Below are 55492 nucleotides of genomic sequence, written 5' to 3'. Positions count from 1 at the left end.
TGGAGGTCGGACGCGAAGTCGGCGAGGAACCGGTCGACGGCGCCGCGCGCGGGATGGTCGGGCATGTCCCGCATCTCGGCGGTGAAACGGACCAGCTCGCGGTAGACGCGCTCGCCGACCTTCCGGTCCACGAAACGGGGGGTCCAGCCGGGGGCGCCGCCCTGGACGGCGTCCATCACGGAGTCACCGTGCTCGACCAGCCAGTCATGGGCGCGTACGCACACCAGGTCCACGACCCGTTTGTGGCCGCCGTCGGCGACGACCTTCTCCAGCATCTTCCCTATGCCGGGGGCGATCTCCTGGGCGTCGGCGCGCCGCGTGACCGCCTCGCCGACGACGGCCTGGACATCGGAGTCCCGCAGGACGGTGAGGGCGCCGCGCAGGGCGGTGGCCAGTTCGGCGGTGACCCGGTCGGCGTGTTCGGGCTCGGCGAGCCAGGCACCGAGGCGGCTGCCGATGCCCACGGCGCGCAGCCGGGTCCGTACGACGTCCTCCGAGAGGAAGTTCTCGCCGACGAAGTCGCCCAGGGACGCGCCGAGTTGGTCCTTCTTGTTGGGGATGATCGCGGTGTGCGGGATCGGCAGCCCGAGCGGGTGCCGGAACAGCGCGGTCACGGCGAACCAGTCGGCCAGCGCACCGACCATGCCGGCCTCGGCGGCGGCGGCGACATACCCGGTCCAGTCACCGGCGCCCGAGTTCCCCGCCCACTTCGTGAGGACGTACACGACGGCGACGAGGAGCAGCAGCCCGGTGGCGGTGATCTTCATCCGGCGTACGCCGCGCCGCCGCTCCTCGTCGGCGGGCGTGAAGGCCCCGACGACGACCCGGGCAGGCCGCGCCGTATCCATCTCTTCCCGTTCCATCCGTCGCATCCGTTCTGTTCAGTCCGGCCGATTCCCGTTCAGTCCGGCCGATCCACTCCGGCCGGTCCGGCCGATCCACTCCGGCCGATCCCACCTTCGGCCGATCCCACCTTCGGCCGATCCACTTCCGGCCGATCCGCCCGTACCGCAGCGGGTCCCGCTCGTATTGTCCCTTCCTGACCTACTCCTGGAACGGATCACAAGTTCCCGGCGTCTGTCCGGGCGGGGGTCCTGTCGGGTTCCGCCCGCCTCGTGTCGCATCATGAGGTGATCATCACGGAGCCCCGGGCTCCCTGCCCGAGGAGAAACACACCGCATGACCGAGCGTCACGACGGGGGCTCCGGGATGTCCCCGGGCCGGCCCGGCGCCCTCCTCGCCGCGATCGTCGCCGTGATCCTGACCATGTCCGCCGGTATCTACTTCGGCGTGTCCCGTGCGGAGGACCGCCCCCGATCCGGCGCCTCCGACCGGGTCCCCCGCGACAGTTCCGCCGCCCCCGCGTCGGCCGGCCGCTGGGTCGCCTCCTGGGCCATGGCACCCGCGGGCGCCGAACCGGGCACCGAGACCCACGGGTACGCGCAGCGGTCGGTCCGCAATGTCGTGCACACCAGCGTCGGCGGCACCGGCGCCCGCGTCACCCTGTCCAACCTGTACGGACAGCGGCCCCTGCGGATCACCCACGCGTCGATCGCCGTCGCCGACGCCCCCAACGACCCCAGCGCCCGCCCCGGCACCCTGCGCCGTCTCGCCTTCGGCGGCAACAGCGGGGTACTGATCCCGGCGGGCGAGCAGGTCATGTCCGACGCGGTCCGGCTGCCGGTACCCACCGACGCGGACATGCTGGTCACCACGTACACCCCGCTCCCGTCCGGACCGGTCACGTACCACCCGCACGCGCGGCAGATCTCGTACGTCGCCGGCGGTGACCGGACCGGGGACCCGAGCGGGGAGGACTTCACGCAGCAGAGCCCGTACTGGCGCTATGTGACCGCCCTGGACGTGCTGAGCAACGAGGCGGACGGGACCGTCGCGGTGCTCGGCGACTCGCTCACCGACGGCGTCAGCTCCACCATGGGCGCGAACCGCCGCTGGCCCGACGTCCTGGCGGCCCGCCTGCGCGACGAGGACGGCGCCCCGCGCTACGGCGTCGTGAACCTCGGCATCAGCGGCAACCGCGTCCTGTCCGACGGCAACGGAAGGCCCGCCGACAACCCGAGCGGCCTGAACCGGCTGCGACGCGACGTCCTGGACCGCACCGGCGTCCAGGTCGTCGTCATCGCGCTCGGCGTCAACGACATCCTCCGCACCCCGCACCAGACGGACACCGCCACCATCGTCGAGGGCCTGCGCGAACTGACCCGGCAGGCGCACGCCCGCGGCCTGAAGGTGGTCGGCGCGACGCTCATGCCCTTCGGCAGGTTCCGGGGCGACGATCCGTCGCTGGAGGCCGCCCGGCAGAGCGTCAACGCCGAGATCCGGGCCGGCGGCGTGTTCGACGAGGTCGTCGACTTCGACAAGGCGGTACGGGATCCCTACGCCCCCCGCCGGCTGCGCGGCACCTACGACTCGGGCGACCATCTGCACCCCAGCGACCTCGGCTACCGCCGGATGGCCGAAGCCCTGGACCTCGACCACCTGAAGGGCAGGGCGCCCGCGGAACTGTGACCGGGGGCAAAGCCGAAACCGGGACCAATTCCAGGGCCGAAACCGGGGCCGATTCCGCCGGCGAAGCCAAAACCGGGGGCGCCGGGGTGTCACCGGTCCCGGCGATCCTCCCGCCGAGCCTCCAACTCCGCCCGCCGAGCCTCCCGCCGCTCCACCTTCTCGCGCCGCCGCTCCTCCCGTACCAGCATCCGCTGCGACCGGGTCATCTTGCGCTCCACGCCGACACCGCCCCAGAACGCGAAACCGGTGACGATGACCCGAGGGGCACCGGGGTCCCCCGGCACACCGTCCTCGCGGTGGTCGAAGCCGCCCATGATGCCGATACCGCGCACCACGACCTCGACACCGTGCGGTACGACGATGCTCATCCCACCCATGATCGCCACACAGTTGATCACGACCTCACGCTCCGCGAACCGGGCCTCGCGCAGATCGATCTCACCGCCGCCCCAGAACGCGAACGAGTTGAACCGCTTCGGCGCCGTCCAGTGCCCCTTGCGCTGGAACCCGGCCATGATCGCGACACCCCACTGCGAGGTCGGTTCACCGCCGATCCGCGCGGGCCAGTCGCCCTCCGCCCACTCACCGGCCACCGTGCCCGGCGCCGGCGCCTTCACCATCGACACGGAAGGAGCCGCGCCCACGGGCAGATCGCTCAGGATCGGCTCCAGCTCGCCGTACGTACGGGCCGCGTACGTCGCCTCCAGCCGCTCCTCGAATTCCGTCATGTCGAGACGGCCCTCCGCGAGGGCGTCCCGGAGATGTTCGGCGACCCGCTCACGGTCGGCGTCGGCTGCCCGCAGTTCGGGCGTCGGGGAGCCGGGGTTCGACCCCCGGGAAGGCTCATCCGTCATACCAACAGCCTACGAGACAGCCTGCCCCGCGTACATTTTGGCGATCACCGTTTCGATGTCCGGCTCCCGTACGGACAGATCCGCCAGCGGGTACTCGGCGGCGATCCGCGCGACAAGCGGCGCGGCGGACTCCGACGCGGGGAACGCCAGCCACTGGCGGGGCCCTTCGACCTTGACCACCCGGGCCGCGCCCCCGAGATCGACGGGCGGAAGTTCCCGCTCCAGGTCGACGACGAGGGTGCGTTCGCTCGCGCCGACCTCGTGCAGTCCGGCGAGCGGCCCGTCGTACATCAGGCGCCCGTGGTCGATGACCATCACCCGCCGGCACAGTTGCTCGATGTCGGTGAGGTCATGCGTGGTGAGCAGCACCGTCGTACCGGCCGTCTCGTTCAAGTCCCGCAGAAATCCTCGGACCTTGGCCTTGGAGACGACGTCGAGACCGATGGTGGGCTCATCGAGGTAGAGCACCTCGGGGTCGTGCAGCAGGGCCGCCGCGATGTCCCCGCGCATCCGCTGCCCGAGCGACAGTTGGCGTACGGGGACGTCCAACAGGGCGCCCAGTTCGAGGAGTTCGACACACCGGTCGAGGTTCTCGCGGTACCGGGCGTCGGGGATGCGGTACATGCGGTGCATCAGCCGGTACGAGTCGATCAGCGGCAGGTCCCACCAGAGGGTGGTGCGCTGCCCGAACACGACCCCGATCCGGCGGGCGAGGCGGGTCCGCTCGCGCGACGGGTCGATCCCCGCGACCCGGACCCGCCCGGCGCTGGGTGTGAGGATGCCGGTGAGCATCTTGATCGTGGTGGACTTACCGGCGCCGTTCGGCCCGATGTAGCCGACCATCTCGCCGCGCGGCACGGTGAAGGACAGCGAGTCCACCGCCCGTACCTCACGCTTCTCGCGCCGCAGGAACCCCGTTTTCCGCCGCACGTCGAAGACCTTCTCGACACCGTCCAGTTCGATGAACGTCTCAGCCGTGGCGCCGGCCACAGCACCCGCCGTATCCGCTGACATATCCCCTGGCACCCCTAACTCCCTGTACTCCGGTACGACCGCAGCCCGACCCGCCACACGACCCCGGCCAGCGCACAACACGCCACGGCGACCAGCGGAGGCGTGAACGCCAGCCAGTGCGGCAGATCCAGCGGATACGGCCGCCCGAGCACATACAGCGCGGGCAGCCAGTTGACGAAGGCGAGCGGTACGACGAACGTCACCCCGCGCACCAGGTCCTTCGCGAAGACGGTCGGCGGGTACTGGAGCAGCGTGTTCCCGCCGTACGTGAAGGAGTTCTGCACCTCCGACGCGTCCTGCGCGACGAACTGGAAAGCGCCGCCCGCGATGAACACGGCGCCGAAGATCCCGGCGCCGCTGAGCAGCATCAGCGGAACCATCAGCACCTTCACCGGGGTCCAGTCGATGTCCAGGACGAGCAGCGCGTACCCGAGGACCAGCAGCCCCTGGCTGATCCGGCCGAGGCGGCGCAGCGCGAACCGGTCGGCGGCGACCTGCGCGAGGACCGGCGCGGGCCGCACGAGGAGCGTGTCGAGGGTGCCGTCCCGCACCCGCCGCCCCAGCCGGTCCATCGTGCCGAGCGCCAGGTCGGCGAGCCCGAAGGCGGCGCCCGACGCTCCGTAGAGGAAGGCGATTTCGGGCAGCGTGTAGCCGCCGAGGGCGTCGACCTGCGAGAACATCAACAGGATCGCCACGAAGTCGAGTCCGGTCGCGACGAAGTTGCCGAACGCGGTCATCGCGAAGGACGCCCGGTAGGCCATCGTGGAGCGGACCCACATCGCGGCGATCATCCGGTACGCGCGCAGCCCGTCCACGAAGCGTGCGGCGCCCCCCGCCACGGAGCGCGCGATCCCAGAGGTGCCGGAGGTGCCGGAGGTGTGGACGTCGGTGTCAGCCACCCTGCACCACCACGCGCCGGGTGGCGAAGGACTGCACGAGCCGCCCGGCGGCCAGCAGCCCGGCGGCCCACGCGGCCTGGAACCCGTACGTCGCCCACAGATCGGCACCCGTGTGCTTGCCGAGGAACACATCGGCCGGCACCTGGAGCGTCGCCGACCACGGCAGGGCGCGGGCGATCTCGCCGAGGGTGCCGGGGAACACATTGAGCGGCAGCAGCATCCCGGAGAAGAAGATCCCGGCGAGCCAGGCGATCTGCGCCACCCCCGCGCCGTCCATCAGCCAGAACGCGGACAGCGCGACGAGGAAACGGATCGCGAAGCTGACGAGCACGCCGAGCGCGACCGCGACGAGGAACGCCAGCCAGGTCAGGGGGTTCGTCGGGATCGCCAGGGTGAAAAGCAGCGCGCCGAACAGCATCGGCAGGACGCCCCGGCCCAGCAGATGGAACGCGGCCCGCCCCGCGTCCCCGGCGAGCCACCAGCCCTGGAGATCGGCGGGCCGGTACAGGTCGATGGCGACGTCTCCGGTACGGATGCGTTCGATCAGCTCGTCCTCGAAGCCGCCGCCCATCGCGGCGACCACCATGTGCAGGGCCTGCCCGAGCCAGACATAGGTGAGAGCCTCGGCCTGGTCGTAGCCGCCGAGTCCGGGCCGCTGGTCCCACAGGGCGATATAGGTGTACGCGAGGATCACACCGAACACGCTGTTGGTGAAGACGCCCGCGACGGTGGCGATACGGTAGGTGGCGTAACGCCGGAACCCGCCCGTGGCGACGGCCGCGTACAACCGGACGGCGTTCAACCGGTCCGTGTACGACTGACCCGCTTTCAGCCGGTCCGCGTTCATCGTGTCTGCGTCAACCGGTCCGCGCTCACGTGCAACCCCTCTCGCTCTCCGGCGGTCTCCGTTGACGAAAGGCAACGAAAGCAACGGACGACACCGCATCGGGCCAAAGCGCAAGAGCCTAACCATCCGCCAGGCCCTTCACCACGCAATTTCCGGACGGTACGCGTGCCACCTCGGGAGCAACCCGGGGCGGAGTGCGACAGTTGAGAAAGTTCCGGCGTACTACGCGAATCGGGAGTTCCGCGAGACATGAGCGACGAGCCGCAGAAGCATGACCAGGGTGTCCCGGACGGTCCCGGCGACCCCGACGGCGGCACGAGCCCGCACGGCGGCACAAGCCCGCACGTCGACCCGAACCCCGAGGAAACCGAGCCGCCGAAGAAGCCCAAGCGCCCCAAACGCAAAGGCTGGCGGCGCCTGTTCCCCACCTGGCGGATGAGCCTCGGCACCGCCATCGGCCTGCTGCTGCTCCTGATCGGCGGCTTCGTGACCGGCTATCTGCTGGTCGACATCCCGCCCGCGAACGCCGCCGCGACCGCGCAGAGCAACGTCTATCTGTACGCGGACGGCTCCCAGCTCGCCCGCGACGGCGACATCAACCGCGAGAACGTCGACCTGGCGCAGATCCCCAAGTCCGTACAGCGCACCGCCCTCGCCGCCGAGGACCGGGACTTCTACTCCGAGTCCGCCGTCGACCCGCAGGCGATGGTCCGCGCCGCCTGGAACACCGTCACCGGCAAGGGCAAGCAGTCCGGTTCGACGATCACACAGCAGTACGTGAAGAACTACTACCTGGGCCAGGAACAGACCGTCACCCGAAAGGTGAAGGAGTTCTTCATCGCGATCAAGCTGGACCGCGAGGAGACCAAGGACGGCATCCTGGAGGGCTACCTCAACACCAGCTACTTCGGCCGCAACGCCTACGGCATCCAGGCCGCCGCACAGGCGTACTACGGCGTGGACGTCCAGGACCTGAGCACCGCGCAGGGCGCGTACCTCGCGGCGCTCCTCAACGCGCCCAGCTCGTACGACGTCGTCGCGCACCCCGAGAACAAGGAGGCGGCGCGGGCCCGCTGGAACTACGTCCTGGACGGCATGGTCAAGGAGAAGTGGCTCAGCACCGCCGAGCGCGCCCGCATGACCTTCCCGACGCCGCGCGAGGACCGCGGCTCGACGGGCCTGTCGGGGCAGCGCGGCTATCTCGTCCAGGCCGTCAAGGACTATCTGACCGAACACGACATCATCGACGAGGACGCGCTGAACTCGGGCGGCGGCTACCGCATCACGACGACCCTGCAAAAAAAGAAGCAGGACGCGTTCGTCAAGGCCGTCGACGACCAGCTCATGTCCCACATCGACAAGGACGCCCGCAAGGCGGACCGCAACGTCCGCGCGGGCGGCGTCTCCATCGACCCGGCGACCGGCAAGGTCCTCGCGATGTACGGCGGCATCGACTACACCAAGCAGTACGTCAACAACGCGACGCGCCGTGACTACCAGGTGGGTTCGACGTTCAAACCGTTCGTGTTCGCGTCCGCCGTACAGAACGGCTCGGTCACCCAGGACGGCCGCGCCATCACCCCGAACACCATGTACGACGGCACCGACCGGCGCCCGGTGCAGGGCTGGAACGGCCCCCGGTACGCGCCCGAGAACGAGGACAACGTCACCTACGGGCCCATCAACGTCCGCACCGCCACCGACAAGTCCGTCAACGCGGTGTACGCCCAGATGGCGGTGGACGTCGGCCCGTCGAAGGTCAAGTCGACGGCGGTGAACCTCGGGCTCCCGAAGTCGACGCCCGACCTCCAGCCGTACCCGTCGATCGCGCTGGGCACCGCCACGGCGAGCGTCCTCGACATGGCCGAGGCGTACGCGACACTCGCCAACCACGGCAAGCACGGCACGTACACCCTGGTCGCCGACATCACCAAGGACGGCAAGAAGGTCGACCTGCCCGAACAGCAGGTGAAGCGGGTCGTCAGCCGGGAGGCCGCCGACACGACAACGTCGATACTGCAGAGCGTCGTGGACAGCGGCACCGGCACCGCCGCGCAGGCCGCGAACCGCCCGGCGGCCGGCAAGACCGGCACCGCCGAGAAGGACAAGGCGGCCTGGTTCGCGGGCTACACCCCCGATCTGGCCACCGTGGTCGCCGTGATGGGCCAGGACCCGGACACCGGTGTGCAGACCCCGCTGTACAACGCGCTCGGGCAACCCCGTATCAACGGCGGTGGGTATCCGGCGCAGATCTGGGCGCAGTTCACCCGGACCGCGCTGAAGGGCAGCGACCCGAAGGACTTCAACCTCCAGCTCCAGGACGGCGCCGAGGACCAGGGCCTCCCGGAGGACACCGGCTCCGAATCGCCCGGGACACCGCAGCCCGGCACCGGCGACACGACGGGCGGCACACCGAGCCAGGGAGCGCCGCAGGGCCAGACACAGGGCCAGACCAGCGGTAGCGGCACACCCGGGCCCGGCGGCACCGAGTCCCCCGGCCCGGGAGGCACCGGCGGTACCGGGGACACCGGCGGGACCGGTGGGGACGGCGGTACGGGAGGTACCGGCGGGGCGGCTGACGGGGGCACGGCCGACGGCGGTACGACGGGCGGCGCCCCCGGCGGCGGCACGGGCGGCGCGATCGGGGGCGACGCGACCGGCGGGGGCGCCGACGGGGGCACCGCGGCGGGACCGGGGCGCACCACGAACAACGTCCTCCGCGGCGGTCGCGCCGAGGCTCAGTGACCCGAGGTCGCCTTCAGACCGACAACGGCGACCAGCAGCAGACAGACGAAGAAGATCCGCGCCGCCGTCGCCGGTTCACCGAGGGCCACCATGCCGACGACGGCCGCGCCGGCCGCGCCGATCCCGACCCAGACGCCGTACGCCGTACCGATGGGCAGGGTCTTCGCGGCATGGGACAGCAGCACCATGCTGACGACGATGCCCGCGCCGGTGAAGAGGCTCGGTACGAGTCGGGTGAAGCCCTCGGTGTACTTCATCCCGATCGACCAGCCGACTTCGAGCAGACCGGCGATGATCAGCAGAACCCATGCCATGACGGCACCTCCGTGGTTTCCATGACGGAATGAACAGGGGTGCGTCGTCTTTGCAGGTCCCGGTACGGCGCGTCTCGTCGGGTGCTGTCCACGGTAGCAAAAGCACGACGCCAGCGGCTGGTGAGAAGGGTCACCAGCCGCTGGGGGAAGCTTGCGGGGAGCTGTGGGGGGGGCCGTGCGGAAACGGTTCTACAGATACAGGCCGGTCGAGTCCTCGGAGCCCTCGAAACGGTCGGCGGCGACGGCGTGCAGATCACGCTCCCGCATCAGGACATACGCGGTACCGCGCACCTCGACCTCCGCACGGTCCTCCGGGTCGTACAGCACCCGGTCGCCCGGCTCGACGGTGCGGACGTTCTGGCCGACCGCGACCACCTCGGCCCAGGCGAGGCGGCGGCCGACCGCGGCGGTCGCCGGGATCAGGATGCCGCCGCCGGAACGCCGCTCGCCCTCGGCGGCGTCCTGGCGCACGAGGACCCGGTCGTGCAGCATCCGGATCGGCAGCTTGTCGTGCGGGGTGTGCGGGGTGTTCACATCACGTTTGGCGCTCACGCCCCCGAACCTACCTGCCCGAGCGGCACACCGGTACGCGGGTGGGCTCAGCCCTTGCGGCGGCGGGAGCTGACGGCGAGCAGGCCCACCAGGCCGACGACGACGAGGGCGACCGGCACGATCCGCTCCAGGCGCGGGGCGCCGTCTTCGGAGACGAGCCGGCCCCTGACTCCGGACACGACACGGTTGGCGCCTACGTAGGCCCGGCCCAGCGAGTTGTCGACGCCGGCGACGAACTTGGCCTTCGCGTCCCCCACGATCGTCTTGGGGTGCACGCGCACACCGATCTCGTCGAGCGTCTCCGCGAGCCGCTCGCGGCGGTGCTTGATGTCCGCCTCGATCTGCGCAGGGGTCCTGGCATCCGACACCGCGCTGCCTCCGTGGTCGTGTCCGGCGTTCTCTGGTCGACAGTCTGTCAGCTTCCCCGCCACCGCACCCCACGGCACCCCTATTAGGCTCGGTTCCGTGAGCCCGCCCGGAACGGCCCGATTCCGGCGGGACCGTGATCGCGTACCCCGCACAGGAGACTGAGATGAGCGACCGACTCCAGCCCGGTGACACCGCCCCGGCCTTCACCCTGTCCGACGCCGACGGGAACGAGGTGTCGCTCGCTGACCACAAGGGGCGCAAGGTCATCGTGTACTTCTACCCGGCCGCGCTGACCCCCGGCTGCACCAAGCAGGCGTGCGACTTCACGGACAACCTCGACGTATTCGCGGGCGCCGGGTACGACGTCGTCGGCATCTCCCCCGACAAGCCGGAGAAGCTCGCGAAGTTCCGCGAGAAGGAGAACCTGAAGGTCACCCTGCTGGCCGACCCCGACCGGTCGGTCCTCACCACGTACGGAGCCTTCGGCGAGAAGAAGCTGTACGGCAAGACGGTGACGGGAGTGATCCGCTCCACGATCGTCGTGGACGAGGACGGCAAGGTCGAACGCGCCCTGTACAACGTCAAGGCGACGGGCCACGTAGCCAAGATCATCAAGGACCTGGCGATCTGACGGACGCCGGCCGCCACCGACCAGCACCCGAAACAGGGCACTCCACATTCCGCACGTGACCATCCGATAAACGGTTCGTTACTCCGTACGAGACCACGAACGTGTGGTCGGGACGGAGGGGAACGAACGTGCGGAGCGAAGAGGGAAGCGCGAAGCGGACCAGCACCGGCGACGACGGGACGGCATCCGACGCGTACAGCAAGGAACGACTCGCGCCGGTCGTCGCCGAGGCCCGCAACTGGACCGACCTGATGCGTCGGCTCGGCATGCGGACGAACGGGGGCCAAAGGCGCGTACTTCAGGAGAAGGTGTCGGAACACCGGCTGGACACAAGCCACTTCGCCCGACGCAGCCCTTGGCGCAAGTACCCGGATGCCGCTATAGCCGAGGCTGCCGCGTCCTCGGCCTCGATGCGTGAAGTGGCCCTGAAGCTCGGCGCCACCCTGGCCACCGGGACGCTTTCACACATCCGCCGTCGCATCAGCGCGGCAGGCATAGACATCAGCCACTTCCCCGGCATGGACCGCCCCAAGCCGGACCTGCCCTTCACCGCCGACGAGCTGCGGACGGCCGCGGCTACGGCAACGAGCGTGCGCGGTGTGGCCCGCGCGTTGGGTATGCCGGACGACAGCCGCTCGCGCGCGGTCCTGGCCCGCATGCTGGCCGCCGAACACATCGACATCGGACACTTCTCGCACCGTCGTGCACGGATTCCCGAGGCCGAACTGCGCGCCTTGGTACCGGGCGCCACGAGCTACGCGGACGTCGTACGCGGCCTGGGAATGGAGGTCAACGACACCAACCACCGGCGAGTCCGGCGCGCCGCCTCCCGCCTCGGCCTCGACACCAGCCACTTCAAACGCCGAGCCTGGGGGCGGCCGGAACGCCCCGCGCCCTCATCCATCGCGGACCGCGTACTGGTCGTCCTGCCAGGTCAGGCCGGGCGGACCAACAGGACCCACCTGCATCGAGCGCTGGCCGAGATCGGAGTGCCGTACGCATGTGCGTCGTGCGGCAACACCGGCACATGGCTGGACCGTCCGATCACCCTGCAGATCGACCACGTCAACGGGGACTGGCGGGACAACCGGCGCGAGAACCTGCGTTACCTGTGCCCCAACTGTCACGCGGTGACCGAGACGTGGTGCCGCCAGAAGCCGAGGCGACCTCTCGCGGGGTGACCACGTAGCCAAGATCATCAAGGACCTGGCGATCTGACCTACCGGGGCGCATCTGCCGGGGTGCCCGCTACGATGTCTGTGGTACGCGGCGGTGGCGCAGAGGTGACGCAGCAGACTTAGGATCTGTGGCCCTTGAACGGGCTTGAGGGTTCGAATCCCTTCCGCCGCACCGAAGAGGGCCCGCACGTCGAAGGCGACCGTGCGGGTCTTCTGTCGTACGCGGCGTCTCAGCCGACCAGTTCCCGGATCACCGGCACCAGAGCCCTGAACGCCTTGCCGCGGTGGCTGATCGTGTTTTTTTCGGCTGGGGTCAGTTCGGCGCAGGTTCGGGTCATGCCCTGGGGTTGGAGGATGGGGTCGTAGCCGAAGCCGTTGGTGCCGGTGGGGGTGTGGCGGAGGGTGCCGGGTAGGCGGCCTTCGACTACGCGTTCGGTGCCGTCGGGGAGGGCGAGTGCCGCCGCGCAGGCGAAGTGGGCGCCCCGGTGCGGGGCGCCGATGTCGGAGAGTTGGGCGAGGAGCAGGTCCAGGTTGGCCTGGTCGTCGCCGTGTGTGCCGGCCCAGCGGGCGGAGAAGATGCCGGGGGCGCCGCCCAGGACGTCGACGCAGAGGCCCGAGTCGTCGGCGACGGCGGGCCGCCCGGTGGCGTCGGCGAGGGCGTGTGCCTTGAGGAGCGCGTTCTCGGCGAAGGTGACGCCGGTCTCCTTGACGTCGGGGATGTCCGGATAGGCGTCCGCGCCGACGAGTTCATGGCTGAGCCCTGCGTCGGCGAGGATCGCCCTCAGCTCGGTGAGTTTTCCGGCGTTGCGGGTGGCGAGGATCAGGCGGGTCATGGGGTGATTATCCGGGTCGGCCCACCCGGTCACGTCGACCCGCCCCCCCCTCAGCGCGCTACGGCGTGCACACCTTGGTCAGTTCGCCGGCCGCGTCCGTCACCGGGCTGATGTCCGGGGTCTTGTCGCCGTCGTTGATGGCCTGGCGGACGTTGTCGACGGACTTGCTCAGGTCGTCGACCGCCTTGTTGACGTCGGTGTTGTCGGTCTTCTCACCTATCTTGTCCAGGTTCTTGTCTATGGAGCGCAGTGATTCCTCGGCCTGTGCCGGGTCGTTGGCGGCGTTCTCCACGGCCTGCTGGAGGTCGGTGACGCTGTCGGCGATGGTGTCGGCGGTCTGGACACAGTCCAACGCCTTGTTCACGGCGTCGCAGCCGAGGGCGAGCGGCGCGACGAGCGCCACGCTCGCCACGGCGAGAACGGTAGTGGTACGGCGGCGGCGCGAGGCCATGTCGGCGGTCCCTCCCGAGAGTTGCGGACGGGCGCACGGTGTTGCCCGTACGCCCGTATCTATGAGAACGCTGTGCGGGTCCTCTTGGTTGCCTCTTTACCAAGTCAACGGACTCGTGGGTGCGTCAGTGCTGTGCCGCGAGGGTCTCCGCGAGGGCCTGTCGCTGGATGGCCGCGAGGTCGGTGCAGCCCGCGACGGCGAGGTCGAGCAGTGAGTTGAGTTCGTCGCGGGCGAAGGGCTCGGCCTCGGCGGTGCCCTGGACCTCGACGAAGCGGCCGTCGCCGGTGCAGACGACGTTCATGTCGGTGTCGGCGCGTACGTCTTCCTCGTAGCAGAGGTCGAGCAGTGGGATGCCGCCGACGATGCCTACGGAGACGGCCGCGACGGTGCCGGTGAGGGGCTGGCGTCCGCCTCTGACCAGTTTGTGCTCGCGGGCCCAGGAGACGGCGTCGGCGAGGGCGACGTACGCGCCGGTGACGGCGGCGGTGCGGGTGCCGCCGTCGGCCTGGAGGACGTCGCAGTCGAGGACGATGGTGTTCTCGCCGAGTGCCTTGTAGTCGATGACCGCGCGCAGGGAGCGGCCGATGAGGCGGGAGATCTCGTGGGTCCGGCCGCCGATCTTGCCGCGGACGGATTCGCGGTCGCCGCGGGTGTTGGTGGCGCGGGGCAGCATCGCGTATTCGGCGGTGACCCAGCCTTCGCCGCTGCCTTTGCGCCAGCGGGGGACGCCTTCCGTGACGGAGGCCGTGCAGAAGACTTTGGTGTCGCCGAAGGAGACGAGGACGGAGCCTTCGGCGTGCTTGCTCCAGCCGCGTTCGATGGTGACCGGGCGGAGTTGTTCGGGGGTACGGCCGTCGATGCGAGACATGGGGCGACTTTATCGGTCGGACCTCGGGGTACTTACGGTGCCCGGAACCGGGGTGCTGAGCGGGCGCCGCCACAGCGATGAACAGCACCCCGATGCGGCGCCTTGCGGGGGGACTTACATCATGTCTTCGATGTCCGATGCGATCGGGTCCGCGTCTGTGCCGATTACTACCTGGATCGCCGTGCCCATCTTGACGACGCCGTGGGCGCCGGCGGCCTTGAGGGCGACCTCGTCGACCTTGGACGGGTCGATGACCTCGGTGCGCAGGCGGGTGATGCAGCCTTCGACCTCTTCGATGTTCTCGATGCCGCCGAGCCCGGCAACGATCTTCTCCGCCTTGCTGGCCATTTCTTTCTCCCTGCTGTCAAAGGACGAGGCCGCGGCCACCGTGGTCCGCTTCGTCAAGGTAACGCACGGTTGGCCCATCTTTGCGCGCGATAACCCGACTCGTACCCAATGATGACGTTCAACGTGCGTCGCCGGCCGACTGGTCTACACCAGTTTAGGGCGAGCGCCGGATCTGGCCGGTACGGGGAGGACATGGATGAGCGCCCACATCGCGGCAGTACCCACCCGCTCTTGGTGGAACGGTTTCTTCCAGGGGCTCCAGAAGATGGGGCGGAGTCTGCAACTGCCCATCGCCGTACTGCCCGCCGCGGGCATCCTCAACCGGCTCGGTCAGCCGGACGTCTTCGGTTCCGAGGGCCTGAACTGGACGAATGTCGCCACGGTGTTCGCGGCGGCGGGCGGTGCGCTGCTGGACTCCTCGCTGGGTCTGCCGCTGCTGTTCTGCATCGGTGTCGCGATCGGTATGGCGAAGAAGTCGGACGGGTCGACGGCGTTGGCCGCGGTCGCCGGGTTCCTGGTGTATTACGCGGTGCTGCGGGCGTTTCCCGGGGGCTGTCCGTCGGGCGCGAGTTTCGAGGGGGCGGGGGTCTGGAGCGGGTTGTGCGTCGCCGAGGACGGCACGTCGACGCAGGCGTCGTACCAGAATCCGGGAGTGTTCGGCGGGATCGTACTGGGGCTGGTCTCGGCGTACGTCTGGCGGCGGTTCCATCGGACGAAGCTGGTCGACTGGCTGGGGTTCTTCAACGGGCGGCGGCTGGTGCCGATCATCATGGCGTTCATCGGGCTGCTCTTCGCGGGGCTCTGTATCTGGATCTGGCCGCCGATCGGTGACGGGCTGACCAGCTTCTCGAAGTGGCTGGCGGATCTGGGGGCCTGGGGTGCGGGCATCTTCGGTGTCGCGAACCGGGCGCTGCTCACGGTGGGGCTGCACCAGTTCCTGAACACGTTCGTCTGGTTCCAGTTCGGCGACTACACCAAGCCGGACGGGACGGTGGTGCACGGTGACATCAACCGGTTCCTGGCGGGCGACCCGACGGCGGGCCAGTTCACCACGGGTTTCTTCCCGATCATGATGTTCGCGCTGCCCGCCGCCGCGCTCGCGATCACGCACTGCGCCCGTCCCGAGCGCCGCAAGATCGTCGGCGGCATGATGTTGTCGGTGGGCCTGACGTCGTTCGTCACGGGGATCACCGAGCCGATCGAGTACTCGTTCCTGTTCATCGCGCCGCTGCTGTACGCGATCCACGCGCTGCTGACCGGTGTCTCGATGGCGCTGACGTGGGCGCTGGGGGTCAAGGACGGGTTCAGCTTCTCGGCCGGTCTGATCGACTACGTCATCAACTGGAACCTCGCGACGAAACCGTGGCTGATCATTCCGATCGGGCTCGGTTTCGCGGTCGTGTACTACGTGATCTTCCGGTTCGCGATCACCGTGTTCAATCTGCGGACGCCGGGCCGCGAGTCCGCGGAGGAGGCGGCGGAGGAGGATCGCGAGAACGTGAAGTAGGGGGGTCATGACGGGATCTCCGCGCTATGGCTCAGGCCACAGGAATCGCGGGTTCCTTATCTCGCCTTCACCGTGCTACAACAGGTCTACACCACTGAGTGGTGTAGACCATTTGTTCTGCATGGAGGGGCCACATGTCCACGGCGAACGCCGCACCCGCGGCCGACAAGAAGAAGGGCGCCGGCGCGATGGCTGTCATGCAGCGCATCGGCCGCAGCCTCATGCTGCCGGTCGCGGTGCTGCCCGCGGCGGCGCTGCTGGTCCGGTTCGGCAACGACGACATGCTGGGACGGGCGTCGTTCCCGGACTTCGTCACCAAGCTCGCCGGGTACATGTCGGCCGGCGGTGGCGCGCTGCTCGACAACATGCCGCTGCTGTTCTGCGTCGGTATCGCGATCGGTTTCGCGAAGAAGTCGGACGGGTCGACCGCGCTGGCGGCCGTCGTCGGCTACCTGGTCTTCCAGAAGGTCCTCGGCACCTTCACGGACGGCAATCTGCCGAAGGTCGCCGCGGTGGTCGACGGCAAGATCGTGATGAACGAGGCGCCGGTCAACGCCGGGGTGCTCGGCGGTGTCGTGATGGGCATCGTGGTGGCGCTGCTCTACCAGAAGTTCTACCGGACCAAGCTGCCCGACTGGGCGGGCTTCTTCGGCGGACGCCGTCTGGTCCCGATCCTTTCGGCCTTCGCGGGCCTGGTCATCGGTATCGTCTTCGGGCTGATATGGCCGGTGCTCGGCGCCGGTCTGCACCACTTCGGTGAGTGGCTGGTCGGCTCGGGCGCGGTCGGCGCGGGCATCTTCGGTGTCGCCAACCGCGCGCTGATCCCGATCGGTATGCACCATCTGCTGAACTCGTTCCCGTGGTTCCAGGCGGGCTCGTACGAGGGCAAGAACGGTGACATCGCGCGCTTCCTGGCCGGTGACCCGAGCGCCGGGCAGTTCATGACCGGCTTCTTCCCGATCATGATGTTCGCGCTGCCCGCCGCCTGTCTCGCGATCACCCACGCGGCCCGGCCCGAGCGGCGCAAGGTCGTCGGCGGCATGATGTTCTCGCTGGCCCTGACGTCCTTCGTCACGGGTGTGACGGAGCCGATCGAGTTCACGTTCATGTTCATCGCGCCGGTGCTGTACGCGATCCACGCGGTGCTCACCGGTGTGTCGATGGCGCTGACCTGGGCGCTCGGCATGAAGGACGGCTTCGGCTTCTCGGCGGGCGCGGTCGACTTCTTCCTGAACCTGGGCATCGCGTCCAACCCGTGGGGACTTGCCCTGGTCGGTCTCTGTTTCGCGGCCCTGTACTACGTGATCTTCCGGTTCGCGATCGTCAAGTTCAACCTGCCGACGCCGGGCCGCGAGTCCGACGAGGAACTGGCGGAACTCCAGAAGGCCGAGAGCAAGTAGCCGCCGGGCACGGTGCGTTACGTGGTGTTACGGGGAAGTCCCCGCCGTTGTGGTCGAACGGCGGGGACTTCGGCGTACGAGTGGCCTTGCGGGGGTGGCGGTGCGGCGTGGCGGTGCGGGGTGTTGCGGGGGTTCAGATCTCGTACGTGGCGCCGGGCGCCGCGAGTTCTGACGGGCCGTCGAACACGGATCGGGCGTCGGCCAGGTTGACCTGAGGGTCCGTCCACGGCGGGATATGGGTGAGGACCAGGCGTCCGACGTCCGCGCGGCGTGCGCTCTCTCCCGCCTCACGGCCGTTCAGATGGAGGTCGGGGATGTTCTCCTTGCCGGCCGTGAACGCCGCCTCGCAGAGGAACAGGTCGGTGCCGGAGGCGAGTTGGTCCAGGGTGTCGCAGACGCCGGTGTCCCCGGAGTACGTCAGTGAGCGGCCCTGGTGCTCGACCCGGATGCCGTACGCCTCGACGGGGTGCCGGACCCGTTCGGTGCGGACGGCGAAGGGGCCGATGTCGAAGCCGCCGGGCTTGACGGTGTGGAAGTCGAAGACCTCGCTCATCGAGGACGCCGAAGGGGTGTCGGCGTACGCGGTGGTGAGGCGCTGTTCCGTGCCCTCGGGGCCGTAGACCGGGAGGGGGGCGGGACGGCCGCCGTCGTGGCGGTAGTAGCGCGCCACGAAGTAGGCGCACATGTCGATGCAGTGGTCGGCGTGCAGATGGCTGAGGAAGATCGCGTCGAGGTCGTAGAGACCGATGTGGCGCTGCAACTCGCCCAGGGCGCCATTGCCCATGTCGAGGAGCAGCCGGAAGCCGTCGGCCTCGATGAGGTAGCTCGAACAGGCCGAATCCGCGGACGGAAACGACCCCGAGCAGCCGACGACGGTGAGCTTCATAGGAGCTGGAACCTCCGCGCTGGCAGGAAAGTGACCGGATTTCCGGTCCGGAGAACGGGGGTCGTGCGGTCCGTCGAGCGTAAGACGCAAAAGCCCCGGTCGCCCCTCGGTCACGGTCCGTTGTGGGCGAACTCACCCACCCGTCCCCCTCCCGGGGGCCCTCCTCCGACCACGCCGGCCCCCTCGGGCGGGGGCACGCCCTCACCACCCCGACACGCATCCACCCCAAAGGGGTACCGAACCTCACCGGAGGCAGCCTTGAGCCCTCACGGGGAGGGGTCCGGAGGGAATCCCACACTGCCGGACGACTCCGTCGTGGCGAAGCACCGTTGCGGCGGAAAGAGGACGGGACCCTGACGGGTCCAGCCCACCACGGCGGCCGGCCACCGGCGGGAGGGTCCGGCGGGATCCCATGCTGCCGAACCCACACCGTCTCGGCGAAGCGCCGCTGCGGCAGAAAGAAAAACCGGACCCCGGCGGGTCCAGCCCAGCCCCCTGCCGGGGGCAACCCGCCGCTGCCGCGGCAAAGGGAGCGGAACGGATCACGACCGCCCCCAAACCCCCGCCGGAGGCGATCGGGTTCGGTGGGATTTCATGCCGTCGGGCTCACGCCGTCGTGGCGGCGCGCCACTGCGGCGGAAAAAAAGGGGCCGGACCTTCTCAGGTCCAGCCCCTTACGCTCGCTGCCCCTGTAGGGGTACCGCTACGCCCATAGCTGGCCGTGCAGGGTTTCGATGGCTTCTTCTGTTGTCGGGGCCGTGTAGACGCCCGTCGACAGGTACTTCCAGCCTCCGTCGGCCACCACGAAGACGATGTCCGCCGGTTCGCCGGCCGCCACGGCCTTGCGGCCTACGCCGATCGCCGCGTGCAGGGCCGCCCCGGTGGAGACCCCGGCGAAGATGCCCTCCTGCTGGAGCAGCTCCCGGGTCCGGGTCACGGCGTCGGCGGAGCCGACCGAGAAGCGGGTGGTGAGGACCGAGGGGTCGTACAGCTCGGGTACGAAGCCCTCGTCGAGGTTGCGGAGGCCGTAGACCAGGTCGTCGTAGCGCGGCTCGGCCGCGACGATCTTGATGTCCGGCTTCTGCTCCCGCAGGAACCGCCCCACCCCCATCAGCGTCCCGGTGGTGCCGAGCCCGGCGACGAAGTGTGTGATCGAGGGGAGGTCGGCGAGGATCTCGGGGCCGGTGGTCGCGTAGTGGGCGCCCGCGTTGTCCGGGTTGCCGTACTGGTAGAGCATCACCCAGTCCGGGTGCTGCTCGGCCAGTTCCTTCGCGACCCGTACGGCGGTGTTCGAGCCGCCCGCCGCGGGCGAGGAGATGATCTCCGCGCCCCACATGGCGAGCAGGTCACGCCGTTCCCGCGAGGTGTTCTCGGGCATCACGCAGACGATCCGGTACCCCTTGAGCCGGGCGGCCATGGCGAGCGAGATACCGGTGTTTCCGGAGGTCGGCTCCAGGATGGTGCAGCCGGGGGTGAGCCGCCCGTCCTTCTCGGCCTGCTCGATCATGTGGAGCGCGGGGCGGTCCTTGATCGAGCCGGTCGGATTGCGGTCCTCCAGCTTCGCCCAGATCCGTACGTCGGCGGAGGGCGAGAGCCGCGGCAACCGGACGAGCGGCGTGTTGCCGACCGCGGCGAGCGGGGAGTCGTACCGCATCGCCGATCAGGCCATACCGCCGGCCACGGCCGGCAGGATCGTGACGCTGTCGCCGTCGGCGAGCTTGGTGCCGATGCCGTCGAGGAAGCGCACGTCCTCGTCGTTGAGGTAGACGTTGACGAAGCGGCGCAGCTTGTCGCCGTCGACGATGCGGGCCTGGATTCCGGCGTGCCGGGTCTCCAGGTCGGCGAGGAGCGCGGCGAGGGTGTCGCCGCTGCCCTGGACGGCCTTCTCACCGTCGGTGTACTGGCGGAGGATGGTCGGGATGCGGACCTCGATGGCCATGGCTGTGGGCTCCTGTCGGGAGGATGTCGGGTCGGTGGGCGCGCGGCGGCCCGGCAGTGCGGAGGTGCGTACGTGGGGCAAGGCGCCGCGGCTCACGGGCGCCCGGCGGCAGGGGTCAGCCGGTACAGATGGCGCTGGACAGCCTGCACAGGTCGACGTGCAGCCGCGCCACGAGCATCGTGCCCGGCGTCTTCTCGCTCACGTCGTGGGAAACCATGCGGTCATCGTATCGATTCCCGGCCACCCTCCCGGAGTGTGATCTCGAATACTGGAAGAATTCCGCTCGCTGTGCGAGATCAGCACCGTGAGCGGTACCCAGGTTCGGTCCAGGTTCGGTCCGGGTTCAGTACGCCTCCACCACGCTGACCTCTTCTTCCGTCACCTTTCCTTCCACGATCCGGTACGAGCGGAACTGGAAGGGGCCCGAGCCGTCGGTGTCCGCGGTGGACACGAGGACATAGTGCGCGCCGGGTTCGTTGGCGTAGGCGAGGTCGGTGCGTGAGGGGTATGCCTCGGTGGCGGTGTGCGAGTGGTAGATGATCACGGGCTCCTCGTCGCGGTCGTCCATCTCGCGGTAGAGCTTGAGGAGATCGCCCGAGTCGAACTCGTAGAAGGTGGGCGAGCGGGCGGCGTTGAGCATGGGGATGTACCGCTCGGGGCGGCCGGTGCCGGCGGGTCCCGCGACCACGCCGCACGCTTCGTCGGGGTGGTCCTCGCGCGCGTGCGCGACGATCTGGTCGTACAGGGCCTGGGTCAGGGTCAGCATGCCGGCAAGGATAAGCAAAAGGGCCCGTACGGACCGGAGTGCGGTACGTAGGGGCCCACATGCTGGGACAACGGGCGAACCCGCTGCGTCGACGGCTACTTGTCCGCCGGGGTGCGTCGCTTGGCGAAGGCGGCTGCCTCCGGGTTGCGGTTCTTGAGGACGAGGTACGAGACGCCGAGGATCAGCGCCCACAGCGGTGCGCAGTACAGCGAGATACGGGCGTCCTTGTCGATGCCCATCATCACGATGACCATGGCGATGAAGGCGAGCGAGTACACGCTCGCGATCAGTCCGAACGGCGCGGGGAAGGGTGACGCGGGCAGCAGGCCGCGGATGACCTTCAGACGGTAGAGGACGTGGCAGACCAGGATCATGATCCAGGCCCACATGCCGGAGATGGTGGCGAAGGAGACGACGTAGGTGAAGGCGTCGCCGGGCCACTGGTAGTTGATCCAGACGCCGACGAGCATCAGGGCGGCCGAGAAGGTCGTACCGATGAGTGGGGTGCCGGTGCGGGTCAGCCGGGTGAAGACCGAGGGGCCCTGCCGGTTGAGGGCGAGGTCGCGGAGCATCCGGCCGGTGGAGTACATGCCGGAGTTGCAGGAGGACAGGGCCGCGGTGAGGACGACGAAGTTGACGATGGCGGCGCCCGCGGCGAGGCCCATCTTCTCGAAGGCGGCGACGAAGGGGCTGACGCCGGGCTGGAACTCGCTCCACGGCACGACCGAAAGGATCATGATGAGCGCGCCGACGTAGAAGACGGCGATGCGCCACGGCACGGTGTTGATGGCCTTGGGGAGTGTCTTCTCGGGGTCCTTGGACTCCCCGGCGGTGACGCCGACCAATTCGACGGCGAGGAAGGCGAACATCACGATCTGCAGGGTCATCAGGGTGCCGCCGATGCCCTTGGGGAAGAAGCCGCCCTGGTCCCAGAGATGGCTGACCGACGCGGTGTCGCCGGCGTCCGAGAAGCCGATGGTGAGGATGCCGGCGCAGATGAGGATCATGCCGATGATGGCCGTGACCTTGACCATCGAGAACCAGAACTCCAGCTCGCCGAAGAGCTTCACGGAGATCAGGTTGGCGCCGTACAGGATGACGGTGAAGACGAGCGCGGACGCCCATTGGGGGATGTCCCACCAGTACGTCATATAGGTGGCGGCGGCGGTGACTTCGGTGATGCCGGTGACGACCCAGAAGAGCCAGTACGTCCAGCCGGTGACGAAGCCCGCGAAGGGGCCGATGAACTCGCGCGCGTACTCGGAGAAGGAGCCCGCGACCGGGCGGTACATGAGGAGTTCGCCGAGGGCCCGCATGATGAAGAAGATCACGATGCCCGCGACGGCGTACGCGAGGATCAGGCTGGGGCCCGCTTTGGAGATGGCCTTGCCCGCGCCGAGGAAGAGGCCGGTGCCGATGGCACCGCCGATCGCGATCATCTGGATCTGGCGGGCGCCGAGTGCGCGCTGGTAGCCCTCACCGTGTCCGGACGGGTCCGCCTTGTCCCGCGTGGAGGGATCGGGTCCGTCGTGGGGCTGGTCGAGCCGCACTTGGGTCATGGTGGTGCCTTTCGCCGGGAACAGGGGTGGGGCCCTGTCGGGTCCGGCAGATCTATCACGCGGGCGCGGCCGATCGATTCAGGCACATGTGACGCGGGCCATGGGAAGAAGCGGACAAAATTCTTCCGGCGCGGCAAAGGTCATCGGGGTGGTGATGTGATCGTTATCCCGATTTGAGCGTCCGCTGAGCGTCAGGGCATCAGGGTGGTGACCAAGGTTTCCTGGAGTCCGCCGAGCCACAGATACGCCATCACCATGGGCTTGCGCGGGTCCGAGTCGGGCAGCCGGTAGAGCAGGTCGGCGTCGTCCTCGTCGCTGACGTCGAGCCGGGCGCCGATCGCGAGCCGCAGGTCGTTGAGGGCGCCGAGCCACTGCCGTGACTGATCGGGTGTGAGCTTGAGGACGGCGCCGCCGTCGCCGGCCGCGCCCAGCTCGTCGAGGGAGCGGATCACGGCGAGGGCGTCCTCGCGCTTACGGGCCCGCAGGTCGTTCTCGGTGAAGCGGCGGAACTCGGCGGAGTACGCGATCAGTTCGTCGGCGTCGTCGCCGGTCGCGCCCTCGGTGCCGGGGCCGCCGTAGGCGTCCGGGAAGAGGCGGAAGAGGACCGGGTCGGACGGCGGTTCGCTGGGGCCCTCGGCGAAGATCTCCGCGAGGGGATCGTCGGGGGCGTCCTCGGCGGGTCCGGGTCCGACCAGCTCCAGGAGCTGGACGGCGAGCGAGCGGATGATGGAGATCTCGACCTCGTCGAGTGCGACGGCCGCGCCGCCCCCGGGGGTCGGTTCGAAGTGTCCTGGCATGAAGTGAGTCGCTACTTCCGGTCCTGCTGGAGGGTGGCCCACAGACCGTATCCGTGCATCGCCTGCACATCCCGCTCCATTTCCTCGCGGGTTCCGCTGGAGACGACGGCACGGCCCTTGTGGTGGACGTCGAGCATCAGTTTCGTGGCCTTGTCCTTCGAGTACCCGAAATACGCCTGGAAGACATAGGTCACATAGCTCATCAGGTTGACCGGGTCGTTGTGGACGAGCGTGATCCAGGGGACGTCCGGCTCGGGTACGGCGGAGACCTCCTCCGCCGACTCGGTCTTTTCGATCTCTAGGGGAGCGGGAGCCGTCACAGGCCCCATGCTGCCACCTGCCGGGGGCCATCGCACAAACGGCTCCCGAAATCGTCAGAGTGACGAGATAGGGGTAGCATTCTGGTCATGGACACTGCGGACCTAGGGCTGCCGGTCGATGTTCCCTCGACCGCGCTCTTCACGGACCACTACGAGTTGACGATGCTCCAGGCCGCGCTGCACGGCGGCACCGCCGAGCGCCGCTCGGTCTTCGAGGTCTTCACCCGCCGGCTGCCAGACGGCCGTAGGTACGGGGTCGTGGCGGGCACCGGGCGGGTCCTGGACGCCGTCGAGAACTTCCGCTTCGACGAGCCCGTGCTCGGTTTTCTGCGCGAGCGCGGCATCGTCGACGAACCCACCCTCGCGTGGCTCGCGGACTACCGTTTCACCGGCGACATCTGGGGCTATCCCGAGGGCGAGGTCTACTTCCCCGGCTCCCCGCTGCTGCGGGTCGAGGGCAGCTTCGCGGAGTGCGTGCTCCTGGAGACGGTGGTCCTGTCGATCCTCAACCACGATTCGGCCATCGCGGCGGCGGCCTCCCGGATGGCGTCGGCCGCCGGGGACCGCCCGCTGATCGAGATGGGCGCGCGCCGCACCCATGAGCTGGCGGCGGTGGCGGCGTCCCGGGCCGCGTACGTGGGCGGGTTTTCGACCACGTCCGATCTCGCGGCGGGCTTCCGGTACGGGATTCCGACGGTCGGCACATCGGCGCACGCCTTCACCCTGCTGCACGACAGCGAGCGGGACGCCTTCCGCGCCCAGGTCGAATCCCTGGGCGCCGGGACCACCCTGCTGGTCGACACCTATGACGTGGCCGAGGCGGTACGGGCCGCCGTCGACATCGCGGGACCGGGGCTCGGGGCCGTCCGGATCGACTCCGGGGACCTGCTGCTGGTCGCGCACCGGGTCCGGCAGCAGCTCGACGCCCTGGGCGCCACCGGGACCCGCATCGTGGTCACCTCCGACCTGGACGAGTACGCCATCGCCTCACTCGGCGCGGCGCCCGTCAACGCGTACGGCGTGGGCACCCAGTTGGTCACCGGATCGGGGCATCCCACGTGCTCGATGGTGTACAAACTCGTCGCGCGCGCCGACTCGGCCGACCCTCGGGCACCGCTCGTACCGGTCGCGAAGAAAGCGCTCGGCGGCAAGACGTCGATCGGCGGACGCAAGTGGGCGGCGCGCCGTCTGGACGCGTGCGGGGTCGCCGAGGCCGAGGTGATCGGTACGGGTCCCGTCCCGGCGGATCTGGTGGAACGGCAGCTGCTCGTCGAGCTGGTCAAGGGGGGCACGGTGGTGGCCCGTGAGCCGCTGGACGTGGTGCGGGACCGGCACGCCGCCGCCCGCGCGGGGCTTCCGCTGTCCGCCACGCAGCTGTCACGCGGGGAGCCGGTGATTCCCACGGAGTATGTGTAGCCGTACGGGGGCGCGTGCGGTCGGATGCCCCCTCCCGCTGCGGACCGGAAGTCTCTAGGCTCGACGGAAACCGGCCGCACCGAACCAGCCGTACCGAGCCCAAGGACACCCGACATGCGCCGCGCCTTGATCGTCGTAGATGTGCAGAACGACTTCTGTGAGGGTGGCAGCCTCGCCGTCGCCGGTGGTGCCGATGTGGCCGCCGCGATCACGGAACTGATCGGGCAGGCGCCCGCCGGGTACCGCCATGTCGTGGCGACCCGGGACCACCACATCGCACCCGGTGAGCACTTCTCGGACCACCCCGACTTCCGCCGCTCCTGGCCCGCGCACTGTGTCGCGGGCACTGAGGGCGTCGGCTTCCACCCGAACTTCGCGCCCGTGGTCGCCTCCGGCGCGGTGGACGCCGTGTTCGAGAAGGGGGCGTACTCCGCCGCGTACAGCGGTTTCGAGGGCGCCGATGAGAACGGGACGGGGCTCGCCGAGTGGCTGAGCGCGCGGGGGATCACGGAGGTGGACGTGGTGGGGATCGCCACGGATCACTGCGTGCGCGCGACGGCCTTGGATGCCGTTGGTTCGGGGTTCCGGACCACGGTGCTCCTTGACCTCACGGCGGGGGTCGCGGCTGACACCACCGAGGGGGCCCTCGGTGAGCTGGCCGCCGCCGGTGTCGAGCTGACCGGCAAGCCGGTGGTGGCTTCCACGGGCTGAGCCCGTCCCCCATGCCGCCGGACCCGGCCCGTCGCGGCGCGCCACCCCCGCGGCGGGAAGTAACCCCTGCCTACGGAGCCAGGAGGGCTCGGATCGGGTGCCACAGCTCTGATCTGTTGTCCGGGGCCGTGCGCCAGAGGAGGCCGTCGGGGTGGTGCAGGACGGCTGTGATCTCGTCGGGGGTCGGCGGCTCCGCGTTGCCGCGCAGGTAGACCGAGCGGAGGCCGAGGTTCCGTAGCCGGGTCAGGGCCCGTGCCCGGTTCGCGGCGAGCACGAGGACCCGGACCCGCCCCGCGCGGGGCAGCCCGGCGTCCGGGACGGGGGCCGCGTGGACCGGTCCGCCCGTCGGGCCCGGCACCTTCACCGATACCGCTTCCGGGACGGGGCTCGGCAGGGTCAGCGCGACCACCACACTCCCGTTCGGCAACTTGCAGAAGCCTCCTGCGGCCATTCCGGTCACACCCCCGTGAGACGTAGCGTCAATAAGGAACTCACAGGACGCACCTAAACACGACCGGCCGTCGCCCCGCTAGGGGGCAACGGCCGATCATGCTCTGACCTGCAAAAACGTTCTTTACTTCGCTGAGCGACCCACCTGGACGGTGATCGTCGAGCCACTCTCGGGCTGCTTTACGATCTTGATCTGGGTGTTGGTGTCAGTGGTCCGGACACTTCCGTTGGGGTTCGTCGCGTACCAGTACGTACCCTTGCGGTCGTCGAAGACCGGGACCCCGCGCTGCGACGCGATCTTCAGCGGCACGTCCGCGTTGTGGAGCGTGAACGCGTCGGTGCGGTAGAGGCTGAAGGGCGCGTCGAACGGCTGGATCTTGTTCCGCAGGACCGTGCCGTCGGTCCACTTCAGCGGCGCCGCGTGTGCGTCGATCGGCAGGATCAGACCCTTGCCCGGGTGCTGGCTGACGTTGTTGTCCTTCTGCGAGGTGTCCCACTGCCAGATCAGCAGACCGGGCTGGTACGGGTAGTGCTCGACCCAGTCGGGACGGGACTTCGAGAAGCCGAAGTTGTACGGGCCGACCTTGAGGGTCTTGTCGTACGAGACGTACTGACGGTTCTCGGCGATGTAGTACTGCGCGTACTCGTTGGTGAAGGACTCACCGATGCGTGAGAAGCCCTTCGCGGTCCAACCGGCGTCGTCCGTCTCGGCGTTGTCGCTGAAGAGGGTGGCGCCGTCCGCGTTCACGGCGATCGTGTCGGCCGCGAAGCCCATCAGGGCCAGGCCGCCGTCCGTGGCGTAGCGGAAGCGGACGTCGATCTTCTTGCCGGCGTAGGCGTCCAGCGGGTACACGAGCTTCTTGTACGCGCCCGAGACACCGGTGATCGCGGGGCGGTCGCCGCCGTCACGGGTGATCTGCTTGCCGTCCGCCGTGCCGTCGACGGGCGTCCAGTTGGCCCCGCCGTCCGTGGAGACCTCGGTGTACAGGTAGTCGTAGTCGGCCTCGATGTCCCACCAGCCCTGGAGGGAGAGTTCGGCCTTCGCCTTGCCCGTGAGGTCGACCGACCGCGTCAGCGTGTTCTGGAGGTCGTCGCCGCTGCCGCTCCACCACTGCTTGGCGCCCTCGGCGGGCTTCACGACGGTCGTGGTGACCGCCTTCTTCGGCAGGTCGACAACCAGCGCCTGCGGGTTCTTCGTGTTGTACGCGGAAACCCCGAGCTTGTGCGTCGACTTGGTCGCGGCCTTCGCCTGGTCGTAGTCGAGCCAGCCCAGTTGCAGCTTGTCCCAGGCGGTCATGTCACCGGGCAGGTCGCCGATCGCGTCCTTGCCGGTGCCGAGCCAGGAACCGGCGGACATCAGCGACCAGAAGCCGACCGAGTTCTCGCCGCCGCCCGAGGTGTCGTAGAGGTCCGGCAGACCCAGGTCGTGGCCGTACTCATGGGCGAAGACACCGAGTCCGCCGTTCTCCGGCTGCATGGTGTAGTCGCCGACCCAGATGCCGGTGTCACCTATCTGGGTGCCGCCGGCCTTGTTGTCGGCCGGTCCGGCGCGGCCCGCCTCGCTGCCGTACGCGTACCAGCGGTGCGCCCAGAGGGCGTTGGGGCCCTCGGCGCCGCCGCCCGCGGACTCGTCCTCGCCGGCGTGCACGATCTGGAAGTGGTCGATGTAGCCGTCGGGCTCGTTGAAGTTGCCGTCGTTGTCGTAGTCGTAGCGGTCCCACTGGTCGTACTCGGCCAGGTTCGCCTTGATGTCGGCGTCCGTGCGGCCCTGGGCCTTCTGGTCGGCGACCCACGCGTTGACGCCGTCGCGGACCGCGTCCCAGACGTTGGCGCAGTTCGTCGAGCCGCAGTAGTTGGAACCGTAACGGGCCTCGTTGTAGTCGACCTTGACCCAGTCCGAGACCACGCCGTCGACCGAGTAGCGGCCCGAGGACGTCTTCTCGTAGTACGTCTTCAGGGAGTCCTTCGGCTGGCCCTTGGCGTCCTTGCCCGAGCCGAAGTACAGGTCCTGGAAGTGCTGCTGGTTGTAATCGGCCTGCCAGGCCGTCGAGTTGTCCTTCTTGCGGTCCGGCTGCGCGATCGTGTTGTGCGCCGGGCCCGGTGTGCCGCCGTACTTGACGACGGGCGGCTTGGGTCCGTCGGGGCCGTCCGGGTCGTACATGGTCGTGTTGTCGACCTTGTCGCCGAACTCCACCAGGATCGTGAAGATCTTGTCCGTCTTCTCGCGGCCCAGCTCGACGTACTTCTTGTCGTCGAGCTTCACCACCTTCGAACCGCCGCGCTCCTGGACCTTCTTGTCGCCCTGGAGCACCTGCTCCAGGGCCGACTTGCGCTGCTGCGCCTGCGCCTCGCTGAAGGGTCCTTCGAGGTCGTGGTCGACGGTGCCCTTGCCGGGTGCCGGGTCCTGGCGGTCGATGGCGGCCGAGTCCCGGGTGGTGCCGGTGTCTGTTCCGGGGGCGGTGGCCTGGGCCGTGCCCGCATACGAGGCGGTGGCCGCGGCGAAGGCCGCGACCACCGCGATCGCCCTCAACGTCCTCTGTCTTCTGTCCACTTGAAGCAGTCCTCCCCGGCGCCCGCGAGCAGCGGCCCGTGGGGGGTGTCCCGCGATGAAGGAGGGCCGCGCGCGGCATGCGCGTCACAAGTGACGACATTCGATCGGAGTTACGAGAGAAAAGACAGATCTTGACTTGCACAGGCCAAGTGCACTATGCAGGGCGGCGGCTCCGATATCCGGACGTCCGGTGTGGCTTACGGGACATGGCAGACGAGGGGCCCCGGGGTCCAACCGGCGCGCCGGACCGTCCACTTGCTGGACTCGGTGACTCTGTGCGCCCCCCATGCTCCGGCGGCCTGGGTAAGGTCACGCTTACCGTTCGATTCCTCGGGCATGCAGGCGAGAGGAGTCGCTTGACGACGCCGCTCCATGGCGTGCCGTCAGACCGGCTCCGCACCTCGCACCCCCCTTGCAACCCCCCTTGTCCGCAATCTCGCTGTCCCGAGGACGGATTACGCCATGCCTCGTCCGACTGCCGCACAGCTCGCCTACGGAACCGCCACCGTCATCTGCTGCACGCTCGCCATGCTTCTGCTCTCGCAGACGAGTTCCGGCATCGGTGTCGCGGTCATCGCACTCGCCGCGCTCGGCCTCGGTCTGCTGGTCGCCGTGACGGTGCCCCTGCCGAAGTCTTCGCGACACGTACGGCCGGCGGAGGCCCCCGGCGCCTCGACCCCTGCCCAGTCGTCGGTCCGCACCACCGAGGCCGCCACGGCTCGGATACCGGAGCCGGCTCCGGTGACCCGCCGCCGGACCGCGTCCGCGGGCCTGACCAGGACGGGCCACCGCACCGGCGCCTGATCCGCCGACTCCGCCAACACCTCCCACCCACCGAGCCCCACCATTTCCGTCGACTCCGCCAACACCTCCGGGTCACCGAGCCCCGCCCCCCACAGGGCTCGGCACCGCCGGTCAGGACAGGGACGGCTGAGCACCACCACGGCGGAATCAACGTCGCCTGCGGCGGGAAGGGACCCGGCCCCTCGGCGCGGAAGCCGGCGCGCCCCCGGCGGGAAAGGACCCCGCCCCCAGGCGCGAAGGACAGCTGCCCCCGGCGGGGAGGGACAGCTGCCTCCGGCAGAGAGCGACGCCGTCTCCGGCGGAGAGAACAGCGGCCTCCGACGCGCGCTTTGGCGGCCGGCTGCGGCCGGGGACTCATCCCCCGGCAGGGCTCGGCACCGCCGACCAGGACACCGGCGGCTGAGCACCGCCGCGGCGGAATCAACGCCGCCTGCGGCGGGAAGCGGCGCGCCCCCGGCGGGAAAGGACCCCGCCCCAGGCGCGAAGGACAGCTGCCCCCGGCGGGGAGGGACAGCTGCCTCCAGCAGGGAGCCAAGCAACTTCCGGCGGAGAGAGCGGCGGCCTCCGACGCGCGCTTCGTCGGCCCGCTTCGACCGGGGACCCATCCCCCGCCGGAAAAACGTCCCGCCACGGCGGTGGGAGTCCGGGGGGCAGGTGTGGCGACCCCGTCCGTACGGCTCGGCATCGCCGAACTCCGGCCACATAGCTGAGCACCGCTGTGGTGGGGAGGGGTCAGCGTGGAGTGTTACACCATTACCTCTACCGTTTTGGCCGCCTTGTCGTGTAGGCCCTGTTTGTAGGGTTTGTCGAAGAAGCTCCAGCCTCCGCAGATCGCTGTCCAGATGCAGGCGCAGCAGAAGGCGAACGGGATCCAGAGGACCGCCGCCCGGATGAGGGAGGTCTGGAGGGACGGTGTCGCGCCGTCGCTGAGGTTCGCCACCCGCATCTTCAGGAGCCGCTTGCCGAGGGTCTGCCCGGTGCGGGCGATGAGAACGGTGTCGTAGCCGACGTAGAGCACGGCCGCGATCACGGACTGCCCCCAGGACTTGCCCGCCTGGACCCTGTCGACGTTCACCTCACTCGTACCGAACGCCCAGGACACCAGCACTACCACGATCCCCACCAGGATCATGTCGATGATGCGCGCCAGCACCCGCTTGCCGCTGTCCGCGAGCGGCGGCATCCCCGCCATCGGATCCGGCTCCCCGTACGGACCGCCCCCACCGCCGCCGTAGGGGTCGTTGCTCGGCGGCGGAGGGGGCGGCGGAGGGGGCGGAGGGGGCGGCGTGCCCCACGACGGGCCGCCGCCACCCGACGACGGCGGGGTCCCGTACGGGGAGCCGGAGTCCGGCGGGGGCGGCGGCGGGTGCTTCTTGAACGGGTCGTCGTCAGGCGGCTGACCGGATCCCGGCGGCGGTTCGGTGCTCATGGCCCGAGTCGACCCCGAACCCACCGCCTCCGCATCCGGCGAGCGGCCGTCCGAGGGATCGACTCCCCAGCGGACGGCCCGTCAGCCCGGCCCAGCCCAACGTCAGCCCGAGACGAACGTATGCGCCGCCTTGTCGTGCCAGCACTGGTGCCACGGCCGGTCGAACGCCCCCCACACCACCCCGATCACGCCCACCACCAGCACCCCGGGAACGCTGTAGACGAGCCACCGTCGCAGGGCCGCGCCGAACGCGGGCGGTTCATGGGCCCCGATGTCCCACACCGTCACACCGCACAGCTTCTTGCCCAGGGTGCGCCCCCACTTGGCGGTCGGCAGGACCTCGTAGAGCACACCGAACAGCAGGAAGACGGCGAGGACCGCGCCGAGGTAGCCCGCCGTGGTGCCGTCGAGCAGCCATACGGTGACGGTCCGGCCGGAGAGTTTCGCGGCCTCGATCTTCGCGTTGACGTGGTCGGCGGCCCGGGTCGCGAGCGGTACCGCCGCCGCCCCGGTCACGACACCGAGGACGAGGGAGTCGATCAGCCGGGCCACGAACCGCTTGCCGAGCCCGGCAGGGCGGGCGGCGGCCTGGGCCTGCGCGGCGGCCAGGAACGGGTCGTTGGCCGGTGGCTTCCACGGCACGACGGGCTGCGCGCTCTCGTCGGCGTGGTCGGCGCCCGCGAGCCGGTGCACCTGCTGCGCCCACGACGGCTGCCCGCCACCCGGCCCGGAGGTCAGCGGCGACGCCGACACGGGCCCCGCCTGCTGCGGCAGAGAAGGCACGGACGGGGAGGACGGGACGGAATGGGCGGAAGGCACAGGGGGTGCAGGAGGTGACGGGTGTTGCGGGGGCGTCGGGCGGGGGGTGGTCGTCCGGCGGGGCGCCGTCCGCGGTGGGATCGCCCGGATCGACATCGTCCCGTCCTGCGGCTCCGGCCCACCGGTCCCCGCGTCCGACCGCGCCTCGGCCTCGGGCCGTACGGGACCGGTCGGCCGCCGGAAGGTGACCGTGCCGTCGCCCTGCCCCGGCGTACCCGGGCCGGAGAAGGTCGGCCCGGAGGGACCGGCGGTGGGGTTCCGGTCGGCCGGGGTGTCCTCGGGTGCCGTGGCGCGCGGGTCGCGCGGGTCCGTGCCGGGCGGTGAGCCCCACGAGACCCGGCGGTCCTGGTCGCCGCCGAACCCGGACTGGTGCGCGGCGTCGGCGCCCCAGGCGGTCGCCGGTTCGGGGCGGGTCCCGTGCGGGGAGTTCTGCGCGGGGACTCCGGGCCGGTCAGGGCCTCGCGCGCCGGGCTCCTCGTCGAAGAAGACCGGCCCGGTCTCCTCGACAGTGGGCGGTACCTGTGCCGGTGCCGGTGCGTCAGGTGCCGCGTCGCGCGGGCTGCGCAGCGGCTCGCCGTCCGACGGGGCGGGACGACTCGTACCGGGTACCCATGCCGCGCCGTTCCAGTACCGGACATATCCAGGAATGGACGGATCCGGGTAATAGCCTTCGCGGGGCCTGTCGTCGCCGGGTGCCGGGGTTGGGGCGCTCATTGTCCGTCGTCCCGTATCTGCTCGGGGGTCTTGGTGGGTCTCCACATTTATCAGACACTCGCACTCACCTGGGCCGGTCCTGCCGTTCACACTCCTTTCCGGGCAACACCTGTGCTTCCTGGCCACACCTGTGTCACGTCCGGGAGGTCGGCGAAAAACTTTCCCGAACCCGCGTAATGACCGCGTACGTCCGCGCTCTCTCCTCCCGTGGGCCCGTTCCGGGGCCCGTCAGAACGGGAGGACGCACGACATGCACACCGTGGTGGAGCGCGAGCTCGAACTCAAACTGGTCCTGTCGCCGGAGCGCAGCATCCCTGTGCCGGCCCGGCTGACCTACCGCACCGACGATCCGTACGCCGTCCATATCGCCTTCCACATCGGCACCGACCAGCCCGTGAACTGGACCTTCGCCCGGGAACTGCTCGTCGAGGGCGTGTTCCGGCCCTGTGGACACGGCGACGTGCGGGTGTGGCCGACGAAGATCGACGGGCGCAGTGTCGTCCTGGTGGCGCTCAGCTCACCGGACGGCGACGCGCTCCTGGAGGCGCCGGCCGCCCCCGTGTCGGCGTGGCTGGAACGCACGCTGCGGGTGGTTCCTCCGGGCTCTGAGGCCGAGCAGCTCCGCATCGACGACGGCCTCGCCGAGCTGCTCGCACCCACCTTCGGCCGGTTCCAGGACGATCTGTGGCTGCGCGACCCGTGGCCGTCGGACGAGTCCCAGGACGGGGAGTGAGCGGAGATACGTACACGTACCGTGCGTATACGTACCGTGCGTATACGTACAGGAAGGGGTGTCAGAAGACCTTGCCCGGGTTGAGGATGCCCAGCGGGTCGAAGGTCTGTTTGACCGCGCGCTGCATCTCCACCCCCACAGGACCGATCTCGCGCGCCAGCCACTCCTTCTTCAGGACGCCCACGCCGTGCTCGCCGGTGATGGTGCCGCCGAGTTCCAGGCCGAGGGCCATGATCTCGTCGAAGGACTCACGGGCGCGCCGTGACTCGTCCGGGTCGGTGGCGTCGAAGCAGACCGTGGGGTGGGTGTTGCCGTCGCCCGCGTGGGCGCAGACGCCGATGGTCAGGTCGTACTTGGCGGCGATCCGTTCGACGCCTTCGAGCAGCTCGCCGAGCCGGGAGCGCGGCACGCACACGTCGTCGATCATCGTGGTGCCCTTGACCGCTTCGAGGGCGGTGAGCGCCAGGCGGCGCGCCTTGAGGAGCAGCTCGGACTCGGCGTGGTCGTCGGCCGGGACGACCTCGGTGGCTCCGGCGGCCTCGCACAGGGCGCCGACGGCGGCCAGGTCGGCGGCCGGGTCGGGGGTGTCGAAGGCGGCGAGGAGCAGCGCCTCGGTGGTCTCCGGGAGGCCCATGTTCGCCATGGCGTTGACCGCGTGGACGGTCGTACGGTCCATCAGTTCCAGCAGGGACGGCACATGACCGCCCGCCATGATCCGGCAGACGGCGTCGCACGCGGCGGACGCGGACGGGAACTCGGCGGCGAGGACGAGCTGCGCCGGCGGCTGCGGCCTGAGCGCGAGGACGGCGCGGACGACGATACCGAGGCTGCCCTCGGAGCCGACGAACAGCCGCGTGAGGTCATAGCCGGCGACGCCCTTGGCGGTGCGGCGCCCGGTGGACATCAGCCGGCCGTCGGCGAGGACGACATCGAGCCCGAGTACGTATTCGGCGGTGACCCCGTACTTCACGCAGCACAGGCCGCCGGACGCGGTGCCGATGTTGCCGCCGATGGTGCAGGTCTCCCAGCTGGAGGGGTCCGGCGGGTAGCACAGGCCGTGCTCGTTGACCGCGCGGGAGAGGGTGGCGTTGACGACGCCCGGCTCCACGACGGCGATGCGGTCGACGGGGCTGATCTCCAGGATCCGGTCCATCTTGACCAGGGACAGCACGATGCAGTCGTCGGTGGCGTTGGCGGCGCCGGACAGGCCCGTACGGGCGCCCTGCGGGACGACCGGGACGCGCAGCGCGGTGGCGGTGCGCATCACGTGCTGGACCTGTTCGACGGTACGGGGCAGGACGACGGCGGCGGGGGCTCCGGCGTCGCAGAAGCTCGCCATGTCATGGGCGTAGGAGGCGGTGATGTCGGGGTCGGTGAGGACCGCTTCGGCCGGCAGACCGTCGAGGAGGTGTTCGATGAGGGTGCGGCTCATGATCACAGCCTCGCACTCGGGGCCATCGGTGTGAACCCGTGGGCGACCCTGTTCCGGCGCCCGGGTGTGCTCGTCGTACTGACGCATTGTCTGGCGCATGGTGATCGGCATGGAGAGCGCCAAGGAGAGCGAACGGTCCCCTGCCCCGCGACGCCCCACCCCGCACGGCCCCGCCCCGCAAGGCCCCACCCCGCGGCGCCCCACTCCACGGCGCCCCGTCCCCCGGCGCCCCTCCCTGCGGCGCGTCGTGCTCGCCTCCCTCGCCGGGAGCGTCGTCCTGGGCGGGTTCGCCGTACTGCTGCCGCGCTATGTGCCGCGCGACACGCCACCGCCCGCGCCGGGACCCGTGGCGCGGGCGATGACGGCGGCCGGCGCCGGGGTTCCGGCGGCGCTGCCCGATCTGGTGGCGCTGATCGGTGACCGTGAGGCGTACCTGCGGGCGCATCCCCGCTCCCCCGAGGCGGCGCAGACCTGGGCGCTGCTGGGCGCCGCGTATGTGGAGCGGGGGCAGCGGACCTCCGATTCGGCGTTCTTCCCGAAGGCCGACCAGGCGCTGCGAGCCTCGCTGAAGGTCCGCCAGCAGCGCAACCCCGACGCGCTGAACGGGCTCGCCGCGCTGGCCGGCGCCCGGCACGATTTCACGGCGGCGAAGAAGTGGGGCGAGGAGGCGGTACGGCTCGCGCCGAAGCGGTGGACGAGCTATCCCGCGCTGATCGACGCGTACACCGGTCTCGGCGATGTGAAGGCCGCAGGCAGGTCCCTGGAGACGCTGGTGACGCTGCGGACCGGGACGGTGGCGCTGACCCAGGCGGGGCAGGTGTACCGGGAGCGGGGCTGGCGGGAGGACGCGGCGACGACACTGTCCGACGCGGCGGCGCTCGCGCGCACGCCCGCCGAGGAGGCCCTGTGCCTGCACCGGGCCGGTGACCTCGCCTGGGAGCGCGGCGATCCGGCCGCCGCGCTGCGGTTCTACGACACGGCGCTACGGGCCGATCCCGACCGGCACGAGACGGTCGCGGCACGGGCCCGCGCGCTCGCGGCGCTCGGCCGTACCCAGGACGCGGTACGCGCCTACAAGACCGCCCAGGCCAAGCGGTCCGCGCCCGAATACGCCCTGGAACTGGGCGAGTTGTACGAGTCCCAGCGGATGGACGCCCAGGCGCGCACCGAGTACGACCGGGTGCGGTCGCGAGTACGGGAGCGGGCGGCGGACGGGGTCGAGGACGGGCTGCTGCTGGGTCTGTTCGAGGCCGACCACGGGGATCCGGAGGTGGCGGTGCAGGGGCTGCGCGCGGAGTGGAAGCGGGTCGGGAGCGGGCGGGCCGCCGATGCCCTGGCGTGGGCGCTGCACCGGGCGGGCAACGACAAGGAGGCCCTGGAGTTCGCCCGCAAGGCCGCAGAGAAGGGGCCGCGTACCGCGCTCGCCTCCTATCACCGCGCCGAGATCGAGCGGGCACTCGGCGACGAGGGCGGGGCGCGCCGGCATCTGGACGAGGCGCTGCGCACGAACCCGTACTTCTCACCGCTGCTGGCTCCCCGGGCCCGGGACGAGCGGGAGGCGCTGGGCGACGCGCCGCCGGGTGGCCCGGAGGAGGTGGAGGCGCCGCCCGGCGCCCCGGTGGAGCTGCCGACGCCGGCGCCCCGCCCCAAACCCCCCGCGAAACGGTGACGCGGGGGGCGGGGCGGGGCGCGGCGGGGGTCCGTCAGCCTCCGGTGTAGCCGATCTCACCGAGTCGCTTGCGCATCACGTCCGCGTAGCCCGTGGTGCCCGCGTTCTTCGGGTGGAAGGACTCGCGGCTGAGACAGGTCTCGGCGGTGAGGCACGCCTGGGCCGCCGGGTCGCCCTTGTGGAAGTCGCCGTCGCCGTTGGGGCCGATGACGATCTTGTTGATCCACTCGGGGTCGTCGCATCCGCCGTGTCCGACGAACGCGCTCACCGGGTCGGCGTACTCGATCTTCAGCTTGCCCGACCCGGTCCGCAGCCGGTCAACGAGCTTCTTCTGTTCCGCGTTGGCGTAGTTGACCAGTTCGGCCAGCGCCTTGACCTCGCTCATGTCGTAGTACCAGGAGCCCGCGCACTTGACGGAGCGGCTGAGCAGCTCCGGGTAGCCCATGAGGACGACCTTGGCGTTGGGCGCGCGGGAGGCGACCGTGGTCAGTACGGACTCCAGGTCCGGGATCATCCGGTCGACCACCCCCTTGTACTTGGGCAGGAAGTTGGAGTCGTTGGTGCAGTCCGTGATGTTCCCGCAGTCCGTCATCGCGGAGGCGAATCCGGTCTCGTCGTTGCCGCCCGCCGTGAGCATCACCAGCGTCGTGTCGCGGCTGAGGACGCCGGAGTCCACCTGGAGGACTTCGTTGAACTGCCCCTCGCCGTGCGCCTGGGGGACGTTGTTCGACGGCACGTAGGAGATGTTCTTGGTCATCGCGCCGGAGCAGGCGACGAAGCCGAGTTCGGCGGTGTCTCCGTAGCCGTCCTGGTTCTGGCCGACCGTTTCCGTCATCCCGGGCAGGGTGATCTTGCGGGCCCAGGCGTTGTTGCTCCTGCGGCAGGCGTTCCACGAGCTGGTGCCGTGGTCCTTGTCGGTCTCCGGCGCGTACGCTCCCGCGCCCTCGCCGGAGGTGTAGGAGTCGCCGAGTACCGCGACCATGTGCTTCGGCTTGGCGCCGAGTGGCTGGAAGGCCATCGCGTCCCAGGCGACGTCCTCGGAGCCGGTGCCGTCGGCGGTCTGGGTGGCGAGCCTGACCTTCGGCTTGCCGGTGACCTGGTAGGCGCCGAGCGAGACCCAGGAGTTCTTGCCGCGCTCCTGGCTGATGTAGCGGGTCCGCTCGAAGACGCCGTCGCCGTTGGCGTCGATCTCGTACTTCGCCTGCTGGGTGTGGGCACCGTGGTCGGGCAGATGGGCCATGATGCGGACCCAGCCGTCCATGCTGTAGTTCAGCGACCAGGTGCCGGTGGTCTTCAGCCGGTCACCGTCGCCGCCGGGCTTACGGGTGTGCGAGAACCAGAAGTGGTTGTCGTCGCCCGCGCCGATCTGGTGCAGGTCGATCCGGCCGGGTTTGGTCCCGTTCCAGTCCGCGAAGTCGAAGGTGAACGTGCCGGCCGACGAGATGTTGCCGCAGGTTCTCAGGTTCGATCCGGCGGGCCGGACGCCGTCGGGAAGGTCGTCGACGATGTACGTGCCGGAGGGGATGGCGGGGTCGCAGCGCGGCGGATAGGCGTTGCCGTCCGGCTGTTCGGGATAGGTGTCGTTGAAGCGGTGCACCGGGTAGCCGCACTGGGCGCCCGCCTCACAGTCCTTCCACTTGACCGACTTGTTCCACCAGCAGTGCAGCCACACCGGCGAGTTGGGGTCGTCCAGCGAACAGGCGCCCTTGCCCGGGTCGTTGGAGTCGTTCTCACCGATCTTGCCGGAGACGCAGTTGTTGGCGGCGGTGCAGAACAGGTCGTTGGCGGGCTTGGCGCCGGTGCGCAGGCTGTTGCTGTTCCACCACGCGGCGCGGTAGCCGGCCTGCATGTCGCCGGGCGCGAACATCGCGGAGATGGGCCGCGCCGCCCAGCCGATCACCTTCTCCTGGTACGGCCAGTGCTGCGGGGTCGCGGCGTGCGAGTAGTCGTCCTTGCCCTCGGAGTTCTCCAGGAACGGGGTGCGGTTTGACTTCCACAGCGGGTTGGCCGGGTTGTTGGTCCAGCCGACGCCCCAGTAGCCGCCGTTCTTGGCCTTGTCGGCCTCCAGGTAGAACCCCGCGTTGTACGCCCACAGGGCGAAGGTCCAGTTCTCGATGTACTTCGGCTTGCCGTCGTTGACCACCATCCCGGCGTTCTTGGTCTGGTTCCACTTCTCGACCAGGATGTTGACGCCGGCGGCGATGTTGGCGGTGTAGTCGAGCGCGACGGCTTCCTGCTGCGCGGTGCTGAGCGCGGTCTCCTCGGGCTTCTCATGCCCCTTCATCCGCATGCCGTCGGTGACCTGGGTGATGCCGTAACCGCAGTCGGCATCGGTCCAGTCGATCTTCCACGGGTCGTTCTGGGAGCCGTTCGGGTCGTAGCTGATGCCGTAGTAGTTGCCGATGAGGGAGTTCGCGGTCACGCCCGGCACGGCGAACCGGGTGGCCTGCCACATGTTGGACTCCTGCGCGGTGATACCGAGCATCACCTGCGCGGGCACGTGGTAGTCCGCGTCGTTGCCCGGGTCGCCGGCCATCGAGCGCAGCGGGAACAGGGTCTGCGGCTGGTAGGCCGCCATGCCCATGTCCTTCCAGTCCGCCGGGCGGGAGATGTGCTTGTTCAGCTTCCCGACGACGGCCTGGTCCACGGCCCACTCGACCTGGCGGGGCGTGGGCTGGAACGCCTGCTTCTTGGGGTCGTTACGGGGGACGGAGCAGTAACGGTCGGCGTCGACGGCCGTGTCCGCCGCCGCCCTGGTCTCCGCCCTGGTCTCCGCCCTGGTCTCCGTCTTGGCCTGCGCCTCGGGGGCCCCGGCCGGGCCGGTGAGGGCGGGCGAGGTCGCCGCGCCCTGGGCCGCGCCCTTCTGTCCGCCGACGGCCACCCCGGGCGCCGCGTCGAGGGTGACGGTCCGGCCCGTCGCCAGCGCGTGCAGATCGGTACGGGCGGTCCGCGCGGTGAGGGCTTCCTCCGGGCGGATACGGGAGTCCTTGCCGTCCGCCCAGCGGGTCGAGACGGCGGTCAGACCACGGGTGGAGACGGTGACGTCCTTGGCGAGACCCGCCGGATGCTCGACGACGGAGGGGGCGTTCTTGGCGAGCGTGGCCTCACCGGTGACGTAGACGGTGCCGGACGCGGAGCGCGCCAGGTCGAGTTCGGTCATCCGGCCCGAGCCGATGGACGGCGGTACGGAACGGCCGGCCGCCGTGGCCTTCGTGAGCTGACGGTTCGTCACCCGGCGTATCTCGGCGCGGGATTCGCGGTCCTCTCCGGCGGCACGGTCCAGGAACACGACACCGCCGTCGGCGTCCGGCATGAGCTGGAACGGCACCGCGTTCGTGTAGGCGGCGGTACGGACCGTCTTGCCGTCGACCGTGACGACGGCGGCGCCCCGGGCGGCGACGACGCGGTCCCCGACCGGTACCGCCGAGGTGACCTGGCCCGGCAGTTTCACCGGCTTCGACGCCTGGCCCCGGGCCGCGTCGACGGTGATGAGACGGGTCGCGTTCTCCTTGAGGCCGTCATCCGTGAACTGCGAGAAGACGGCCTTCCCGGAGGTGCCGCAGCCCGGCGAGAAGTAGCCGAGGGTGGCCTGGAACGGCAGCTTGGTGACCTTCCCTGTGGTCAGGTCGACCACGGCGGTGAAGGCGCCACGCGTCATCAGTTCGGGCTTGTTGGTGAAGGTGCGCGGCGCGTACGCGACGGCCGCGTGCTTGCCCGACGCGGTCACGCAGGCGTTGCCGATCCAGGTGTCGGTCTCGAAACCGGGCTCGGACAGGGTCGCCGCGGTCTTCCACGCGTAACCTTCGGCGGCGTCGGCGACCAGGACGTGGAATCCGGTGCCGTCGCCCGACGTGGTCCACGCGACGTCGCCGGAGCGCTGGTAGTCGTCGCCGAGCAGGGCCTTGCGCTGCGCCGGGGGTACGGCGGCGGGCCTGCCGGTCTCCTCGGTGCTGCCGGACCAGCCGGTCGCGGCTCCGGGCGGAGGGGTTTCGGCGGCGTACGCGGAGGGTTGCAGGAAGCCGGCCAGCACGGTGCAGGCGGCCAGTGCGGCGCCGCCCACGAAGCGTCTCTTGCGTCTCAAGACACGTCCCTTCAGGGATGGTTCAGCGAATCCGGGCAAGCGAAACGGCACGGCGGCGTCGCCGTGACATGAGATGGCTCGGTACGGGTCGTGGGTCCTGGGCGGAAGGGGGATGCCCGACATGCGCGCAGCGCGGACCGAAGCGGCGTAAGTCACCCCCCGTGACTACGGTGCCGAGGATCCGCCGTGCCCCCACGTGATCGCTCGACACCAGCACGCTAATGCGGGGGCCCTCCGGGCGGATACGGGGCAACGACAGGTTGTCTCGATGACCCCACGTTGGCCAGTTCATGCCACCCCCATCCGGGGGGAGCCGCTGACGCGGGGCCTGACCAGAACAAAACTCCCCCGCTGGGGACGGCTCGGCACCGCCGGTCACCAGGCCAGTGGCTGAGCACCACTGCGGCTCGGCTCCGCCGGTCACCAGACCAGCGGCTGAGCACCGCTGCGGCGGAAGAGAAAAACCCCGCTGGGCGCGGGGCAGGGGCCTGGAGGACCCCGCTGGGGCGCGGGGCGGACCCGCACGCCGGAGGCGCTTCCCCCGCGCCGGCGGAGCGCCTTTTGACCGCCGGGACGGCGACGCGTACCGGCGGCGCCAAACCGCCCCCAAGCCCCGCAGGGCTCGGCACCGCCGATCACCACACCAGTGGCTGAGCACCGCTGCGGCGGGAAAGAAAAACCCCGCTGGGCGCGGGGCGAGAGCCTCAGCGCCGGAGGCGGCGCGGCGGCGCGGCGGCGCGGCGGCGCGGCGGGAAAGAGAACTCCGCCGGGGGTTCTTCAGACCGGCGCGACGGCGAGCAACCCGCGCAGCGCAGACCGGCGGTGCCAAGCGGACCCCGCACACGAGAAAACCCCGCGTTAGCGGGGTTTCCTGGCTTACTGCGGAACCGGCGGAGCCAAACGCGGGGCTACAGGTTGCCGCGCCTTTCCTGCTCTCGTTCGATTGCCTCGAAGAGGGCCTTGAAGTTGCCCTTGCCGAAGCCCATTGAGCCGTGGCGTTCGATGATCTCGAAGAAGACCGTCGGCCGGTCCTGGACCGGCTTGGTGAAGATCTGCAGCAGATACCCGTCCTCGTCCCGGTCCGCGAGGATCTTGAGTTCCCGCAAGGTGTCCACCGGCACCCGCGTGTCCCCGACCCACTCCCCCAGCGTGTCGTAGTACGAGTCCGGCGTGTCCAGGAACGCGACCCCGGCGGCCCGCATCGTCCGTACCGTCCGCACGATGTCGTTCGTGGCGAGCGCGATGTGCTGGACGCCCGCACCCCCGTAGAACTCCAGGTACTCGTCGATCTGTGACTTCTTCTTCGCGACGGCCGGCTCGTTGATCGGGAACTTGACCTTGAGGGTGCCGTCCGCGACCACCTTCGACATCAGCGCCGAGTACTCGGTCGCGATGTCGTCGCCCACGAACTCCTTCATGTTCGTGAAGCCCATGACCTTGTTGTAGAAGCCGACCCACTCGTTCATCCGGCCCAGTTCCACGTTGCCGACGCAGTGGTCGATCGCCTGGAAGGTGCGCTGAGCCGGGGGCTCGACCAGCGGCGCCGCCGCGACATACCCGGGCAGATACGCGCCGTCGTACCCGGTGCGCTCGACCAGTGTGTGCCGAGTCTCGCCGTATGTGGCGATGGCCGCGAGCACCACGGTCCCGTGCTCGTCCTTCACCTCGTGCGGCTCGACGATCCCCCGGGCGCCGTGCTCGGTGGCGTACGCGTAGGCGGCCCGCGCGTCCGGCACCTCGATGGCGAGGTCGACCACGCCGTCCCCGTGCGCGGCGACATGGTCGGCGAGGAAGTGGCCCCACTCGGTCGACGGCTTGATGACGGAGGTGAGGACGAAGCGGGCGGAGCCGTTCTCCAGGACGTAGCTCGCGGTCTCGCGGCTGCCGTTCTCCGGCCCGGCGTACGCCACCAGACGCATACCGAACGCGGTCGAGTAGAAGTGCGCCGCCTGCTTGGCGTTGCCGACGGCGAAGACGACCGCGTCCATGCCCTTCACCGGGAAGGGGTCGGCCTCGCGCGCGGTGGACGGGGACACGGGCTGGGTGTGCGCAGAAGTAGCTGCCATGTCCGCAGGCTCCCCCCGTTCCGCAAGGTGCGCAACAGTTTGCGAATTGGGTGGGCAAGATGTTCAGCACAACGTCAATATGTGCGGGCGATCTGTACAGGATGACCATCCCGGGAGGCGGCCATGGCGATCGATCAGCTGGACGGCAGGCTCATCGTGCTGCTGGCCCGAGAGCCCCGTATCGGCGTCCTGGAGGCGTCCCGCAGGCTCGGCGTGGCGCGCGGCACCGTACAGGCCCGCCTGGACCGGCTTCAGTCGAACGGAGTCATCCGCGGCTTCGGCCCCCAGGTGGACCCGGCGGCCCTCGGCTACCCGGTCACGGCGTTCGCGACGCTCCAGATCCGGCAGGGCCAAGGTTCGGACGTACGGGCGTACTTGGACACCGTGCCCGAGGTCCTGGAGCTGCACACCACGACCGGCACCGGGGACATGCTGTGCCGCCTGGTGGCCCGTTCCAACGCCGATCTCCAGCGGGTGATCGACCGGGTCGTGGGTTTTGATGGCATCGTCCGGGCCTCCACGGCGATCGTCATGGAGAACCCCGTACCGCTGCGGTTCATCCCGCTGGTGGAACAGGCGTCCGAGGACACCTGACGGGGGCCCCGGACGGCGACCGGCGCGGCGCGCGGGCCACGACGGCTGACCAGGAGGGGGACGCGGGTGAACTTCTGGAGCTACCTGAGCAGCAGTCACGAGCAGTTGCTCACGGACGCGTACCAGCACGCCTCCGCCGTGTTCCAGTGCATGGTCGTGGCGACCCTCGTCGGCGTGGTCGTCGGCGTCGTCACGTACCGCAGTACCTGGGCCGGGAACATGGCCACGACCACCACGTCCGCGCTGCTGACCGTTCCGTCGCTCGCCATGATCGGCCTGCTGATCCCCCTCGTCGGCCTGGGCGTCGCGCCGACCGTGATCGCGCTGACCCTCTACGGGCTGCTGCCGATCGTGCGGAACGCCATCGTGGGCCTGCGGGGCGTGGACGCGACGCTCGTGGACGCCGCGAAGGGCATCGGGATGTCCCGCGCCGCCCGGCTGCTGCGGGTGGAACTGCCGCTGGCGTGGCCGCCGATCCTCACCGGTATCCGGGTGTCGACGCAGATGCTGATGGGCATCGCCGCCATCGCCGCGTACGCGTCGGGGCCGGGCCTCGGCAACGAGATCTTCCGCGGTATCTCGTCGCTCGGCAGCAGGAACGCGCTCAACCAGGTACTCGCCGGCACGCTCGGGATCATCGTCCTCGCGCTGCTGTTCGATGCCGCGTACGTACTCATCGGGCGGCTGACCATTCCGAGGGGGATCCGTGTCTGAGACGACCGTGAGCGCGGAGGACACCGGCGGCGAGGGGGCCGCGCCCGCCGTGAACGCCACCACCGGCGCCACCATCGAGCTGGAGAATCTGACCAAGCGCTTCCCCGGCAGTTCCTACCCTGCCGTCGACAACGTCTCCATGGAGATCAAGGCGGGCGAGACGGTCATCTTCGTCGGCCCGTCCGGCGGCGGCAAGACGACCCTGCTGAAGATGATCAACCGGCTGATCGAGCCGACCAGCGGCCGGATCCGGATCGCGGGCGAGGACGTCACGGACATCGACCCGGTGAAACTGCGCCGCAAGGTCGGGTACGCGATCCAGTCGTCCGGCCTGTTCCCGCACATGACGGTCGCTCAGAACATCGGTCTCGTACCGAAGATGGTCGGCTGGTCGAAGGCGCGGGTCGCCTCGCGGGTCGAGGAGATGCTCGACCTGGTGGGCCTGGACCCCGGCGAGTTCCAGGGCCGCTATCCCCGGCAGTTGTCGGGCGGGCAGCAGCAGCGGGTCGGGGTCGCCCGCGCGCTGGCCGCCGATCCGCCGGTCCTGCTGATGGACGAGCCGTTCGGCGCGGTCGACCCGATCACCCGCGACCATCTCCAGGACGAACTGATCCGGCTCCAGCACGAGTTGCACAAGACCATCGTCTTCGTCACCCATGACTTCGACGAGGCCATCAAGCTGGGCGACCGGATCGTGGTGCTGCGGGAGCGGTCCCGGATCACCCAGTTCGACACCCCGGAGGCGATCCTCACCAACCCGGCGGACGACTTCGTCTCCGGTTTCGTGAGTGCGGGCGCCGCCCTGAAACGGCTCAACCTGACGCGCGTACGGGATGTGGAGATCACCGACTATCCGACGGTGACCGTCGACGATCCGCTCCAGAACATCTTCAACCTGCTGCGGTCCAGCGGGACCAACGAGATCCTGCTCCTCGACAAGCGCCGCCGCCCCTACAAGTGGCTGCGCCTGGGCGACCTGATGCGGGCCAAGGGCTCCCTCGCCCGCGCGGGCACGCTGGTGCACGACACGGTGACCCGGGACGCGACGCTGCGGGACGCCCTGGAGGCGGTGCTCACGGACAACGCGGGCCGGGTCGCGGTCACCGGGCGCCGGGGCGAGTACACGGGCGTCGTGGACATGGAGACGCTGATGAACTCCGTCCAGGAACTCCTGGAGGCGGACCGCCTGGAGGCCCGGGAGCACCAGCACGAACTGGAGGTGACGCGCGCCCACCAGACCCATAGGGAGCAGGAGGGCGGCGGCCCGGCGGGGGCGGAGGCGTGAGCGGGAGTGAAAGTGGCGGTGTGAGTGAACGTGGGGGTGCGAGCGGAGACCGGGGCGGGCCCGGTCGGCCCGAGGGTTCGCACGAGGTCAAGGGTCTGTCGTTCCGGGACGCGGGCGAGGCCGAGCAGGAGCCGCCGCCGGCCGCCGTACGGGACCGGGAGCCGGCCCGGATCACCTGGCAGAAGCTGACGATCCTCCCGGCGGTCCTGGCCGCCGTACACGCAGACCGCCAAGGGCGCCTGTACCTACGGCGAGGTCTTCACCACCGACGGCCGCATCAAGGCGATGGACCTGACGGTGATGGAGGACGACCAGCACTTCTTCCCCAACTACAACGTCGCCCCCGAGATCAACACCAAGGCGCTGGAGAAGCACCCCGGGATCCGCGAGGTCCTGGAGCCGATCACCAAGAAGCTCGACAACACGGTGGCCCGGACTCTCAACGCCAAGGTGGACGTGGAGGGGCAGGACGCACACCAGGTGGCACTGGACTGGCTGCTCCAGGAGGGGTTCGTCAAGAAAAGGTAGCCGTCACAAAGAAACCTTTGCATCAATCCCTTTGCATCGAACTCTTTGCAAGGCTATCTTTGGACCCATGCCGGAAGCAGCAGACAGACCCGAAGAACCCTCCGTACCCGCATCCGTCCGCGCCCTCGACGCGCGGACCCTGCGCGGACTCGCGCACCCCCTCCGTATGGCCATGCTCAGCACACTGCGGCACGACGGCCCGGCGACCGCGTCCCAACTCGCCGCCCGCCTGGGCGAGTCGAGCGGCGCGACCAGCTACCACCTGCGACAACTGGCCGCGCACGGCTTCGTCGAGGACGACCCCGAGCACGGCAAGGGCCGCGAGCGCTGGTGGCGCGCGACACATACCGGGACGACGTTCGGCGAGGGGCTGTTGCGCCACGACGATCCCCATGTGCGGGGCGCCGCCAACCTGTTCCTGCACGAGGTGGCCAGCATGCACGCCCATGAGACATCGAACTGGCTCGGCACCCGCGACAGTTGGTCCGAGGAGTGGCAGCGCTCGTCCGACCTCAGCGACTTCACGCTGCGGCTGACCCCGGAGCGGGCCCGTGAACTCAATGACCGGGTCCATGAACTCATCAACAGCTACCGGGAGTTCGCCGACGAGTCCGGCGCCGGTGCCGATGAGGCCGCGCAGACGCGCATCCTTCTGCACGCCTTCCCACGCTCCCGCGACTAGACCGTCCGCGGGACTGGCACGCGACCATCCGCAGGGCCTACCAAGAGGACCGATCCGCCATGCACTCCGACATACATCTGCGTCTGCACGAGCTGCGGGCCACCGAGCTGACGGCCGAGGCCGCCGCGTACATCCAGGAGCGCCGCCGCCCCCGGCTGCGTACACGACTGGGCTGGACCCTGGTCGAGGTGGGCCTGCGCCTGGCCACCGCGCCCCGGGCGGCCCGGGGAGGGCTGAGCCCCGGCGTATGAGGCGTCGCCGGTGCCGTCGTGGTTCAGCAGCTCGGGACCGAGCCGCCCTTCTCCAGGGCGCGCAGCGAGTTGACCGCGCCCTGGAGGTCCGTGACCGGGATCAGCCGCAGCCCTTTCGGGAGGTCGCCCTTGGCGTCCGAGCACTCCGCCTTCGGCACCAGGAACACGGTCGCGCCGTCCCGGTGCGCGGCCTGCGTCTTGAGGGCGACCCCGCCCACCGCGCCGACATTTCCGGCGGAGTCGATGGTGCCGGTGCCCGCGATCGTACGGCCGCCGGTCAGATCGCCGCCGCTGCCGTCGCCGTCGAGCTTGTCGACGATGCCGAGTGAGAAGAGGAGCCCGGCGCTGGGGCCGCCGACCTGGGCGAGTTCCAGGGTGACCTTCACCTTCGACGGGTCGTCGCCGACGAAGGACAGGGCCGCGGCGGTCGCGGTGTTCTGGGACTTCTTCATCTCCTGCGCGTTGTACTGCTGGATCTCCTTGGTGTTCTCGCCCGCCGGGTAGACGGCGTCGTGGGGCATCACCGCGCGGTCCGTACGGAACCAGTCGTCCAGGATCTGGCCGAGGCGGACCGTCGTGTCGGGTGCCGTCGCCTCGATCGTCGTCATCCGGAGCTGGCCCCGGGTGTCGCGGAGCGGGGCGCCCTGGATGGTGATGACCGGGGTGCCCTTGTTGTCACCGAGCACGTTCGCCGTCATCCCGGGCTGTGCCACGGAGAAGGGGAGCGGGGCCGCCGCCGCGGTGGCGATCAGCGCGACGACGGGCAGGGCGCAGAGGGCGACCTTCTGGGGACGAGTGAGGCGAAGCACGTCCCCTAACATACGGGGTGCCCGGGACACCGGTGCTACCGCAGCGCGTCGGCCACCTCGCGGGCGGCGTCCACGACCCGCGGCCCCACCCGTTCCGGTACGGAGTCCGAGAGCATCACCACCCCGACGCTGCCCTCGACCCCGGTGACGCCGAGCAGGGCCGCCGCCGCTCCGCTCGCGCCCGCCTCCAGTTCGCCGTGGGTGAGGATGTACGCGGGGTCGGCACCCTTGGCCGACCCCTTGGCTGACCCCTTGGCGAGACCGCTCTGCCGGGCCGCGAGGATGGCCCGACCGGCCGCTCCCCGGTCCAGCGGGTGCCGGAATCCCGTGCGGTACGCGACGTGGTAGTCCGTCCAGGTCGGTTCGACCACGGCGACGGCGAGGGCCTCCGTGCCGTCGACCAGAGTCAGATGCGCGGTGGCGCCTATGTCCTCGGCGAGGGAGCGCAGCGCGGGGAGCGCGGCCTCCCGTACCAGCGGATGCACCTGGCGGCCCAGGCGCAGCACACCGAGTCCGACCCTGGCCCGGCCGCCGAGGTCGCGGCGGACGAGGGCGTGCTGCTCCAGCGTGGCGAGCAGCCGGTAGACGACGGTGCGGTTCACACCGAGCTTGGTGGACAGTTCGGTGACGGTCAGGCCGTGATCGGTGTCGGCGAGCAGCTTGAGGACCCGCAGTCCTCGGTCGAGCGTCTGAGAAGTCTCCGCGGTCACGACGCCCACTCCTTCGTGGATGAGGTCGACGGCCTCTGCGGAGGATCACGTCACCGGTCCCGTCGGCGACGCGCGTCAGAAGCCGCCGGTAGGTAAGCGACCTGGGGCACTGGCGCTGAGCCCCCCGGTACCGGCTGCACTGCGCGGCGGCGCTGCCACGGTGCGTGTGCGTTGCGGGGAATGTAGCGACTCCGGTTCGCTCAGCGGAAGACTCCGTCCAGAATCCGGTCAGACACTCACATCTGACGCCCACCTTGCCCCGGTAACGCCCACGCCCCCACACCAAACGGACACGCATGATCACAGAGGTCACACATGGGGCGCCGGGGCGAGGTGCGGGGGGCCGGGGGCGAGGTGGGGACTGTCGGACGGGGGGCACCCCATACGGGTTGTCGGGCGGGGGGTCACCTCATACGGGTGGCCCACTCCCTCACCTTGTCGACGCGCTGGCGGAGCTGGCCGGCGGTGGCCTCCGCGCTCGGGGGACCCCCGCACACCCGGCGCAGTTCGGTGTGGATCACGCCGTGGGGCTTGCCGCTCTGGTGGGCATAGGCGCCGACGAGTCCGTTGAGCTGCTTGCGCAGTTCGAGCAGTTCCTTGTGCGTGACCACCGGTCGCCGCTCGGCGGGGAGTTCGAGGAGGTCGGCCTCGTCGTCCGGCTTCTTGCGGCTGTGCGCGATCTGCCGGGCCTGCCGCTTCTGGAGGAGGAGCTGCACCTGGTCGGGTTCGAGGAGCCCGGGGATGCCGAGGTAGTCCTGCTCCTCCTCGCTGCCGGGGTGCGCCTGCATGCCGAACTCGGCACCGTCGTAAAGGACCCGGTCGAAGACGGCGTCGGACTCCAGCGCCTCGAAGGGCAGCATGTCCTGCTCACCGGTGTCCTCGTCCTCCTCCCGGTTCGCCTCCTCCATCTCCTTCTCGGACTCGGCGTACGGGTCCTCTTCCTCGCCGTCCTTCTTCGGCTTGTCGAGCACGTGGTCGCGCTCGACCTCCATCTCGCCCGCGAAGCCGAGCAGGTCGGGGATGGTCGGCAGGAACACGGACGCGGTCTCGCCGCGCCGCCGTGACCGTACGAAACGGCCGACGGCCTGCGCGAAGAACAGGGGCGTGGAGATGGTCGTCGCGTACACGCCCACGGCGAGCCGGGGCACGTCGACGCCCTCGGAGACCATGCGGACGGCGACCATCCAGCGGTCGTCGTTGGCGCTGAACTCGTCGATACGGCCCGACGCGCCGGTGTCGTCCGACAGCACGACGGTCGCCTTGGTGCCGGTGATCTCGCGGAGGAGTTTGGCGTACGAGCGGGCCGAGTCCTGGTCCGACGCGATGACGAGTCCACCGGCGTCGGGAATGCTCTTGCGGACCTCACTGAGGCGCTGGTCGGCGGCGCGCAGCACATTCGGCATCCAGTCGCCGCGCGGATCGAGGGCGGTGCGCCACGCCTGCGAGATGGCGTCCTTGGTCATGGGCTCACCGAGCCGCGCCGCGATCTCGTCGCCCGCCTTGGTGCGCCAGCGCATGTTGCCGCTGTAGGAGAGGAAGATGACGGGCCGCACGACACCGTCGCCGAGGGCGCTGCCGTAGCCGTAGGTGTAGTCGGCCGACGAGCGCCGGATGCCGTCGTTGCCCTCCTCGTACGCGACGAAGGGGATCGGGTTGGTGTCGGACCGGAAGGGCGTACCGGTCAGCGCGAGCCGCCGGGTCGCCGGTTCGAACGCCTCAAGACACGCCTCGCCCCACGACTTGGAGTCACCGGCGTGGTGGATCTCGTCCAGGATGACCAGGGTCTTGCGCTGCTCGACGCGGTTGCGGTGCAGCATCGGACGGACACCGACACCGGCGTACGTGATGGCGATGCCGTCGTAGTCGCGGCTGAGCGGGCCCGCGCTGTACTCCGGGTCCAGCTTGATCCCTATCCGGGCCGCCGCCTCGGCCCACTGCTTCTTCAGATGCTCGGTCGGCGCGACCACCGTCACCTGCTGCACGACATGGTGGTGCAGCAGCCAGGACGCGAGGGTCAGCGCGAAGGTGGTCTTTCCGGCGCCCGGCGTCGCCACGGCGAGGAAGTCACGCGGCTGCTCCTGGAGATACGTCTCCATCGCCCCCTGCTGCCAGGCACGCAGCTTGTTGGCGGTACCCCAGGGGGCACGGCCGGGGAAGGCGGGTGAGAGATGGTGCGAGGAGGAGTGGGCGGTGGTAGTCACGGTCTCCGGTGTTGACGGGTCGGGGTCGTACGACAACCGGGCCACCCTACCGGCGCGACCGGAACGGCCGACGCGTCAACACCGGTCCCTGCGCGGGGTGCGACACAGCTCACACCCCGGCCGGAACGAGGTCACTTGAGCCGGTCCAGCAGCTCCGCCCATTTGACGGTCTGCTCCCGTACCGCCTCGCGGACCAGCGCCTGGTGCACGGCCCGCAGCTTCAGGGCCTTAGTGGGTCCACATGCACGCCCCGGTGTGGACGAAGCCTCGGTGGGGCGAGCTGTATCCCATCCAGACGAGGGGGGCGAAGGTGCCGTCGTTCAGTTCCTGTTCGGTGATGGGTTCGTGGCAGGAGACGCAGACGGGTCGGCCCTTGCCGGCCGCCGTGCGGGCCCGCAGGAGTGCGGCCTGTCCGAACGTGGCCTCGGCGCACAGCCGGTCCCCGACGAGGGCGGCGTCTCCGCAGGGCGGGCAGGAGGTCCAGTGGCGGTAGAGGTCCCTGTACGTGCTGACGACTGCGGTCCGGATCGGGTAGCAGGCGAGGCAGGAGTACGGTGCCCAGCCGATACCGGCCCGGAGGTTGACGCCCGTGCCGGGTGCGAGGGGATCGGCGCACCAGACGCAGGCGGCACCGGCGTTCTGTTCGGTGGTGAGCTGACGCATGCCCGGGATCTCGAAGAACTGGACATCGGCCAGATCGTGGTCCTCGGCGGCGCTCACCGGCGGGCCGCCCTCAGCGCGCGGCGCAGAGCCGTACCGGGCACGCACTTCGACTGGTCGGCATTGCACTGCGCGCAGGTGACCGTGTGCTCGATCAGAGCTGCGTAGGCGATGGCAGCCTCCGGAAAGAACTCGACGCGGCCGTCCTCAGTGACGTACATGAGCTGGGGCCCGGTCATACCCGCGTCCCCACGGCGACGGTGTCGGACCCGGCCAGTTTCGCCATGGCTCGGAGCACGATGCACAGGCGCCGTTCATCCAGCTGTTCGAGGTTCCACCGCGAGACGTTACGGGGGAAACGGACTGCGACGATCAGGCGGAGGAAGGCTTTGTCCGCCGGGGTCAAACCCGGGGCCCGGGTGTACCGCGCCTCGAACGCCAGCCAGTCACACGAGATCCCGCCGTCATCGTGCTCGGCAACCAGAAGCCGGCGCACCCACTCCCGCGCCAGTAACTCGTCCTCCTCAATGAGAGCGGCCACGGCCACCTGTTCGCACTGGGGCTGATGCCGTACCCACGCGGTGAGCTGGTCAGTCAGCAGGGGCGGGGCGTCGTCGGGGGACGGCTCCGTCGGTGTCTCGTGCGGATCGCTCTGCGTCTCCACGTCTTCGTCCACGGCCTCATTGATCGGCGTCATACGGCGACCGTAGGAGTGGGCGAGGACGGAAAGGGGTGCGGAGTGCACCCCTTCGCTACGCGGCGAGCAGGCCCAGTTTCACTGCCAGGTTCGATGCGCGGCGTCGTCGTGCGGGGCTTCGCGCCTCGGTTTCCTCCAGGATGATCCGTTTCGCGTAGCCGTTGTACTTGATGGTCTCCGGGGCGGCCTCGTGCGCTTGGGCCAGTGTCGCGAGTGCGACGTCCGGCTGCCCGTCGAGTTGGTAGCCGCGGGCCTCTTCGATCCTGTGCCTGGCCCGGCGCGGGCGGGACGGGATCGTGATCGCGTCCGCCGCCGCGGCCTGCCGTACCGACTCGCCGCCCTGATGCAACTCCACGGCCACGGTGACCGCGTGTGCGCCCATGACGGCTCGCGAGAAGCTGGTGACCGGGTGGTAGTAGTCGGCGGGGAGACGGTCGGCCATGACGCGGGCCTGGTCCCAGTACCGCCATGCCGTGCCCGTCTCACCACGCCGCGCGGCGGTGTAGCCCGCCTCGAAGGTGAGGGCGCCCGTGATGGCGAGTACGTCGTCCGACGCGTCGGGCAGGAGCGGTTCGAGGAAGGCGAGTGTCTCCAGGTTCACGGCGTCGGCGGCGTCGAAGTGCTGCGGTCCCGAGTCGCGATGTGCCTGCGCGGTCAGCCAGGCGGCGACGCCGATCGCGTGCGGGTCCTCGGACTCCTGCGCCGCGACCAGCCCGCGCTCGGCGACCCGCCACAGCAGGGAGGCGTCGGGCTGGTACGCGATGAAGAACTGCGACAGGGAGTACACCTCGGCGAGCGCGGCCTGCGCCGCTCTGCGGTCGGCGGCGCGGTCGGCCTGGCGGACAGCGAGTTGCGCGTCACGGATCAGGCCGGGGAGCAGTGCGCCGATCACCTCACGGTGGTGGGGGGCGGAGTGCCGCGCGGCCCAGGCGTGAGCGAGGCGGGCGGCGAGATGGGCGGTCGGGGGCGCCTCGCGCCCGGTGGTGACGGGGAACGCGTCGACTGCCGCCTTCACAGCGGCGAGACGGGGGTGCCCGGGGCCGACGAACAGTCCAACAGGTGCCGTCTGGTCGCCCGTGAGGTCGGCCAAGTCGCGGACGCGTAGGGCCTCGGCGATACGCAGGATGATCGGCAGACGGGGAACGCGGCGGCGGCCGGTCTCCAGACCCTTCACCCACTCCGCCGAGTATCCACCGACCAGTCCGCCGAGTTGATCGCGCGTCAGCCCCCGCCGATTGCGGAGGATCTTGAGCCGCTGTCCGAAGGCGATCTGGTCATGGGTGTCCGCCGGGGTGGCATCAGATGGCATGGCCTTGCCTCTCTCCGCACAACTCGTCCCCGTCAGGGTAGGGCGCCAGACCACTTACGCGTGGGTGTCCCTGAAACGGACACTCCGTACCGGTCCGACGTACCCGGGACCGCTCCGACGTACCCGGGTCAATGCCTCTCGCGCAGGCGTCCCGCCACCCACGCCCCGACCAGTGCCACCGCCGCCATCGGCAGGAACACCGACGCGAAGGCCGCGGGATGGGAGCCGCCGGAGGTCATCGTGCCGTGGGCGCCGACCGCGCCGCCGCCGAGCGCCGCGAACGCCGCGCCGCCCGCCGCGAGCAGCAGGACGTTGGACAGGCCGTCCGAGATCTGGAGGGCCGCCGAGTTGGTGCCCGCCTCGGCCGCCGGCGAGAGCTGGAGCAGCAGCACGCTGGTGGAGGAGATCACCAGACCCATCCCGAAGCAGCCGTAGCCCCACGCGACGGCGACCATCCATACCGGTACCGACTCCACCAGCACGGTCGGCGCCGTCGCGATTGCCGCCGCGACCAGCACCATCCCGACGACCATCCAGCGCTGCCGGCGCACCTCGTCCCGTATCCGCGACTGCATGAAGCTGCCCAGCGCCCAGGTCGCGCCGCCCCCCGCGAGGGACAGCCCGGCCAGCGTCGGCGACAGCCCCCGCTGGGTGACCAGCATCAGCGGTACGAAGGATTCCGCCGCGATGAACGAGCCCGCCGCGATGCCGCGCAGCAGTACGACGGAGGGCAGGCCGCGCACGGCCCGGTACGTACCGCGCGGCAGCAGCCCGAGTACGGCCGGTACGAGCAGTGCGGCGCCCGCGATGCCGGGGAGCAGCGAGAGCCAGCGGAGGTCCTGGGCCGCGTACTGCAACAGGCCGGCGCCGAGTGAAATGCCGAGTGCGAGACGGAGTCGGCGCCGGGGCGAGTGTGCGGCGGCCTTCTGGGTGCCGTCGGCCGGGTCGCCCTGCGTCTTGCCTTGCGTGTCGCCCTGCGTGTCGTCCTGGGCCGCCGGACCCGACGCCCGGCGGCGAATCTGCGGCAGCGCGAGGGCCAGCGGCAGCACGACCAGGACCGGTATGCCCGTGAACACCCAGCGCCAGCCGAGGTGTTCGGTGACGGCGCCGGACGCGAGCGGCCCCACCACGGAGGGGATCACCCAGCTCGCCGCGAACGCCGCCATGATCGCCGGACGCAACCGCTCCGGATACGCCCGGCCGACGATCACGTACAGCGCCACGATCACCAGGCCACCGCCGAGACCCTGGACCGCGCGGCCGAGGATGAACAGCCACATCGCGCCGGCCGTCCCCGACAGCAGCAGCCCCAGGCCGAAGGCGCTGATTCCGGCGGTCAGTGGGCCGAGCGGTCCCCTCCGGTCGGCCCACTGCCCGGACAGCACCATGCCGAACAGGCTGGTGGTGAAGTACCCCGAGAACGCGAACGCGTACAGCGAGATCCCGTCCAGCTCCCGCGCCGCCACCGGCATGGCCGTTCCCACCGCCGTCGCCTCGAAGGCGATGAGCAGGACGACGGAGACGATGCCGATGCTCAGTGCGCGGTAGGTCCGGCCCAGTACGCCGGTCTCCGTATCCGTGGGTACGGGGTCGGGTGTGGTCGGCTCGGCGTGGGCGGCGACATCGGTGTCGCGCGGTTCGGGGACGGTCATGCAGGCCAGCGTAAGGGGCGAACGGGAGCTTGGCCCCTGTCCGGAGATGGGCACCGCCTGGTCCGCAGGTCGTACGACTCCTACGCGGCGACGGCGTCGAGGCGGGCCATCTCATCGGGCGAGAGGCGTAGGCCGGCGGCGGCGACGTTCTCGGCGAGGTGGTCCGGGTTCCCGGTGCCGGGGATGGCCAGGACGTGGGGCCCCTGTTGGAGCGTCCACGCGATACGGACCTGGGCGACCGAGGCGCCGTGCGCGCGGGCGATGTCCCGCACGGGGTCGGCCTCGTCACCCCGGGGACCGGTCTCGCGGCCCTCACCGGCCAGCGCGTAGAACGGCACGAAGGCGATGCCCTGCTCACCGCAGAACCGGAGCAGGTCGTCGCTCTCGGCGCGGCCTGCGTCGACGCCGTACTGGTTCTGTACGCAGACCACCGGCGCGATGGCCCGTGCGGCGGCGAGCTGCTCGTGGTCAACGTTGGAGACGCCGAGGTGCCGGACGAGCCCGGCGTCCCGCAGCTCGGCCAGCGCGCCGAACAGCTCCGCGATCGGGGTGCCGGGGCGCTTGGCGCGCAGGTTCACCACGTCGAGGTGGTCACGGCCTAGCTGGCGCAGATTCTCCTCGACCTGCCCGCGCAACTGATCGGGCGTGGCCCACTGCCACACGCCGGAGGGGTCCCGTCCCGGGCCGACCTTGGTGACGATAACGAGGTCATCGGGGTACGGGTCGAGCGCCCGGTTGATCAGTTCGTTGGCCGACCGCAGCGAGGAGAAGTAGAAAGATGCGGTATCGATGTGATTGACGCCCAGCTCGACGGCGCGACGCAGCACGGTGATCGACGGCTCCCGCTCCCGGGGCACCCCCAGACCGAAGGCGGCGGTCCCGGTGAGCCGCATGGCCCCGAACCCGAGCCGATTGACGG

Annotated in this window: 52 protein-coding genes, 1 tRNA gene, 1 pseudogene and 1 riboswitch (2 of these 55 cut by a window edge); of the genes and pseudogenes, 18 read left to right on the top strand and 36 right to left on the bottom strand. The window is 70.1% G+C overall.

Annotation, left to right across the window (positions count from 1 at the left end; all coding sequences use genetic code 11):
• On the bottom strand, positions 1-863 hold the 5' portion of the coding sequence (locus ACFVT5_RS04270) for a DUF445 domain-containing protein (protein ID WP_389881261.1). The gene continues 445 nt to the left of window position 1, outside the view; only the first 863 of its 1308 coding nucleotides appear in the window; the start codon lies at positions 861-863; its stop codon lies beyond the left edge, outside the window.
• A 316-nt stretch (positions 864-1179) separates the two neighbouring features.
• Here ACFVT5_RS04270 and ACFVT5_RS04265 point away from each other — a divergent pair, with 316 nt between their 5' ends.
• The gene (locus tag ACFVT5_RS04265) at positions 1180-2529 is read left to right on the top strand and encodes an SGNH/GDSL hydrolase family protein (protein ID WP_389881260.1); all 1350 of its coding nucleotides are present in this window, start codon (positions 1180-1182) and stop codon (positions 2527-2529) included.
• An 89-nt stretch (positions 2530-2618) separates the two neighbouring features.
• Here ACFVT5_RS04265 and ACFVT5_RS04260 read toward each other — a convergent pair whose 3' ends face one another.
• Genes ACFVT5_RS04260 through ACFVT5_RS04245 form a run of 4 tightly spaced genes read right to left on the bottom strand, consistent with a single transcriptional unit; the run spans position 2619 to position 6143 of the window.
• Positions 2619-3383: a DUF1707 domain-containing protein gene (locus ACFVT5_RS04260; RefSeq protein WP_389881258.1), complete on the bottom strand. Its 765-nt coding sequence runs from the start codon at positions 3381-3383 to the stop codon at positions 2619-2621.
• 9 nt (positions 3384-3392) lie between these two features.
• The gene (locus tag ACFVT5_RS04255) at positions 3393-4397 is read right to left on the bottom strand and encodes an ATP-binding cassette domain-containing protein (RefSeq protein ID WP_389881256.1); all 1005 of its coding nucleotides are present in this window, start codon (positions 4395-4397) and stop codon (positions 3393-3395) included.
• Between the two features lie 14 nt (positions 4398-4411).
• Positions 4412-5296, bottom strand: coding sequence for an ABC transporter permease (locus ACFVT5_RS04250; RefSeq protein ID WP_389881254.1), 885 nt, complete (start codon positions 5294-5296; stop codon positions 4412-4414).
• The gene (locus tag ACFVT5_RS04245) at positions 5289-6143 is read right to left on the bottom strand and encodes an ABC transporter permease (protein WP_389881252.1); all 855 of its coding nucleotides are present in this window, start codon (positions 6141-6143) and stop codon (positions 5289-5291) included. The genes ACFVT5_RS04250 and ACFVT5_RS04245 overlap by 8 nt, the downstream gene beginning before the upstream one ends.
• 249 nt (positions 6144-6392) lie before the next feature.
• Between ACFVT5_RS04245 and ACFVT5_RS04240 the strand changes: the two genes are divergently transcribed.
• Positions 6393-8888 carry a transglycosylase domain-containing protein gene (locus tag ACFVT5_RS04240; protein WP_389881250.1) on the top strand — a complete coding sequence of 832 codons (2496 nt, stop codon included), beginning with the start codon at positions 6393-6395 and terminating at the stop codon, positions 8886-8888.
• Here the strand turns inward: ACFVT5_RS04240 and ACFVT5_RS04235 are convergent.
• From ACFVT5_RS04235 to ACFVT5_RS04225, 3 genes are all read right to left on the bottom strand, one after another.
• Entirely contained in the window at positions 8882-9202 is a 321-nt protein-coding gene (locus tag ACFVT5_RS04235; RefSeq protein ID WP_389881248.1) for a DMT family transporter, read from the bottom strand. The two genes, ACFVT5_RS04240 and ACFVT5_RS04235, sit on opposite strands and share 7 nt — an antisense overlap.
• Before the next feature lie 38 nt (positions 9203-9240).
• Positions 9241-9311: riboswitch (guanidine-III (ykkC-III) riboswitch) on the bottom strand.
• 80 nt (positions 9312-9391) lie between these two features.
• Positions 9392-9694, bottom strand: coding sequence for a co-chaperone GroES (locus ACFVT5_RS04230; protein ID WP_052454563.1), 303 nt, complete (start codon positions 9692-9694; stop codon positions 9392-9394).
• Positions 9695-9801: 107 nt separating this feature from the next.
• Positions 9802-10122: a DUF3618 domain-containing protein gene (locus ACFVT5_RS04225; protein ID WP_389881246.1), complete on the bottom strand. Its 321-nt coding sequence runs from the start codon at positions 10120-10122 to the stop codon at positions 9802-9804.
• A gap of 164 nt (positions 10123-10286) precedes the next feature.
• Between ACFVT5_RS04225 and bcp the strand changes: the two genes are divergently transcribed.
• From bcp to ACFVT5_RS04210, 3 genes are all read left to right on the top strand, one after another.
• The gene (bcp, locus tag ACFVT5_RS04220) at positions 10287-10754 is read left to right on the top strand and encodes a thioredoxin-dependent thiol peroxidase (protein WP_389881244.1); all 468 of its coding nucleotides are present in this window, start codon (positions 10287-10289) and stop codon (positions 10752-10754) included.
• Positions 10755-10882: 128 nt separating this feature from the next.
• Positions 10883-11935, top strand: coding sequence for an HNH endonuclease signature motif containing protein (locus tag ACFVT5_RS04215; RefSeq protein ID WP_389881242.1), 1053 nt, complete (start codon positions 10883-10885; stop codon positions 11933-11935).
• Between the two features lie 85 nt (positions 11936-12020).
• Positions 12021-12104 (top strand) — tRNA-Leu (locus ACFVT5_RS04210).
• 58 nt (positions 12105-12162) lie between these two features.
• On the opposite strand, the gene rdgB is transcribed toward ACFVT5_RS04210, so the two are convergent.
• The 4 genes from rdgB to ACFVT5_RS04190 form a co-directional block, all read right to left on the bottom strand.
• Positions 12163-12765, bottom strand: a complete 603-nt coding sequence (rdgB, locus tag ACFVT5_RS04205) for an RdgB/HAM1 family non-canonical purine NTP pyrophosphatase (protein ID WP_389881240.1) — start codon at positions 12763-12765, stop codon at positions 12163-12165.
• A 58-nt stretch (positions 12766-12823) separates the two neighbouring features.
• Positions 12824-13216, bottom strand: coding sequence for a hypothetical protein (locus ACFVT5_RS04200; protein ID WP_389881238.1), 393 nt, complete (start codon positions 13214-13216; stop codon positions 12824-12826).
• A gap of 124 nt (positions 13217-13340) precedes the next feature.
• Positions 13341-14084 carry a ribonuclease PH gene (gene rph, locus ACFVT5_RS04195; protein WP_389881236.1) on the bottom strand — a complete coding sequence of 248 codons (744 nt, stop codon included), beginning with the start codon at positions 14082-14084 and terminating at the stop codon, positions 13341-13343.
• A 114-nt stretch (positions 14085-14198) separates the two neighbouring features.
• Positions 14199-14510 carry a glucose PTS transporter subunit EIIB gene (locus ACFVT5_RS04190; protein WP_389881234.1) on the bottom strand — a complete coding sequence of 104 codons (312 nt, stop codon included), beginning with the start codon at positions 14508-14510 and terminating at the stop codon, positions 14199-14201.
• A 118-nt stretch (positions 14511-14628) separates the two neighbouring features.
• On the opposite strand from ACFVT5_RS04190, the gene ACFVT5_RS04185 reads away from it, so the two are divergent.
• Both ACFVT5_RS04185 and ACFVT5_RS04180 read left to right on the top strand, forming a co-directional pair.
• Entirely contained in the window at positions 14629-15939 is a 1311-nt protein-coding gene (locus tag ACFVT5_RS04185) for a PTS transporter subunit EIIC (protein ID WP_389881232.1), read from the top strand.
• Between the two features lie 134 nt (positions 15940-16073).
• Positions 16074-17339: a PTS transporter subunit EIIC gene (locus ACFVT5_RS04180; RefSeq protein ID WP_389881230.1), complete on the top strand. Its 1266-nt coding sequence runs from the start codon at positions 16074-16076 to the stop codon at positions 17337-17339.
• A 133-nt stretch (positions 17340-17472) separates the two neighbouring features.
• On the opposite strand, the gene ACFVT5_RS04175 is transcribed toward ACFVT5_RS04180, so the two are convergent.
• The 8 genes from ACFVT5_RS04175 to clpS all read right to left on the bottom strand — a co-directional run bounded on the left by ACFVT5_RS04175 (position 17473) and on the right by clpS (position 23615).
• A complete protein-coding gene (locus ACFVT5_RS04175) occupies positions 17473-18225 on the bottom strand; it encodes an MBL fold metallo-hydrolase (RefSeq protein WP_389881228.1) in 753 nt (250 codons plus the stop codon).
• Positions 18226-18928: 703 nt separating this feature from the next.
• Positions 18929-19879 carry a PLP-dependent cysteine synthase family protein gene (locus tag ACFVT5_RS04170; RefSeq protein ID WP_389881226.1) on the bottom strand — a complete coding sequence of 317 codons (951 nt, stop codon included), beginning with the start codon at positions 19877-19879 and terminating at the stop codon, positions 18929-18931.
• 6 nt (positions 19880-19885) lie between these two features.
• A complete protein-coding gene (locus ACFVT5_RS04165; protein ID WP_389881225.1) occupies positions 19886-20164 on the bottom strand; it encodes a MoaD/ThiS family protein in 279 nt (92 codons plus the stop codon).
• 115 nt (positions 20165-20279) lie between these two features.
• The gene (locus tag ACFVT5_RS04160) at positions 20280-20381 is read right to left on the bottom strand and encodes a putative leader peptide (RefSeq protein ID WP_389881223.1); all 102 of its coding nucleotides are present in this window, start codon (positions 20379-20381) and stop codon (positions 20280-20282) included.
• Positions 20382-20507: 126 nt separating this feature from the next.
• The gene (locus ACFVT5_RS04155; protein ID WP_389881221.1) at positions 20508-20930 is read right to left on the bottom strand and encodes a Mov34/MPN/PAD-1 family protein; all 423 of its coding nucleotides are present in this window, start codon (positions 20928-20930) and stop codon (positions 20508-20510) included.
• Positions 20931-21025: 95 nt separating this feature from the next.
• Positions 21026-22489, bottom strand: coding sequence for an amino acid permease (locus ACFVT5_RS04150; protein ID WP_389881219.1), 1464 nt, complete (start codon positions 22487-22489; stop codon positions 21026-21028).
• Positions 22490-22680: 191 nt separating this feature from the next.
• The gene (locus ACFVT5_RS04145; protein WP_389881217.1) at positions 22681-23286 is read right to left on the bottom strand and encodes a DUF2017 domain-containing protein; all 606 of its coding nucleotides are present in this window, start codon (positions 23284-23286) and stop codon (positions 22681-22683) included.
• An 11-nt stretch (positions 23287-23297) separates the two neighbouring features.
• A complete protein-coding gene (gene clpS / locus ACFVT5_RS04140; protein WP_389881215.1) occupies positions 23298-23615 on the bottom strand; it encodes an ATP-dependent Clp protease adapter ClpS in 318 nt (105 codons plus the stop codon).
• Between the two features lie 78 nt (positions 23616-23693).
• On the opposite strand from clpS, the gene ACFVT5_RS04135 reads away from it, so the two are divergent.
• Both ACFVT5_RS04135 and ACFVT5_RS04130 read left to right on the top strand, forming a co-directional pair.
• Positions 23694-25022, top strand: coding sequence for a nicotinate phosphoribosyltransferase (locus ACFVT5_RS04135; protein ID WP_389881213.1), 1329 nt, complete (start codon positions 23694-23696; stop codon positions 25020-25022).
• Positions 25023-25136: 114 nt separating this feature from the next.
• Positions 25137-25733 (top strand): isochorismatase family protein, encoded by a 597-nt coding sequence (locus ACFVT5_RS04130; protein WP_389881211.1) that lies wholly within the window; start codon positions 25137-25139, stop codon positions 25731-25733.
• Positions 25734-25803: 70 nt separating this feature from the next.
• On the opposite strand, the gene ACFVT5_RS04125 is transcribed toward ACFVT5_RS04130, so the two are convergent.
• Entirely contained in the window at positions 25804-26184 is a 381-nt protein-coding gene (locus tag ACFVT5_RS04125) for a hypothetical protein (RefSeq protein ID WP_389881209.1), read from the bottom strand.
• A 123-nt stretch (positions 26185-26307) separates the two neighbouring features.
• Positions 26308-28734: an immune inhibitor A domain-containing protein gene (locus tag ACFVT5_RS04120; protein WP_389881207.1), complete on the bottom strand. Its 2427-nt coding sequence runs from the start codon at positions 28732-28734 to the stop codon at positions 26308-26310.
• A 462-nt stretch (positions 28735-29196) separates the two neighbouring features.
• On the opposite strand from ACFVT5_RS04120, the gene ACFVT5_RS04115 reads away from it, so the two are divergent.
• The gene (locus ACFVT5_RS04115; RefSeq protein ID WP_389881205.1) at positions 29197-29538 is read left to right on the top strand and encodes a hypothetical protein; all 342 of its coding nucleotides are present in this window, start codon (positions 29197-29199) and stop codon (positions 29536-29538) included.
• A 745-nt stretch (positions 29539-30283) separates the two neighbouring features.
• Here ACFVT5_RS04115 and ACFVT5_RS04110 read toward each other — a convergent pair.
• On the bottom strand, positions 30284-30967 hold the full coding sequence (locus ACFVT5_RS04110) for an RDD family protein (RefSeq protein WP_389881203.1): 684 nt from the start codon (positions 30965-30967) through the stop codon (positions 30284-30286).
• A 102-nt stretch (positions 30968-31069) separates the two neighbouring features.
• The gene (locus ACFVT5_RS04105) at positions 31070-32500 is read right to left on the bottom strand and encodes an RDD family protein (RefSeq protein WP_389881201.1); all 1431 of its coding nucleotides are present in this window, start codon (positions 32498-32500) and stop codon (positions 31070-31072) included.
• Between the two features lie 250 nt (positions 32501-32750).
• Between ACFVT5_RS04105 and ACFVT5_RS04100 the strand changes: the two genes are divergently transcribed.
• Positions 32751-33233 carry an SsgA family sporulation/cell division regulator gene (locus ACFVT5_RS04100; protein ID WP_389881199.1) on the top strand — a complete coding sequence of 161 codons (483 nt, stop codon included), beginning with the start codon at positions 32751-32753 and terminating at the stop codon, positions 33231-33233.
• 61 nt (positions 33234-33294) lie between these two features.
• Here the strand turns inward: ACFVT5_RS04100 and ACFVT5_RS04095 are convergent, their stop codons facing one another.
• The gene (locus ACFVT5_RS04095; protein WP_389881197.1) at positions 33295-34665 is read right to left on the bottom strand and encodes an FAD-binding oxidoreductase; all 1371 of its coding nucleotides are present in this window, start codon (positions 34663-34665) and stop codon (positions 33295-33297) included.
• Positions 34666-34762: 97 nt separating this feature from the next.
• On the opposite strand from ACFVT5_RS04095, the gene ACFVT5_RS04090 reads away from it, so the two are divergent.
• Positions 34763-36334, top strand: a complete 1572-nt coding sequence (locus ACFVT5_RS04090) for a tetratricopeptide repeat protein (protein WP_389881195.1) — start codon at positions 34763-34765, stop codon at positions 36332-36334.
• A 34-nt stretch (positions 36335-36368) separates the two neighbouring features.
• On the opposite strand, the gene ACFVT5_RS04085 is transcribed toward ACFVT5_RS04090, so the two are convergent.
• The gene (locus ACFVT5_RS04085) at positions 36369-40415 is read right to left on the bottom strand and encodes an SGNH/GDSL hydrolase family protein (protein WP_389881193.1); all 4047 of its coding nucleotides are present in this window, start codon (positions 40413-40415) and stop codon (positions 36369-36371) included.
• Between the two features lie 908 nt (positions 40416-41323).
• Positions 41324-42481, bottom strand: a complete 1158-nt coding sequence (hppD, locus tag ACFVT5_RS04080) for a 4-hydroxyphenylpyruvate dioxygenase (RefSeq protein ID WP_389881191.1) — start codon at positions 42479-42481, stop codon at positions 41324-41326.
• Positions 42482-42604: 123 nt separating this feature from the next.
• Here hppD and ACFVT5_RS04075 point away from each other — a divergent pair, with 123 nt between their 5' ends.
• The 6 genes and pseudogenes from ACFVT5_RS04075 to ACFVT5_RS04050 all read left to right on the top strand — a co-directional run bounded on the left by ACFVT5_RS04075 (position 42605) and on the right by ACFVT5_RS04050 (position 46535).
• Complete coding sequence (locus tag ACFVT5_RS04075) at positions 42605-43075, top strand: Lrp/AsnC family transcriptional regulator (protein WP_389881189.1); 471 nt, start codon at positions 42605-42607, stop codon at positions 43073-43075.
• A gap of 66 nt (positions 43076-43141) precedes the next feature.
• Positions 43142-43789 carry an ABC transporter permease gene (locus ACFVT5_RS04070; protein WP_389881187.1) on the top strand — a complete coding sequence of 216 codons (648 nt, stop codon included), beginning with the start codon at positions 43142-43144 and terminating at the stop codon, positions 43787-43789.
• Positions 43782-45074: a betaine/proline/choline family ABC transporter ATP-binding protein gene (locus ACFVT5_RS04065; RefSeq protein ID WP_389881185.1), complete on the top strand. Its 1293-nt coding sequence runs from the start codon at positions 43782-43784 to the stop codon at positions 45072-45074. The genes ACFVT5_RS04070 and ACFVT5_RS04065 overlap by 8 nt, the downstream gene beginning before the upstream one ends.
• A gap of 216 nt (positions 45075-45290) precedes the next feature.
• Positions 45291-45602: pseudogene (locus ACFVT5_RS04060) on the top strand (glycine betaine ABC transporter substrate-binding protein); the annotation flags it as partial.
• A gap of 67 nt (positions 45603-45669) precedes the next feature.
• Positions 45670-46284 (top strand): ArsR/SmtB family transcription factor, encoded by a 615-nt coding sequence (locus ACFVT5_RS04055; RefSeq protein WP_389881183.1) that lies wholly within the window; start codon positions 45670-45672, stop codon positions 46282-46284.
• 59 nt (positions 46285-46343) lie between these two features.
• Positions 46344-46535 carry a hypothetical protein gene (locus ACFVT5_RS04050; protein WP_389881181.1) on the top strand — a complete coding sequence of 64 codons (192 nt, stop codon included), beginning with the start codon at positions 46344-46346 and terminating at the stop codon, positions 46533-46535.
• A 23-nt stretch (positions 46536-46558) separates the two neighbouring features.
• Here the strand turns inward: ACFVT5_RS04050 and ACFVT5_RS04045 are convergent, their stop codons facing one another.
• From ACFVT5_RS04045 to ACFVT5_RS04005, 9 genes are all read right to left on the bottom strand, one after another.
• Positions 46559-47356, bottom strand: a complete 798-nt coding sequence (locus ACFVT5_RS04045; protein WP_389881180.1) for a S16 family serine protease — start codon at positions 47354-47356, stop codon at positions 46559-46561.
• A gap of 23 nt (positions 47357-47379) precedes the next feature.
• Positions 47380-48054: an IclR family transcriptional regulator gene (locus tag ACFVT5_RS04040; protein ID WP_389881178.1), complete on the bottom strand. Its 675-nt coding sequence runs from the start codon at positions 48052-48054 to the stop codon at positions 47380-47382.
• Between the two features lie 404 nt (positions 48055-48458).
• The gene (locus tag ACFVT5_RS04035) at positions 48459-50255 is read right to left on the bottom strand and encodes a DEAD/DEAH box helicase (RefSeq protein ID WP_389881177.1); all 1797 of its coding nucleotides are present in this window, start codon (positions 50253-50255) and stop codon (positions 48459-48461) included.
• A 228-nt stretch (positions 50256-50483) separates the two neighbouring features.
• Complete coding sequence (locus tag ACFVT5_RS04030) at positions 50484-50975, bottom strand: hypothetical protein (protein ID WP_389881175.1); 492 nt, start codon at positions 50973-50975, stop codon at positions 50484-50486.
• The gene (locus tag ACFVT5_RS04025; RefSeq protein WP_389881174.1) at positions 50972-51154 is read right to left on the bottom strand and encodes a hypothetical protein; all 183 of its coding nucleotides are present in this window, start codon (positions 51152-51154) and stop codon (positions 50972-50974) included. The genes ACFVT5_RS04030 and ACFVT5_RS04025 overlap by 4 nt, the downstream gene beginning before the upstream one ends.
• Complete coding sequence (locus tag ACFVT5_RS04020; RefSeq protein ID WP_389881172.1) at positions 51151-51612, bottom strand: hypothetical protein; 462 nt, start codon at positions 51610-51612, stop codon at positions 51151-51153. The genes ACFVT5_RS04025 and ACFVT5_RS04020 overlap by 4 nt, the downstream gene beginning before the upstream one ends.
• A 55-nt stretch (positions 51613-51667) precedes the next feature.
• Positions 51668-52921 carry a helix-turn-helix domain-containing protein gene (locus ACFVT5_RS04015; RefSeq protein ID WP_389881171.1) on the bottom strand — a complete coding sequence of 418 codons (1254 nt, stop codon included), beginning with the start codon at positions 52919-52921 and terminating at the stop codon, positions 51668-51670.
• A gap of 128 nt (positions 52922-53049) precedes the next feature.
• Positions 53050-54573, bottom strand: a complete 1524-nt coding sequence (locus tag ACFVT5_RS04010) for an MFS transporter (RefSeq protein WP_389881170.1) — start codon at positions 54571-54573, stop codon at positions 53050-53052.
• Between the two features lie 80 nt (positions 54574-54653).
• Positions 54654-55492, bottom strand: partial view of an aldo/keto reductase gene (locus ACFVT5_RS04005; RefSeq protein WP_389881169.1) — the 3' portion only. It continues 58 nt past the right edge of the window; the window shows 839 of its 897 coding nt (coding positions 59-897); the start codon falls outside the window, past its right edge; its stop codon occupies positions 54654-54656.

Origin of the sequence: Streptomyces sp. NPDC058001, assembly GCF_042886315.1 — a bacterium.
In the GTDB taxonomy this organism is placed as follows: Bacteria; Actinomycetota; Actinomycetes; order Streptomycetales; family Streptomycetaceae; genus Streptomyces.
The sequence above is the reverse complement of the archived record's forward strand: the minus strand, read 5'-3'. Positions and strand labels throughout refer to the sequence as shown.

What these genes read in the sequence shown, in the direction of transcription:
- ACFVT5_RS04165 (WP_389881225.1), bottom strand. Translation starts at nt 20,164, where the DNA reads ATGGCCATCGAGGTCCGCATCCCGACCATCCTCCGCCAGTACACCGAC.
- ACFVT5_RS04045 (WP_389881180.1), bottom strand. Translation starts at nt 47,356, where the DNA reads ATGTTAGGGGACGTGCTTCGCCTCACTCGTCCCCAGAAGGTCGCCCTC.
- bcp (WP_389881244.1), top strand. Translation starts at nt 10,287, where the DNA reads ATGAGCGACCGACTCCAGCCCGGTGACACCGCCCCGGCCTTCACCCTG.
- ACFVT5_RS04105 (WP_389881201.1), bottom strand. Translation starts at nt 32,500, where the DNA reads ATGAGCGCCCCAACCCCGGCACCCGGCGACGACAGGCCCCGCGAAGGC.
- hppD (WP_389881191.1), bottom strand. Translation starts at nt 42,481, where the DNA reads ATGGCAGCTACTTCTGCGCACACCCAGCCCGTGTCCCCGTCCACCGCG.
- ACFVT5_RS04130 (WP_389881211.1), top strand. Translation starts at nt 25,137, where the DNA reads ATGCGCCGCGCCTTGATCGTCGTAGATGTGCAGAACGACTTCTGTGAG.
- ACFVT5_RS04155 (WP_389881221.1), bottom strand. Translation starts at nt 20,930, where the DNA reads ATGCTGACCCTGACCCAGGCCCTGTACGACCAGATCGTCGCGCACGCG.
- ACFVT5_RS04185 (WP_389881232.1), top strand. Translation starts at nt 14,629, where the DNA reads ATGAGCGCCCACATCGCGGCAGTACCCACCCGCTCTTGGTGGAACGGT.
- ACFVT5_RS04025 (WP_389881174.1), bottom strand. Translation starts at nt 51,154, where the DNA reads ATGACCGGGCCCCAGCTCATGTACGTCACTGAGGACGGCCGCGTCGAG.
- rdgB (WP_389881240.1), bottom strand. Translation starts at nt 12,765, where the DNA reads ATGACCCGCCTGATCCTCGCCACCCGCAACGCCGGAAAACTCACCGAG.
- ACFVT5_RS04055 (WP_389881183.1), top strand. Translation starts at nt 45,670, where the DNA reads ATGCCGGAAGCAGCAGACAGACCCGAAGAACCCTCCGTACCCGCATCC.
- ACFVT5_RS04090 (WP_389881195.1), top strand. Translation starts at nt 34,763, where the DNA reads ATGGTGATCGGCATGGAGAGCGCCAAGGAGAGCGAACGGTCCCCTGCC.
- ACFVT5_RS04180 (WP_389881230.1), top strand. Translation starts at nt 16,074, where the DNA reads ATGTCCACGGCGAACGCCGCACCCGCGGCCGACAAGAAGAAGGGCGCC.
- ACFVT5_RS04265 (WP_389881260.1), top strand. Translation starts at nt 1,180, where the DNA reads ATGACCGAGCGTCACGACGGGGGCTCCGGGATGTCCCCGGGCCGGCCC.
- ACFVT5_RS04200 (WP_389881238.1), bottom strand. Translation starts at nt 13,216, where the DNA reads ATGGCCTCGCGCCGCCGCCGTACCACTACCGTTCTCGCCGTGGCGAGC.
- rph (WP_389881236.1), bottom strand. Translation starts at nt 14,084, where the DNA reads ATGTCTCGCATCGACGGCCGTACCCCCGAACAACTCCGCCCGGTCACC.
- ACFVT5_RS04050 (WP_389881181.1), top strand. Translation starts at nt 46,344, where the DNA reads ATGCACTCCGACATACATCTGCGTCTGCACGAGCTGCGGGCCACCGAG.
- ACFVT5_RS04260 (WP_389881258.1), bottom strand. Translation starts at nt 3,383, where the DNA reads ATGACGGATGAGCCTTCCCGGGGGTCGAACCCCGGCTCCCCGACGCCC.
- ACFVT5_RS04110 (WP_389881203.1), bottom strand. Translation starts at nt 30,967, where the DNA reads ATGAGCACCGAACCGCCGCCGGGATCCGGTCAGCCGCCTGACGACGAC.
- ACFVT5_RS04100 (WP_389881199.1), top strand. Translation starts at nt 32,751, where the DNA reads ATGCACACCGTGGTGGAGCGCGAGCTCGAACTCAAACTGGTCCTGTCG.
- ACFVT5_RS04160 (WP_389881223.1), bottom strand. Translation starts at nt 20,381, where the DNA reads ATGGTTTCCCACGACGTGAGCGAGAAGACGCCGGGCACGATGCTCGTG.
- ACFVT5_RS04145 (WP_389881217.1), bottom strand. Translation starts at nt 23,286, where the DNA reads ATGCCAGGACACTTCGAACCGACCCCCGGGGGCGGCGCGGCCGTCGCA.
- ACFVT5_RS04020 (WP_389881172.1), bottom strand. Translation starts at nt 51,612, where the DNA reads ATGACGCCGATCAATGAGGCCGTGGACGAAGACGTGGAGACGCAGAGC.
- ACFVT5_RS04190 (WP_389881234.1), bottom strand. Translation starts at nt 14,510, where the DNA reads ATGGGCCAACCGTGCGTTACCTTGACGAAGCGGACCACGGTGGCCGCG.
- ACFVT5_RS04135 (WP_389881213.1), top strand. Translation starts at nt 23,694, where the DNA reads ATGGACACTGCGGACCTAGGGCTGCCGGTCGATGTTCCCTCGACCGCG.
- ACFVT5_RS04230 (WP_052454563.1), bottom strand. Translation starts at nt 9,694, where the DNA reads ATGCTGCACGACCGGGTCCTCGTGCGCCAGGACGCCGCCGAGGGCGAG.
- ACFVT5_RS04255 (WP_389881256.1), bottom strand. Translation starts at nt 4,397, where the DNA reads ATGTCAGCGGATACGGCGGGTGCTGTGGCCGGCGCCACGGCTGAGACG.
- ACFVT5_RS04125 (WP_389881209.1), bottom strand. Translation starts at nt 26,184, where the DNA reads ATGGCCGCAGGAGGCTTCTGCAAGTTGCCGAACGGGAGTGTGGTGGTC.
- ACFVT5_RS04010 (WP_389881170.1), bottom strand. Translation starts at nt 54,573, where the DNA reads ATGACCGTCCCCGAACCGCGCGACACCGATGTCGCCGCCCACGCCGAG.
- ACFVT5_RS04175 (WP_389881228.1), bottom strand. Translation starts at nt 18,225, where the DNA reads ATGAAGCTCACCGTCGTCGGCTGCTCGGGGTCGTTTCCGTCCGCGGAT.
- ACFVT5_RS04095 (WP_389881197.1), bottom strand. Translation starts at nt 34,665, where the DNA reads ATGAGCCGCACCCTCATCGAACACCTCCTCGACGGTCTGCCGGCCGAA.
- ACFVT5_RS04015 (WP_389881171.1), bottom strand. Translation starts at nt 52,921, where the DNA reads ATGCCATCTGATGCCACCCCGGCGGACACCCATGACCAGATCGCCTTC.
- ACFVT5_RS04240 (WP_389881250.1), top strand. Translation starts at nt 6,393, where the DNA reads ATGAGCGACGAGCCGCAGAAGCATGACCAGGGTGTCCCGGACGGTCCC.
- ACFVT5_RS04245 (WP_389881252.1), bottom strand. Translation starts at nt 6,143, where the DNA reads ATGAACGCGGACCGGCTGAAAGCGGGTCAGTCGTACACGGACCGGTTG.
- ACFVT5_RS04235 (WP_389881248.1), bottom strand. Translation starts at nt 9,202, where the DNA reads ATGGCATGGGTTCTGCTGATCATCGCCGGTCTGCTCGAAGTCGGCTGG.
- ACFVT5_RS04170 (WP_389881226.1), bottom strand. Translation starts at nt 19,879, where the DNA reads ATGCGGTACGACTCCCCGCTCGCCGCGGTCGGCAACACGCCGCTCGTC.
- ACFVT5_RS04115 (WP_389881205.1), top strand. Translation starts at nt 29,197, where the DNA reads ATGCCTCGTCCGACTGCCGCACAGCTCGCCTACGGAACCGCCACCGTC.
- ACFVT5_RS04150 (WP_389881219.1), bottom strand. Translation starts at nt 22,489, where the DNA reads ATGACCCAAGTGCGGCTCGACCAGCCCCACGACGGACCCGATCCCTCC.
- clpS (WP_389881215.1), bottom strand. Translation starts at nt 23,615, where the DNA reads ATGGGGCCTGTGACGGCTCCCGCTCCCCTAGAGATCGAAAAGACCGAG.
- ACFVT5_RS04075 (WP_389881189.1), top strand. Translation starts at nt 42,605, where the DNA reads ATGGCGATCGATCAGCTGGACGGCAGGCTCATCGTGCTGCTGGCCCGA.